Genomic DNA, 56,269 nt, shown 5'->3' on the forward strand with positions numbered 1-56,269 from the left:
TTTAGCCGATCGGCGAAAATGCCGATCAATAACCAACCGAACCCAAGGAAAAGCCGCCAATCGAAGGCGTTTCGCCCCTTGTGTTCTTTCATTGGAGACTATCAATGAAGATCATCATTGCCGCAGTGGCATCGCTCGCGTTTGCCGGCTCGGCCTTCGCCGCTGTGTCGTCCGCGCCTGTCGAAAAGCAGACAGCCGTCAAGACCCACATCGGTCTTGAACTGGCCTATGGCCGGAATCGCATGAACGCTATAAGTCGTGATGGACCTCCAGCCTCGGAAAAAAAGGCACAGGATAAACGTGGGGCTGCATCGAGTAACGGTAAGTCTTTTTACAACGGCAACTGAATTTTAGGAAAGGGCGGCCTCGGTCGCCCTGATTTCCGGATATTTTCACCCATGGTCGGGCGCACGCCCTTGGCGTATTTGCCCTGGCCCGAAACCCTATGTAGCGCATCGAACACCGGCGCGCGTTCCGCGGGCGTTGTTTCAAACCAGTGAGGGCAACACGGGCACATGAACTGGGCAACGAAAAATCCGCTGTTAGCCCTTCCAAAACGATAACGCCCAAGGTACTGAAAACGCCCAGTGCGGGCGTGGCGAAACTGGTAGACGCAAGAGACTTAAAATCTCTCGGCCTCGGCTGTGCGGGTTCGATCCCCGCCGCCCGCACCAGATGGCTGTTGCGGAAAGTGCTTCACGCGCAACACAGCGCGCCTACCCGCTCACCGGATGGCCCTACGTAAGTCCGCCTTTAGTTGGTGTGCCGCTTAGTGGTAGTAGAAGCAATCGCATTCGGCCCGCTGAGCATCATCGTGCCAGACCCTGACCGCCAGTTTCGTGCAGGCTCCCTTGTCCTCTAACCGCAGGCCAAGCAGGGAAACCGCTGCCGCCTTAGGGTTGAGTGCATCGACTTCAATTGCCGACCCTACCTGTTGCACGCCATTGCGGGCGGTCCAGGTGAAGATCTGAACGCTGTAGTGTTGCATTGAAAATCCTCCGCTATGCAGATGCAGTGGACGCAATACTCTTGCAGAAGCTTACGTGGAACGGACCGATCAAATTGTCCGAAAAGTCTGTCAACCGTCTTCGACGGTTGCCTCGGGTCGGTCACCGCCATCGGTATGCTCGAAGTGCCAGTCGCCTTTTTCGTCCTGGAAACTGATATCCTCGTCGTCGCCGCCGACCTGCTGTTCAGCCGCTGCGGCCTTGGCGGCCGCCAGCGCCATTTCTCGGCTGGGAAAGGGTTCCGAAAAAGCGTCGGCTGCCTTGTAGGCCCAACCGCCGTCGTGGGGAACGATGGAGTACGTGATGCGCGCCATGCTTCTCTCCCTGCACTCCGAAAGGCAATCCCGCCTTTCGCGGGCCGTTACCGCCCGGCCCAATATTCCTCCTCGTCAATGGCATTCTCATGCCGAACGGGGCGGATATTAACACAGGAATAGGCCGATAGGCCACTTTCGCGAATCAGAATGTGACAGGCCGTGCAACAACGAAAAAGCGGCCCTTTGCGGGGGCCGCTTTCCTTGTGATCTTTCAAGTCTTTTCCGTGGCTTAGGCTGACAGCTTCGTCGCAATCTTGGCGACATGCGCACCCTGATAGCGAGCGGCATCGAGCTCGACCGCCGAAGGCTGGCGCGCGCCGTCAGCGCCGGTGATGGTCGAAGCGCCGTAGGGCGAACCGCCCTTGATCTCTTCAAGACCCATCTGTCCCTGGAAGGCATAGGGAAGGCCGACGACGACCATGCCGTGGTGCATCAGGGTCGGAATGAAGCCGAGAATGGTTGTTTCCTGGCCGCCATGCTGCGTTGCCGATGACGTGAAGGCCGAGCCTACCTTGCCGACCAGCTTGCCCTGCGCCCAGAGAGACCCGGTCTGGTCGATGAAGTTGCGCATCTGCGAGGCAACGGTGCCGTAGCGTGTGCCGGCGCCAAAGATGATGGCGTCATAGTCCGCCAGTTCGTCGATAGTTGCGATCGGTGCGGCCTGATCCACCTTGTAGTACGATGCCTTGGCAACGTCTTCCGAGACCAGTTCGGGAACGCGCTTGACGACGACGTCGGCACCTGCCGATTTGGCGCCTTCCGCAACCGCGTTGGCCATCGTTTCGATGTGTCCATATGCCGAATAGTAGAGAACGAGAACCTTGGCCATAAATGCTCCTTTGGATTCAGGCAATTCCGCTTGATTACCGTCGCCTGCAGGATTTATCAAAATGCGTCCGGTTGCCAGGAGCCGTACGGTCAACAGAGCGTCCTCAATTCTCGAACAATCACCTGATGCTACTGAACAATCATCTCACATAAGCAGGATCGCCAATGAGCAGCCCTAAGATCGTTACTGCCGCCATGGTCGCCATTGGCGACGAGCTGCTGTCCGGCAGGACCAAGGACAAGAACATCGGCCATCTCGCCGACATGATGACGATGGTCGGGATCGATCTGCGCGAGGTCCGCATCGTTCCCGACGAGGAAGCCTCGATCGTCGACGCCATCAACGCCGTGCGCGAGCGCTATGACTACGTCTTTACGTCTGGTGGGATCGGGCCGACCCATGACGACATCACGGCCGACGCGGTCTCGAAGGCTTTCGCTGTAGACTGCATCTATGACGAACGAGCCATGACACTGCTCGGCGCGATGTACGAACGCCGCGGCATGGAATTCTCGGACGCGCGCAAGCGCATGGCGCGCATGCCGGAGGGTTCCCGATTGATCCCCAACCCGGTCTCCACCGCACCGGGCTTTGCCATTGGCAACGTGCACGTGATGGCCGGCGTGCCACAGGTGTTCCAGGCGATGCTCGACGCGATCATGCCGGATCTGCAGACCGGTACGCCGTTGCTCTCGCAATCGGTCCGCTCGCCCTATGGGGAAGGCGACATCGGCACGCCGCTGACCGAAGTGCAGAAGAACCATCCGGAGACGAGCATCGGCTCCTACCCCAAATTCGACGGCAAGGTCTTCTCCACCGACATCGTCGTGCGGGCGCGCGATCCGCAGGCTTTGTCGGCGGCCGCTGCCGATGTGCAGGCAATGATCGATACGATCACCGCCTCCCGCGCCAAAGTCTGACGGCCGGCGGGAGGAGCCGGCAGATGTGGAAGGATGCGAAGCTCTTGCGCACCGGCCGTCATTGCCGCTATTGCATGTCGGCAAATCAGGATGAAGCGTCAGCGCCTGCCCGATCTGCCGGATGCTTCGCCTTTACCTCGTCCAGACAAGCCGGAGCCCAGAAATGTCCCTGCCCGATAAAGCCTTCCCCGTTTCCTGGGATCAGTTCCACCGCGACGCGCGCGCGCTTGCCTGGCGGCTGGCCGACCAGGGGCAGGAATGGCGTGCCATGGTCTGCATCACGCGCGGCGGACTCGTGCCGGCGGCCATTATCTGCCGTGAGCTCAATATCCGCATGATCGAGACGGTGTGCATCGCTTCCTACCACGACTACGACACGCAGGGACAGATGAAGGTGCTGAAGGGCATCGCGCCTGAGATTGCCAAGGATGGCGGCGAAGGCGTGCTGATCATCGACGACCTGACCGATACCGGCAAGACGGCAGCCGAAGTTCGAGCCATGCTGCCGAAGGCACATTTTGCCGCCGTTTACGCCAAGCCCAAGGGCCGGCCGATGGTTGACACGTTCGTGACCGAAGTGAGCCAGGACACCTGGATCTACTTTCCGTGGGATCTGGGCTTCACCTATCAGGAGCCGATCGCCAAGGGAACGCGCGGCTAATAATCAGCTAATGCCAACATGTACGCCCTCGGCTCGCGCCAGCGAACCGAGGGCTTTTTTTACAACGCCGAACGCTTCAGCCAAGCGGCGGGATCGACGTCACCAAGGTTTCGGCCGTCAACCCCGGTCCGGCACGCGCACCGGCAGCACCATGGCGCCAGACACCGGCCGCGGCAGCCTCGAAGGCCGGCATGCCCTGCGCCAGATGCGCACCGACAATGCCTGCGAGAACATCGCCGGATCCCGCCGTTGCCAGTGACGGCGGGGCGTTGGCGTTCACGGCAACCTTCCCATCCGCCCCCGCGATGACGGTATCGGCTCCCTTGTAGACAATTGTGGCGTGGCTGATCCGCGCCGCCGCCTGGGCCTTCTCGATCTTCGACAGCTTTTCGTCGCGAGCGATCTCGGGGAAGAGCCTGGCAAACTCGCCCTCATGCGGAGTCATCACCACCCTGCCGGCCGCAACCGCCAGCCGCTCGAACAATTCTGACCTGCGCTCCTGAAACGACGTGATGCCGTCCGCATCGAGAACCAGCGCGCGGTCGCAAAGTTGTAGCGCAAAGTCGCACGCTCGGTCGCCAACGCCGAACCCGGGCCCGAGAACAAAAGCGCCGAGCCTTGTGTCCCGCAACCAATGCTCCAGGTCCTGCCGATCATCGATCTCCCTCAGCATCACCGCCGTCAGTTGTGCCGCATTGATATCAAGAGCCGATTTCGGTGACGCCACCGTCACCAGACCGGCCCCGGCGGCAAGACCGGCCGCTGCCGACAGCCGCGCGGCACCAGTCGCCTGAGCTCCTCCCGAGAAGACAACCAGATGGCCACGGCGGAACTTGTGGGTCGACGCGTCAAGCCTTGACGCCTGATCTGACCAGAGCGCCGGCGTGTTGAGGCGCCAGCCGCCGCCTTGCGCCTGCACGATGCGAGCCGGTATGCCGATATCGACTACGTCAAGCGCGCCGGACAGGGAGCGGCCGGGAAGCAGCAGATGACCCGGCTTCCTCGCCATGAAGGTGATCGTGTGGCTTGCCGCGAATGCCGCCCCCCGGATTTGCCCGGTTCGACCGTCAACGCCGCTCGGCAGGTCGACGGCAATGACGGGCACGCCCTTAGCGTTGATCCTTTCAATTACTTGCACCACCTGTTCCGGCAGATCGCGCGAGAGCCCTGCGCCGAAGAGTGCATCGACGACAACATCTCCAAGATGCGGCACGAGCGAAGCAAGCGGATCTATCGCGCCATCCCACAGTTGCCGTGCACGGTCCGCATCGCCAGAAAGGGCGGCGGCCGGGTCGCCGAAGGCGAAAACGGCAACGTTCGCACCGCACTCGGCAAGCGCTGATGCCGCGACATAGCCGTCGCCACCATTGTTGCCGGGGCCGCACAGCACGACATAGCGTTGTGCCTGCGGAAACAACCTGAGCACTGCGGCAGCCACTGCCAACCCGGCGCTGCGCATCAGCAGGAAGCTGTCGATCCCCGATTGCGCGGCTGCCAGGTCTATAGCCGCCATTTCGGCCGGCGTAATCAACACGTCATGAAGCGAAGAGTGCATGCCTCAGACTTAACGCTCTGCGCCGGCCAACGGCAAGTGGCACGCACAAAATGCTATCTGCTCATCTTTGATGCATCTGCACATATTTATTGCTTAAATAACGTGCTTTGATGCCTTCCACGACCAGACCATCGTCGCAAATCCGAGGACACCGGTGGAAAACTTATAAAAAATAGGCAGACCTCCTGGCGGCAAAGGCATGGAAAGCAGCCACCGCTCGTCACCCAAAAGAAATTTTGCCACTCGGCAATCATTTTGCAGAAAAACTGGCATGCAACGTGCATATTGAGCGGCGAGCGGGCATGATCCTGCTTTAAAGGGAGAAGCGGAGAGACATTTTCTCATGAAAAAGATCGAAGCGATCATAAAACCCTTCAAGCTCGACGAAGTGAAGGAAGCCCTTCAGGAAGTCGGCCTGCAGGGCATTACCGTCACGGAAGCAAAGGGCTTCGGTCGACAGAAGGGTCACACGGAGCTGTATCGCGGCGCCGAATACGTCGTGGACTTCCTGCCGAAGGTAAAGGTCGAAGTGGTGCTGGCGGACGAAAACGCGGAGGCTGTCATCGAGGCAATCCGCAATGCTGCACAAACCGGCCGGATTGGCGACGGAAAGATTTTCGTTTCCAACATTGAGGAAGTCATCCGAATTCGTACCGGCGAAACCGGCCTCGACGCCATCTGATCCTCAGGGGCCACTCGGCCCTGCACTTTTCAAACCTCGTCATCTCACACAGGGAATTACTGACAATGACGACTGCAAGCGATATTCTGAAGCAAATCAAGGACAACGACGTCAAGTTCGTCGACCTGCGCTTTACCGACCCCAAGGGCAAGCTGCAGCATGTAACGATGGATGTCGTCTGCGTCGACGAAGACATGTTCGCCGACGGCGTCATGTTCGACGGTTCCTCGATTGGCGGCTGGAAGGCCATCAACGAGTCCGACATGGTGCTGATGCCCGATCCGGAAACAGCGCATATGGACCCGTTCTTCGCGCAGTCGACGATGGTCATCATCTGCGACATTCTCGATCCGGTTTCGGGCGAAGCCTACAACCGCGACCCGCGCGGCACGGCAAAGAAGGCCGAAGCCTACCTGAAGGCCTCCGGTATCGGCGACACCGTCTTCGTTGGCCCGGAAGCCGAATTCTTCGTCTTCGACGACGTCAAGTACAAGGCCGATCCTTATAACACCGGCTTCAAGCTCGACTCCTCGGAACTGCCGTCCAACGACGACACTGACTACGAGACCGGCAACCTCGGCCACCGTCCGCGCGTCAAGGGCGGCTATTTCCCGGTCCCGCCGATCGACAGCTGCCAGGACATGCGCTCCGAAATGCTGACGGTTCTGTCCGAAATGGGCGTCACCGTCGAAAAGCATCACCATGAGGTGGCCGCTGCGCAGCACGAACTCGGCGTCAAGTTCGATGCTCTGGTTCGCAACGCCGACAAGATGCAGATCTACAAGTACGTCGTGCATCAGGTCGCAAACGCCTATGGCAAGACCGCAACCTTCATGCCGAAGCCGATCTTCGGCGACAACGGCTCGGGCATGCACGTGCACCTGTCGATCTGGAAGGACGGCAAGCCGACCTTCGCAGGCGACGAATATGCCGGCCTGTCGGAAAGCTGCCTCTACTTCATCGGCGGCATCATCAAGCATGCAAAATCGCTGAACGCCTTCACCAACCCGTCGACGAATTCCTACAAGCGTCTCGTCCCCGGCTACGAAGCCCCGGTTCTGCTTGCCTATTCCGCCCGCAACCGCTCGGCATCGTGCCGCATTCCGTTCGGCACCAACCCGAAGGCCAAGCGCGTCGAAGTCCGCTTCCCGGATCCGACCGCCAACCCCTACCTCGCCTTCGCAGCGATGCTGATGGCCGGCCTCGACGGCATCAAGAACAAGCTGCATCCGGGCAAGGCCATGGACAAGGACCTCTATGACCTGCCGCCGAAGGAACTGAAGAAGATCCCGACCGTTTGCGGCTCGCTGCGCGAAGCGCTCGAAAGCCTCGACAAGGATCGCAAGTACCTGACCGCCGGCGGCGTCTTCGACGACGATCAGATCGATTCCTTCATCGAACTGAAGATGCAGGAAGTCATGCGTTACGAAATGACCCCGCACCCGGTTGAGTACGACATGTACTACTCGGTCTAAGACCGACGGGTCGGACGGCGGATGCCGCACCCGGCCCGAAACGACGTGGCAAGCCGGCGGGGTTCAAGGGACCCCGTCGGCTTGTTTTTTAGGGGCAACCTGCCGCGGAGGTGTAAGAAGGCAGGGAAGACGTACACGAAGCCGTGCATGGCACCCTATTGATGTTTTGGGTTTGGCAACCCAGATAATCCCTTGAAAGGATGTGTTGCGTCATGAAACAGAGAAACGCGAAATTCGAGATCGGACAGGTGGTTCGCCATCGGGTTTTCCCGTTCCGCGGCGTCGTCTTCGACGTCGACCCGGAATACGCAAACACCGAGGAATGGTGGAATGCCATCCCGCAGGAGATCCGCCCAAGCAAGGATCAACCCTTCTACCACCTGTTCGCCGAAAACGACGACAGCGAGTATGTCGCCTACGTGTCCGAACAGAACCTGGTTTCCGACGAGAGCGATCGGCCGATACGCCACGCTCAGGTCGACGCCCTGTTCGAGAAGGATGACATCGGGCATTACAAGCCCAAGGTGACGTTCCGCCACTAGCGGCCGATACTGCCGCCTCGCCCAAATGAAAAACGCCCGGATTTCGTCCGGGCGTTTCTTTATTCCTGGCGTGGGCCGAAGCGCTTAGTTCTGCTTGGCCGCCTTCTGGGCGTCTTCAAGCTTCTTGCGCGCGTCTTCAGCCTTCTTCTGCATTTCTTCCTGCAGCAGGCGCTGGCGCTCTTCGAGCTGCGACTGTTCGATCGGCTCGCCGTCGAAAATGCCGGTAAAGCCTTCGAGACCCATCTTGATCGGGTTCGGTGCGCGCTGGAAGTTGACGGAGGTGAAGACCACCTCGTTGCCCTTCTTCAGGCTTGCGATCAGCTGGTCGGACAGCGGGGCTTCAGCCACGCACTTGTCGGGCATGCAGATGGCGTAGTCGAGCTTCACCGGCTTGCCGCCGTCGATCTGCATCTGGACGCCGGTCGGGATCAGTCGCGCTGACGGCACCGAAATCTGCAGGACCTTGCGGTTGACCTTGCCGGTTACGGTGATGAGGCCAACTGCGGTGACGAGCTGACCGTTGTTTGCTGTCAGCAGATTCTGAACGATGCAGACATCGTTGTCTTCCTGCTTGGTGCAGACCTTGAACCAACCCTGCGGGGGCTTGCCACCTGCCTGCTGGGCAGATGCAACGCCCGGAACGCCCGCAGCTGCTACAGAAAGCGCCAGCGTTGCCAGTCCCGCACGTTTGGTGAAGTTCGACTTGAAGATCATTGTGATTCCGTCTCCTGAAATCCGGTAACGGAACAATTCGTTCCGCAGGTGAGTATCGTCAGCCGCCGTTGTCCTGTTGGCCAAATAAGGCAAATGCATGACCCCGTTTCCGGAAACACCTGTTACATTGGCTCGTGCGGTTTATCCAGTGTTTCTTGCTTTTTTTTGACCTCTTGCCCGCCGGAATTTGCGTATAGCTTCGGTTGGAATTGTCGACCGGCATTGGTAACGTGCCGGGAATCGGCCTAATGCCACTTCACTGGAGATAACGTTGCGCACAATTCTTTCCGGTCTGGCCATCCTGCTGGCCGCAACCGCATTCGGTGGCGCCGCGACGGCCGCTCCCGTGCATGCCATCTCAATGCACGGCGAGCCTGCCCTGCCCGCGGACTTCAAAAGTTTCCCCTACGTCAACCCCGATGTAAAGAAGGGCGGCAAGATTTCCTACGGCGTGGTCGGGACCTTCGACAGCGTCAATCCCTTCATCCTGAAGAGCATGCGCACGACAGCGCGCGGCATGTGGGATCCAGAATACGGCAATCTCGTCTACGAATCGCTGATGCAACGCTCCCGCGACGAGCCGTTCACGATGTACGGCTTGCTCGCCCAGACGGTGGAATGGGACGACGACCGGACGTTCATTCAATTTAACATCAACCCGGATGCCCGCTGGGCGGACGGGCAGCCCGTAACGGCTGATGATGTCATCTTCACCTTCGAACTGATGCGCGACAAGGGCCGCGTTCCCTTCAGCAACCGAATGGCGAAGGTGGCGAAACTAGAGAAGGTCGGCGACCTCAGCGTCCGCTTCACCTTCACCGAAGATGCTGACCGCGAGCTGCCGCTGCTGCTCGGGCTTTCTCCGGTTCTGCCGAAACATGCAACCGATGTGGCGACCTTCGACCAGACAACGCTCAAGGCCCCGCTTGGCTCGGGCCCCTATCGCGTTGCTGAAGTCAAGCCGGGCGAACGGATCGTCTATCGCCGCAACCCGGATTATTGGGCCAAGAACCTTCCTTCCAAGGTCGGATTCGACAATTACGACGAGATCTCCGTCGAGTATTTCCTGCAGGAAAATTCCCTCTTCGAAGCCTTCAAGAAGGGCGAAATCGACATCTACCCGGAAGGCAGCGCCACAAAATGGGCGCGCGGCTACGATTTTCCGGCCGTGCGCTCTGGCGATGTCGTCAAGGAGACGTTCACACCGAAGACGCCTTCGGGCATGCTGGGCATCGTCTTCAACACCCGCAAGCCGATGTTCGACAACCTCAAGCTCCGCCAAGGCTTGGCGCTCGTCTTCGACTTCGAGTGGGTCAACAAGAACCTGTTCGACAGCGCATACACCCGCACCCAGAGCTACTGGCAGAACTCGACGCTTTCGTTCCTAGGCGCGGCAGCCGATGACCGCGAACTCGGGCTGATCGGCGATGCGCGCGAACAGATCAACCCGGCGATCCTCGACGGCACCTACCGCCTGCCGGTGACGGATGCCTCCGGCCGCGACCGCAATGTGCTGCGCGTTGCCGTCTCGCTGCTGCGCGAGGCCGGCTATCAGATCAAGGACGGCAAGATGGTCGACGCCAAGGGCGCACCGCTTGCCTTCGAAATCATGAGCCAGAATGCCGGCCAGGAGAAGATCGCCCTTGCCTACCAGCGCTTCCTGGCGCCGCTCGGCATCAAGGCCTCCGTGCGCACGGTCGACGATTCGCAGTATCAGCAACGCAGCCAGTCGTTCGACTACGACGTCATTATCAAGTCCTTCCCGTCCACGCTCTCGCCGGGCATCGAGCAGGTGGGGCGCTGGACCTCGCAGTCGCGCGATCGCCAAGGAAGCGACAACTTTGCCGGCGTTGCCGACAAGGACGTCGACCGGATGGTCGAGAACATCCTGCAGGCCAGAACGACAGAAGATTTCACCGCGGCCGTTCGTGCCCATGACAGGTTGCTGGTCAACAATTCCTACCTCGTGCCGCTCTACCACTTGGATGCCCAGTGGGTTGCACGGCGCAAGCATATTGCCCGGCCGGCCACCGTGCCGCTCTATGGCTACCAGTTGCCCGCCTGGTGGGACGCGAACGCCCAATAAAAGGGTCGCTTCCCTCTACAGCGCCGCGCGTCTTCTCAGACGCGCCAGGGTCGCTGCGGCACTTTGAATTGCTGCATGTTTTATCCTTAAATCGAATGCGATTTAAGGATAAAACATGCAGCAGGAACGCATTGAAAGCCCGATGGAACCGGCTTATCTCGCAGCTTTGTCCAAGAGGAAAGGCATCTCACATCATGCAAACCGTCAGCATCGATATCGTCTCCGACGTCGTCTGCCCGTGGTGCTATCTCGGCAAGGCTAGGCTCGACCAGGCGATCGCCGATGTCGCCTCGGAGTTGCAGGTCGCAGTGCAGTGGCGTCCCTATCAGCTCAATCCCGACCTTCCGCCTGAAGGCGTCGATCACAAGCAGCATCTTGCCGCCAAGCTCGGTGGCCAGGCAGCGGTCGACAAGGCGCATGAGACGTTGAAAGCACTCGGCAATGCCGATGGCATCGCCTTCGATTTCGATGCGGTGAAGATCAGCCCCAATACGCTCGACGCGCACCGGCTCATTCGCTGGGCGGCGACCAATGGCGAAGTGGCGCAATCGGCCGTCGTCAGCCTGCTCTTCAAGGCGAACTTCGAGGACGGCCGCAATGTCGGCGATCAGGCTGTTCTGCTCGATATCGCCGCTGAGGCCGGCCTCGACCGGCCCGTTATCGCAGCGCTCCTCAACTCGGATGCCGACAAGGATGCAGTCAAAGAAGAGATCGGCATGGCACGCGAGATGGGCGTCACCGGCGTCCCCTGCTTCATCCTCGACGGGCAATATGCCGTCATGGGTGCGCAATCGGTCGAAGTGCTCAGCAACGCGCTTCGCGAAATCGCGCAGATGAAGGCTACCGCTTGATTCCCTTAAATCGGAAGCGATTCAAGGAAGTACGCAGAAAAGCTAAAGCAATGGCAAGTCCTCTCGCGCCGCCAAAGGAACAGCGGCGCGAAGGCGATTAAACCTGTTTCGCCAACCCTGCGAGCTGCGTCATCACCATCGCCGCGCCCGAGAGGCGCTTTTCCGGCGTAACCAGCTCGCGCTGGAAGAAGATGCTGTGATCCGGCCTGATCTTCGCCAGCGTGCCCTGCTTGGCGATGTAGCCGACCAGCGCTGCCGGGTTCGGGAATTCCTTGTTGCGGAGCTGCACGACGACGCCCTTCGGGCCGGCATCGAGCTTTTCGACATTGGCCGTGCGGCAGAGCGACTTGATATAGACGATCTTCAGGAGGTGCTGCACCTCGATCGGCAGCGGGCCGAAGCGGTCGATCATCTCCGCGCCGAAACCGTCGATCTCCTTGAGGTCCGTCAGCTCGCCAAGGCGGCGGTAAAGGCCAAGCCGCAGATGCAGATCCGGCACATAATGTTCCGGGATCATCACCGGCGTGCCAACAGAGATTTGCGGCGACCAGCCGGTATCGTGGACCTCTTCCTCACCCTTGAGCTCAGCGACCGCTTCCTCGAGCATCTGCTGATAGAGTTCGAAGCCAACTTCCTTGATATGGCCGGACTGTTCTTCGCCGAGCAGGTTGCCGGCGCCGCGAATGTCGAGGTCGTGGCTTGCCAGCTGGAAGCCGGCGCCGAGCGTGTCCAGCGACTGCAACACCTTCAACCGCCGCTCGGCCGTTGCCGTCAGCGTCTTGTTGACCGGTAGCGTGAACAGCGCGAAGGCGCGCACCTTCGAACGACCGACGCGGCCGCGAAGCTGGTAGAGCTGCGCCAGGCCGAACATGTCGGCACGATGCACGATCAAGGTATTGGCCGTTGGCACATCGAGGCCGGATTCGACGATGGTCGTCGACAGCAGAACGTCATACTGCCCTTCATAGAAGGCGTTCATGATGTCTTCGAGTTCGGTTGCCGGCATCTGGCCGTGGGCGACGGCGACCTTCAGGTCCGGTACATCGGATTTCAGGAAGTCATGGATCTCCGAGAGATCGCTGAGGCGTGGGCAGACATAGAAGCTCTGGCCGCCGCGATAATGCTCGCGCATCAAGGTCTCACGGATCACCAGCGCGTCGAACGGCGAAATGAAGGTGCGCACCGCCATGCGGTCGACAGGCGCCGTGGTAATGAGCGACAGTTCGCGCACCCCGGTCAATGCCAGTTGCAGCGTGCGCGGGATCGGTGTCGCCGACAGCGTCAGCACATGCACGTCCGACTTCAGCTCCTTCAGCCGTTCCTTGTGCTTGACGCCGAAATGCTGCTCCTCGTCGATGATCAGCAAGCCAAGGTTGGCGAAATTGACCGTCGTTCCGAGCAGGGCATGGGTGCCGACCACGACATCGGTCTTGCCATCAGCTACTTCCTTCTTGGTCAGCGCCAGTTCCTTGGAGCCAACAAGGCGCGACGCCTGCTGGATGCGGATCGGCAGGCCGCGAAAACGTTCGGTGAATGTCTTGAAATGCTGCCGCGCAAGCAGCGTCGTCGGCACGACGACAGCAACTTGAACCCCATTCATTGCCGCGATGAAGGCCGCCCGCAGCGCAACCTCCGTCTTGCCAAAGCCGACGTCGCCGCAGACAAGGCGGTCCATCGGCCGCCCGCTGCCAAGATCCTCGCGCACGGCATCGATCGAACTCAGCTGGTCCTCGGTTTCGTCATAGGGGAAGCGCGCGACGAATTCGTCATAGGCTCCATCCTGGGCCACCAGCACGTGCGCATGCCGGGTGTGGCGCTCGGCGGCGATGCGGATGAGACCGCCCGCCATATCGAGCAGACGCTTCTTGAGCTTCGCCTTGCGAGCCTGCCAAGCGACGCCACCGAGCTTGTCGAGAATCGCATCGGTCCCTTCGGACCCGTAGCGGGACAGGAGCTCGATGTTTTCGACCGGGAGAAAGAGCTTGGCGTTGTCGGCATAGACGAGTTCGAGGCAATCGTGCGGCGCGCCGACCGCTTCGATCGTGCGCAGTCCGACGAAACGGCCGATACCGTGTTCGGCGTGCACCACGTAGCTGCCTTCATCAAGGCCCGCGACCTCGGCAATGAAGTCGGCACCGCGCTTGCGCCGCTTGGAGCGGCGGACCATGCGATCGCCGAGAATGTCCTGCTCGCCGATAACAACGAGATCACCCGTTTCAAAACCCGCTTCAAGGCTGAGGACCGCCGCTGCGGCTTCGCCTGACTTCAGCGTGTTGACGTCGGCCAGCGCCTTGATCTGGCGAATATTGCCAAGGCCATGTTCCACGAGAACCTGCAGCAGGCGGTCGAGAGACCCCTCGCTCCAGCCTGATACGACGACCTTGAAGCCTTTGGAGCGCTTCTCAGCGATGTATTTCACCGCCTGGTCGAAGACGTTGACGCGATCGCTCTCCGCCTCGCCTTCGCCGGCGCTCTTTGCCCAGCGCGCACCTTGCCGCGCATCGACGGTGACGACCTGGCGGACCTCGCCTTCCTGCTCGTTGAAGGGCGTGAGCCGGACGGCGCTGCGCTCGACTAGCGCCGCCGTAAATCCTTCCGCGTTCAGATAGAGGAACTCAGGCGGCACCGGCTTGTAGGGCGTGCCCTGAGTGGCCAGCGACCTGCCCGGCGACGCTGCCGTGTGGCGGGCATCGTAGTAGTCGAGAATGAGCTTCGACCGTTCGGCTGCGGCTTCCCGCGCCACATGGTCGGTGACGATGCGAAAGCCTTCGAGATAATCGAAGACGGTCTCGAGGCGATCGTAGAAGAGCGGCAGCCAATGCTCCATGCCGGCGTAACGACGCCCCTCGGAAACGGCCTGGTAGAGCGCATCATCGCGGGTCGTGGCACCGAAGAGCGACAGATATTGCTTGCGGAAATGGCTGATGGTTTCCGGCGTCAGCGACACCTCGCTCATCGGGTTGAGGTCGAGGGAGCGGACCTGGCCGGTCGTGCGCTGGCTGGCCGGATCGAAGGAGCGGATGGTTTCGAGCGTGTCGCCGAAGAAATCGAGCCGCAGCGGATCGCCACTGCCGGGAACGAAGACGTCGAGAATGCCGCCGCGCACGGCATATTCGCCGACTTCGCGAACGGTCGCCACGCGCTCGAAGCCGTTGCGTTCCAGACGCGCCGCGACATCGTCCATGCGCACCTGGTTGCCGGGACGCGCGGAGAAAGCGAGGCTTTCGATCACATCCTGCGGCGAAATCTTCTGCAGCGCGGCATTGACCGTCACCAGCACGATCGCCGCATGCGGCTTCTTGCGGTGGGCGATAAGAGCGCTGAGGGCCGCAAGCCTGCGCGCCGAGGTATCGGCACTCGGAGATACCCGGTCATAGGGAAGGCAGTCCCACCCAGGCAGGGTCAGGACCGGTATATCGGGGGCAACGAACCCGAGGACCTGCTCCAGGTCGGCTATGCGCTGGCCATCGGAAAGAATGTAGGCGATCGGCGCACCGGCGCGGGCCAGATCGGCAAGCACCAGCGCTTCGGCGCCGGATGGAACCGGGCCAATCGTGACTTCACGGGTCGCGGCGACAATCTTCTTCGGGTCAAGGCCAGCCAGCATCGATCTACTTCATCTCTTCGGGGAGCCGCTCGAAATTGGGGCGGTAGGCCGCGATGCGCGTAAACATCGGCGTCTGGTAGCGTTCGGGCACCGGCTTTTCGCCGATGATCCACCTAACGAGATCGTTGTCTTCCTCGCCCATGATGATCTCAAGCTCGTCCAGTTCAATGTCGGACAAGGCGGAAAGCTCGGCTTCTGCAAACTGCCCGAGGATCAGGTCCATTTCGCGTATGCCGCGATGCCAGGCACGAAACAGGATCCGGCGGCGACGCGGATCGAGATCGGCGCTGGTGCGTGAAATGCCAGTCATGGAGATTCCTTCCTGCCGTCCGCGGAGGTACGGTTTGTCGTCATTGGGCTCTATAAACGCTGAATAGATGATTGTCAGCCTTGCAAAACCCCGAATTGTCGTCGCAATTTCATTGCCATGCGCCCTGCCCTGCTCGACCCGCTCTTTTCACCGCTCAACACCCTACCCGGCATCGGCCCGAAGATCGGCGAGCTATATGCCCGACTTCTCGGCCGCGAAAGCATCGAAGACTGCCGCGTCGTCGACCTGGTTTTCCATGCGCCGCATTCGCTGATCGATCGACGGCAGCAGCCAGGAATCGCCAATGCGCCGCAAGGCGTCGTCGTCACGATCACCGGCCGCGTCGATCGCCATCAGCCTCCACCGCCGGGCAAGCAAAACCTGCCCTACCGTATCTTCCTGCATGACGACACCGGTGAACTGGCGCTCACCTTTTTCCGCGTCAAAGGCAACTGGCTGGAAAAATCGCTGCCGGTCGACGAAACCGTGATTGTCAGCGGCAAGGTCGACTGGTTCAATGGGCGGCCGTCGATGGTTCACCCGGACTATATGGTAAAGGCCAGCGAGGCGGACAACCTGCCGCTGGTCGAACCGGTTTATGGCCTGACGGCCGGTCTCTCCGCCCGCATCTTGCGCAAGTCGATCGAGGCGGCCGTCGCCCGCGTGCCTGACATGCCCGAGTGGATCGACGGTGCGCTTGCGGACAAGCAGGGCTTTCAAAGTGCCGCCGACAGCTTCCGCGCTCTGCATGAACCTCGCGACGCCACCGATATCGACCCGCAGGCGCCGGCGCGCCGACGGCTCGCCTATGACGAATTCCTGGCCGGCCAACTCTCCCTGGCCCTTGTTCGCCAGCGCCTGCGCAAGGTTACCGGGACGCCGGTGCATGCGACAGGCAAGCTGTCAGGCCCTGTCACCGCCGCACTGCCCTTCTCGCTGACCACGAGCCAATCGACTGCGATTGACGATATCCTCAAGGACATGGCCGGAAACGACCGGATGTTGCGGCTGCTGCAGGGCGACGTCGGCTCCGGCAAGACCATGGTTGCACTGATGGCGATGCTGGCGGCGGTCGAATCGGGCGGCCAGGCCGTGTTGATGGCTCCGACGGAAATCCTCGCCCGGCAGCATTTCGCGACGCTGTCGAAAATGGCTGCACCCGCAGGCATTACGATGGATGTTCTGACGGGACGCACCAAAGGCAAGGAGCGCGACGCGATCCTGGAGCGCATTGCCTCCGGCGAGACGCGGATCGTGGTCGGCACACACGCCCTGTTCCAGGATACGGTCAACTACGACCGGCTGACGCTTGCGGTCGTCGACGAACAGCACCGCTTCGGCGTCCACCAGCGCCTGCGCCTGACCGCCAAAGGCATCTCACCCCATATGCTGGTGATGACGGCCACGCCGATCCCCCGCACGTTGGTGCTAGCGGCCTTCGGCGACATGGATGTCTCCAAGCTGACGGAGAAGCCGGCGGGTCGAAAACCCATTCAGACGGTTACCATCCCGACCGAGCGGACCGACGAGATCGTCGACCGCCTCGCTGCAGCCCTCAAGGAGGGCAAGAAAGCCTATTGGATCTGCCCACTCGTCGAAGAATCCGAAGCGATCGACGTCATGTCAGCGGATGAACGTTATCAGGGTCTCTCCAAGCGCTTCGGCCGGGATGTCGGTCTCGTGCACGGCCGGATGAACGGCGCGGAAAAAGACACCGTCATGCTCGCCTTCAAGAACGGTGAAATCCGCCTGCTCGTGGCCACGACCGTCGTTGAAGTCGGCGTCGACGTGCCGGATGCCACCATCATGGTGATTGAACATGCGGAACGCTTCGGCCTGGCGCAATTGCATCAGTTGCGCGGCCGCGTCGGCCGTGGCGACGAAGCATCGACCTGTATCCTGCTCTACAAGAGCCCGCTGGGTGAAACCGGCCGGGCAAGGCTTTCGATCCTGCGCGACAGCGAAGATGGCTTTCTGATCGCCGAGGAAGATCTGAAGCTGCGCGGCGAAGGCGAACTGCTGGGAACGCGCCAATCCGGCACGCCCGGCTTTCGTATCGCCAGCCTCGAAGCGCATGGCGATCTGCTCGAAATCGCCCGCAAGGACGCGGCCTATCTGATCGAGCGGGATCCTGATCTTACATCGCCCCGTGGGGAGGCGCTTCGAACCCTGCTCTATCTCCACCGCCGCGACGAAGCGATCCGCTTCCTGCGCGCCGGCTGAAGCCTCAGGCGCTCTTCTGCTGGGCGATCTGGAGCGGTGGAGCGTTGGCGAGCGGCTTGTAGTCCGGTGCGACGAGACCGCCAGAAATCAAGAGCTTGGCCGCATCCTCGGCGCTCATTTCAAGCGGAATGATCTTGTCGCGGGGTACGAACAAAAGGAAGCCAGCGGTCGGGATCGGTGTCGGTGGCAGGAACACGGTCACCATATCCATGCCACGCTCGGAGAATTTGGCGGCGACTTCGCCTTTGACATCCGTGGCGATGAAGACCAGCGACCAGAGGCCGGGGCTCGGATATTCGATCAAGCCCGCCTTCTTGAACGAGGACGACTGCTCCTGCAGCACCGTCTGGAAGATCTGCTTCAACGACTTGTAGATGGTGCGAACGAGCGGCGTCCGGCTGACGAGCGATTCGCCGAAGGCAACGATCGAGCGACCGACCAGATTGGCTGTGAGGAAGCCCACCAAGGTGATGACGATGAGTGCGACCAGAAGGCCGAATCCGGGAATAGCCACAGGCGAATAGGTATCCGGATTATAGAAATTCGGCAGGTAGGGCTTCACCCATCCATCGGCCCACTCGATGAAGGTGCGCACCAACCAGACGGTGATGGCCAGCGGCGCGCAGATAATCAGCCCCGTCAGGAAATAGTTCCGCAACCGGGTCGCAATATAGCCGCTCTTCGAATTTTCGCCCATGCCTCTTCCGTTTAAACCTCACTCAGTGCCGAAAGCCGGATGATAGGCAACCGTACCTGTCGGTACCGCGCCGGAGAAGGCCAGCGCCATGAAGTATTGCGGCGCACAACCTGGGAATACAAGTGAAGATTCGTGTCGGAATCTGAACTTTTGGTAATAGTCGGGATCGCCCACGACCACACAGCCCAAGGCGCCGTCAGCGGCAAGCATCGCTAGCCCTTCGCGGATGAGCCGACTGCCAATCCCGTTTGCCTGGCGCTCCCGCATGACGGCCACCGGGCCAAGCCCAAACCAGCCTGCTGCCGGCGGCGTAAGGGTCACCGGCGAGAAGGCAACGTGGCCGACGATCTGACCTTCCTCTTCGGCGACGAGCGAGAGCATCAACGCGCCCTCGCCCCGAAGGCGTTCGATGATGAAGGGTTCGCTCTGGTCGCTGTGCGGGTGCCCCTCGAATGCGGCGGCCGTCACGTCGTGGATCGCCTGTTCGTCGCCCGCTCGCTCCGGCCGTATGATGATCATTCGACCGTCACCGATTTTGCCAGGTTGCGCGGCTGGTCGACGTCGGTGCCCATGAACACGGCCGTGTGATAGGCGAGCAGCTGGATCGGCAGCGAGAAGATCATCGGCGCAATGATCTCGTCGACATTCGGCAGAACGATCGTCGCCATCGTCTCGAGCTTCGAGGCGGCCGCCCCCTTTTCGTCGGTGATCAGGATGATGCGTCCACCGCGGGCTGCCACCTCCTGCATGTTCGACACGGTCTTTTCATAGAAGCGGTCGTGCGGGGCGATGACGATAACAGGCATGTTTTCGTCGATGAGCGCGATCGGACCATGCTTCAATTCACCGGCGGCATACCCCTCGGCGTGGATATAGGAGATTTCCTTGAGCTTCAGCGCGCCTTCCATCGCCAGCGGGAAGCTGGTGCCGCGACCGAGATAGAGCACGTCGCGGCACTTCGACAGTTCGCGCGACAGCATCTCGATCTTTGGCTGGATGGCGTTCAGCACCTGGCCCATGATGCGCGGCATTTCCGCGAGGTGGCGAACGAGTGTCTGTTCTTCATCGGCCGAGACAGTGCCACGGGCGCGGCCGGCGCCGATCGAAAGGGCGGCGAGCACCGCCAGCTGGCAGGTAAAGGCCTTGGTCGAGGCAACACCGATCTCAGGACCGGCCAGGATCGGGAACACGGCATCGGATTCGCGCGCAATGGTCGATTCGCGGGTGTTGACGACCGCGCCGATCGTCAGGCCATGGTCCTTGCAGTACCGAAGCGATGCCAACGTATCGGCGGTTTCGCCGGACTGCGAGATGAACAGCGCGGCCGACTGCGGCGACAGCGGGATTTCCCGGTAGCGGAACTCGGAGGCGACGTCGATTTCGACCGGCAGGCGGGCGTAACGCTCGAACCAGTATTTGCCGACGAGGCCGGCGAGATAGGCGGTGCCACAGGCGGAGATCGCCAAACTTGGTACACCGGCAAAATCGATTGAAGCCGTTGTGGCCTTCACCCGGTTTGCGGCAAAATCGATATAGTGGCCGAGCGCATGCGAGATCACCTCCGGCTGCTCATAGATTTCCTTTTCCATGAAGTGCCGGTGGTTGCCCTTGTCGATCATGTAGGCGGCAGCCATCGAGACCTGCCGCGGGCGGTCGACGGCATTGCCGGCGAGATCGAAGATATGGGCGCCGTTGGCGCCGATCACGGCCCAGTCGCCATCGATCAGATAGGTGATCTCATTGGTAAACGGCGAGAGCGCGATGGCGTCGGAACCCAGGAACATCTCGCCCTTGCCGTGGCCGATCGCCAGCGGCGGGCCGTTGCGGGCCGCCATGATGGTAGACGGGTCGTCCTGAAACAGAATGGCAAGCGCATAGGCACCTGTTACACGCTTTAGCATCGCATGCATGGCTTCACGCCGGCCGAGGCCGTCGCGACGGAACTTTGCCAGAAGATGCGCCACGACTTCCGTGTCGGTCTGCGTCTCGAATGTCGCACCGTCGGCGATCAGTTCGTCCTTCAGCTCGGAGAAGTTCTCGATGATGCCGTTGTGGACCACGGCAACGCCATCGGTGAAATGCGGATGGGCATTGCGCTCGGTCGGGGCGCCGTGCGTCGCCCAGCGGGTGTGGGCGATGCCGATCATGCCGGCCAGCGGCTCCTCGCGCAGCCGGGCCTCCAGATTGACCAGCTTGCCTTCCGCCCGGCGGCGCTCAAGCGTACCGGCATTGATGGTCGCAACGCCGGCCGAATCGTAGCCACGGTACTCCAGGCGCTTCAACGCATCGACAAGTCGCTCCGAGACCGGCTGGTTTCCAACGATGCCAACAATTCCGCACATAGTCGTCTCCAAATTCGTCCCGCGCCGTTTCGACGCCCCAATCGACAGCGCGGAAGTCCCGCCCGGCGCGTTGCCTTGGTAACGCATTTGCCGGACGAGGCAATCCGCCCCCGATTTCACTTTCGGTTTCAGTATTTAACGCGAACCTACTCGGCTGCCTTGGCCGCCTTTTTCGCGGCCTTCTGTGCCTCGTAGCGTTCGCGCAGGATACGCGCCCTGCCCGGCTTGATCTCCTGTCGTGCGCGGCCGAAGGCCACGGCATCGGCCGGCACATCCTCGGTGATGACACTGCCGGAAGCAACCAGCGCTCCGTCACCGATCGTCACCGGTGCAACCAGCGAGGAATTCGAGCCGACGAAGGCATTCTCGCCGATGCGGGTCTCGTGCTTGTTCACGCCATCATAATTGCAGGTGATCGTGCCTGCACCGATGTTGGACCCGGCCCCGACGAAGGCATCGCCGATATAGGTCAGATGGTTGACCTTGGCGCCGGCGCCGATTTCCGCCTTCTTGACCTCGCAGAAATTGCCGACCTTCGACTTTTCGCCGAGATCAGCCCCGGGGCGCAGACGTGCATAGGGTCCGACCGTTGCGCCGGCGCGCACCGTCGCTCCCTCGATATGCGAGAACGCATGGATGATGGCGCCGCTCTCGACGCGAACGCCCGGGCCAAACACGACATTCGGCTCGATCAGCACGTCCTGCTGCAGTTCCGTGTCCCAGGCGAGGAAAACGGTCTCCGGCGCGATCATCGACACACCGGACAGCATCAGCTCATGCCGGCGGCGCTGCTGCCAGAGCCGCTCGATATAGGCGAGTTCCGCCCGGGTGTTGCAGCCGGTCAGCTCTTCCTCTGGCGCCTCGACGGCGATGGCGCGGCCGCCGATCGCCCGCACGATCTCGACGAGGTCGGTCAGGTAGTACTCGCCCTTGACGTTGGCATTGCCAATACGATCGAGCAGATCGAGCGCCTTGTGCCCATCGATCGCCATCAGGCCGCCATTGCAATAGGTGATGCGGCGTTCTTCTTCGGTTGCGTCCTTGTGCTCGCGGATCGCGATCAGCGCGCCGTCCTCGACGATCAGCCGGCCATAGCCCGAAGGATCGGCGGCCTCAAAGCCGATGACCACCACATCGTTGCCGGCGGCCAGGCCGTCGCGCGCCGCCTTGAGAGGCTCAGGCGTGATCAGCGGCGTATCGCCAAAAACCACCAGGATGTCATCAAACCCCTTTGATATCGCCTCGCGCGCCGCCAAAACCGCATGTCCCGTTCCGAGCCGCTCCTTTTGCAGGAACGAAGCGATCGATACGCCGTCGATGCCGGCAGCACCTGAAACAGTTTCGGCGTCGCGCCCGACGACGAGAGCGACGTCGGAGATCGATGCACTCGACAGGGCGGCAACCACATGGGCGATCATCGGCCGGCCGGCCACCGGATGCAGCACCTTCGACATCGACGATTTCATCCGCGTGCTTTCACCCGCAGCCAGAACAATCGCCAGGCAACTCCGTTCCATCCAATGATCTCCTTGGTCTTTTTCTTGAGAACCAGATCCGGTCGCCCGATTCGGCCCCTTCCTATCAGCAACATATTGCGGGAAGCATAATTCACACAATCACGTCACGTTAACCCGCTTAAAACCCGATGATGGCATAAGGAGAAGCGGAGCCTGCCTCGGCAACCCATGCGCGTGCCTCGCTCCCCCGGGGAGAGAAGCAGTAATGCATGCCAGCACCGATCTCGACGCAGCGGCAAAGCCGTTCAACATTGCTCGGGCTGCAATCCGGTCGCCGCTTGCAGCGCTCGTTCTGGCGCTCATCCTCCTGTCGCTGCTTCTCACGGTCACGATCCCGCAGCCGATCGGCCCGATGTTCTGGGATCATTATCTTTATCTCGACGCCGCCAATCGCCTTGCTGACGCGCAGATCCCCTCGGTCGACTTCTTCGCACCGGTCGGGGCGCTCGGCTACTATCTCTTTGCAATCTTGCTGTCGGTTTTCCCGAACGGCCATCCCTTGCTGCTGGCCAGCTGGTGCCTTCTCATCGTCACCGGGCCATTGATCGGCCTGGTGGTGCTCGACATCCAAAAGCGTTCGCGCGCGCTGGCCTACACCATCCTGTTGCCGTTCCTTCTCTTTTCCATTCTCCCGTTCAACACCGGCGACTTCTACCCCTATCCGGGATCCGACGGCTTCGGCATCTACAACCGTCAGGTCTGCCAACTGCTTTACGTGCTCGCAGCGGCGCTGATCTATGTCCGCAATCCACGTACCCTCGCTGTTGTTGCCGCGGGAGCGATGATCGCACTTTTTTTCGTGAAGATCACCGGCGCAATCGCCGGTGTCATCCTGTGCTTGATGGCATTCGCGGCCGGACGGCTCGGCCTGCGCTCGGCGGTCACCGCGGCCCTGATCTTCTTCGGCATTCTTGCCGCTATCGAACTGTCGCTCGGCGCGGTATCGGCCTATGTCGCCGACATTCTGGCTTTGGTCGACGTCAATGACGGGATCCTGTTGGCGCGCCTGCTTCAGGCTGCATCGCTCAACGCCGGACTGCTTCTGCCCGCAGGCATTCTCTGCCTCGCCCTCTTCTTTTCCGCGTTGCCGGCCTATTCCATGTCAATGCGGGACGCTTGCCGACGGCCTTCGATCGCTGCCATTCGCAAAGTCTTCGATCAGAATTTCTTGTGGCTCGGTGCCTTTGTCGTTGCCGGCATCCTGTTTGAGAGCCAGAACACCGGCAGCCAGGCCTTCATCTTCCTCTACCCGCTGCTTCTCAAGATCACACTCGATTGTGTCGCGAATGGCTCATCCAGGCGGCAGACCATTGCGGTTTTTATCCTCGCCATCGCGGCGGCGCTGCCACCTATGACAACTGTCGTCCAGAAGAGCGCGCGCGCGTGGATCGGCGCCGTCAACAATATCCGGATCGAGAGCCGCAATCTGAAAACCATGGGGGCTGTCAATGTCCGCCCGATCCTCTCGCTGCGGGCCGAACGGATGCGAGACACCTATCTTGCCGAGCCAGGCGCCTTTGAGGCACTGGCCGACATGGGCGAATTGCCGTCATTCCTGCTTTACAGCGATTTCGACTTCCAGACCGGCTGGCTGACGAATGTCGATGATGCCATCGATGCATTGCGTACCTATGAGCACGCCAATGGCGTTCGCTTCGACACGATCCTCAATATCGATTTCGCCAATCCGTTTCCGTGGCTGATGGATCGCCACGCGCCGAAACGCGTCGCCATCGGCGCAGATCCGTTCCGCGCAATCCCGCCACCGGACTTGGAGGTGCGCGCGGCAGTCGCTGCCGTGGACATCGCACTCGTGCCGACCTGCCCGAGCACAAACGTCAACAGGACGCTGCTGTCGCTCTACCTGCCGAGCCTCGAGGCTGGCCACACGCGCATCACGCTGACGCCATGCTACGACGCATTCGTCCGCAACGGCCTGCGCCCCGGCGAAACGGCCGCCGGTTCATAACGATCACGCCTGCGGCCTCAGTCTGCTCTCGGTCAGAAGCCCGCTTTCCTCCAGGATGGGATAGGCGACCGAGGCTATATGGGCGTTGATGCGCTTCAAATCACGCAGCATGTCGAGATGCAGCGAGCTGGTCTGAAGACTTTCCAGCAGTCCGTCCCGCAGCCGCTCGATATGCCGTTCGGCCGACCGCTTCTCCATGTGGCGGACATTGACCTTTACCTCGATCAATTGCCGGGCGAGATCGGCGTTGCGGGTGACGAAAATGGTCTGAGCAACCCTGAGATTGTCGATCGTCAGGTTGAAGAGGCTCTTCAGCTCCTGATAGCCGTCCTCGGAGAATTTCAGGCCGTTGTTGACCTTCTTGCCGATTTGCTCACAGAGCCCCTTCTCGATGATATCGCCCATATGCTCGAGGTTGATGGCGTAGTCGATGATAACGATCGAGCGGCGGCCATCTTCCGGGCTCAGGCCATCGCGCCCCAGGCGCGATAGGAAAATCTTCACTTCCTGCTGCAGCAGATCGACCTGCTTTTCGAACTTGCCGACATCGCGGATCTCGGACAGATCGTTGTTGTTGAAGGCGGTCTGGGCGCGGATCAGCATCATCTCGATCAGGTCGCCGACCCGCAGCACTTCACGCGTCGCGCCTGAAAGCGCCATGACCGGCGTATGGAGCACGTTCTCGTCGAGGTAGCGCGGCCCGGTTTCGTCCGTTTCGTTATCGGGGATGAAGCGGATCATCAGCCGCGACAGCAGGCCGGCAAACGGCCAGGCAAGGATCGCCACGGCTAGATTGAATGCCAGGTGGATGTCCACCGGCAGGTTCTGCTTCGGCAAAGGCAGGCTTTGCAAGAGCTCGACGCTGACACCGGTCAGAGGCAGCGCGATCAGACATCCGATGGCGCGGACCACGAGATTGCCGAGCGTGACCCGTCGTGCTGACGGCGCCGAAGACAGCGTCGCCATGACAGGCGGGATCGCCCCGCCAAGATTGGCGCCGAGCACCAGCGCAACCGTCAAGCCGACGGAGAGAATGCCGGCCGTAGAAAGGGAAAGCACCAGCATCACCACGGCAAGGCTGGAGGACGAGGCGAAGGCAAGGCCCGCGGAGATGATCAATGCCACAGGCCAGGCGCTATCGAGCATGCCGAGAAACGCGGCCAGCGCCTCGGATTCGCGCATCGGCTCGGTCGCCAGGCCAAGCAGATGCAGCGACAGCAACATCAGGCCAATCCCGACAAAGGCCGCACCAAGACCCTGCCGGGCGTTCGAGCGGCTGACGCGATGCAGCACGACGCCCACCAGAATGATCATCGGCGACAGCCATTCGATGCCGGTGGCGACGATCCAGGCGGTGATCGCCGTGCCGACATTGGCGCCAAGCAACACGATCTGCGCCATGCGCGAGCGAATGAGCCCCTTTTCCACGAAGGATGAGGTCATCAATGCCGTCGCAGTCGAGCTTTGCAGAGCAATCGTGGCGACGAGACCGGTCAGGAACGATCGGGTCGGGCCGCTCGTTCCCTGTGCGAGGCCAGCCCGCAGCTTCGCCCCGAAGGCGCGCGTGACCCCTTCCTTGACCAGGGAAAGGCCGAACAGCAGCAGTGCTACCGCTCCGAACAGGTTGACCATCACGATTGTCGATTGCATGGCATGTCTTTCCGCAGGGCCGCATGAATCGCCTCGCCCCGATACGCGCAACCATAGTTCCTAAGTGTTTTCGATCTCAATCCAACACCGGCAAATTCGTCGTTTTTTCGGTCAAATTTCTGTTGCCGGCTAATAAATCCGACATCCGTTTTGTCAGCAACGTCTTCCCGTCGATGGCCATCGACGTCGCAGACAGCGATCTCGGCTCTCAAATTCGTCAGCGGCCCGAAGTCCCTGCGAATCACATGATTGCCCGCGATCTTCGGCTGGCGCGCAATTTGCGGCATTGCGCCCTTCATTTCCTGTTTCGTTTGTTTTAAGGAACGAACTCGTTTGGCTCACAGCCACCGCACTGCAACGAGGTTTCTGCCCCATGCTCGAATTCCTGAGAAAAGCCGCCCAGACCTGGGTCGTCAAAGGCCTGCTCGTCATTCTCGTGCTGTCTTTCATGGTGTGGGGCGCATCGACATCGATGATCGCGAACCAGTCGGATGCCGTGGTCGTCGTCGGTGACGTCAAGGTCAAGGCTCCGGACTTCCGGCTCGCCTACGAGCGCCAACTTGCGCTCGTTTCCCGCCAGCTCGGCACGCGCCTGACGCCGCAGCAGGCCAAGGCATTCGGCATCGAGCAGCAGGTTTATTCCCAGCTCGTCGCGGGTGCTGCCCTCGATCAGCTAGCCGGCGATATGAACCTTGGCCTTTCGGAAGACCGGCTGGCCAAGCTCATCGCCGAAGACCCGGCTTTCCACAGCGTCAACGGTCAGTTCGACCGCCTGACGTTCTCGAGCGTGCTGCGCAATGCCGGCCTTCGCGAACAGGATTACATCAACAACCGCAGCCAGGTCGCCGTGCGCTCGCAGATCGTCGATGCCCTGTCTGACGGTTATATCGCGCCAAAGGTGCTGAGCGACGCGATCGGCTCCTATCGCCACGAAAAGCGCTCGATCGACTACGTCCTGCTGTCGAACGCCAACATCGATCCGGTAAAGGCACCGGGCGACGACGTTCTCGCCCCCTGGTACGACAGCCGCAAGGCAAACTACCGCGCGCCGGAATACCGCAAGATCACCTACCTGAAGCTTGCACCCGAGGATCTTGCCGATGCGACGGCGGTGGTCGATGCGGACGTTCGTGCCGACTACGACAAGCGCAAGGACAGCTTCCGCACCGAGGCGACGCGCACGATCGAACAGCTCGCCTTCTCCTCGCGTGAGGCGGCAGACGCCGCGGCAGCCAAGCTCGCAGCCGGCACGTCCTACGACGACATCGTGAAAGCCGAAGGCAAGACGTCTGCCGACGTTCTGCTGGGTGACTTCACCACCGCAAGCGCTCCGGACGCAAAGATCGGCGAAGCCGCGTTTGCGATTGCTGCCGATGGCGGCACGTCGCCCGTTATCGATGGTGCCTTCGGACCGGTGATCCTGCGCGTGACGAACATCCGCCCGGAGACGGTTCGCAGCTTCGACGAGGTCAAGGAAGAACTCCGCAAGGAGATTGCCCTCTCCAACGCGCAGAACGAGATCATCGGCCTTCATGACAAGATCGAGGACGAGCGCGCGACCGGTGCTTCGCTCAAGGACATCGCCGAACTGCTCAAGCTGAAGGTCGCGACCGTCGACGGCATCGATGCGACCGGCAAGGACATGAATGGCGATGAAGTCGCCGGCCTGCCGGAGCCGAAGGCTCTGCTGCCGGACGCCTTCAAGGCTGAAGTAGGCGGAGAAACCCTGCCTGTTAACATCGGCCGCGACGGCTACGTCTGGTTCGACCTCGACGAAGTGGTTCCGGCTCGCGACCGCACGCTCGACGAAGCACGTGACGAAGTCGCCGCAGACTGGACTGCAGAACAGCAGCGCACGGCTCTCGCCACCAAGGCGACCGAACTGAAGCAGCGGATCGAAAAAGGCGCGACGCTCGCCGATATCGCAACCGAGCTTGGCCTTGCCGTCGAAACAAAGACGGGATTGACCCGGTCGACGTCTGATGCGGCGCTGAGCCCGGCCGCCGTCGCTGCTGCCTTCAGCGGCCCGGACGGCCACGTCGCCAATGCCGCCGGTATCGGTGGCGATGGTCAGATCCTGCTGCGGGTCACCTCGATCGAGAACAACGGCCCGACCGATGCCCTGGAAGACGACAGCCGTCAGATCCAGGCCATGGCCCGTGCCAGCGGCGACGACATTCTCGACCAAATGGTATCGACCCTGCAGTCGGCCTACGGTGTTTCGATCAATCAGACGCTTGCCGAAACGGCTTTGGCACAGAGATAAGCGGCAAGGAAAGCAACCGATGAGTGATCTGAAACCGTTCGTCGCCAAAGTCGCCGCCGGCGAGGCTCTCAACCGCGAAGACGCACGAGCGGCTTTCGAGATCATCATGTCGGGTGCGGCCACGCCATCGCAGATCGGCGGCTTCCTGATGGCCCTGCGCGTCCGTGGCGAAACTGTCGACGAGATCGTCGGCGCCGTTGCCGCCATGCGCGGCCGCATGCTCCCCGTCGACGCGCCGGCCGATGCTGTCGACATCGTCGGGACCGGCGGTGATGGCGCCGGTACCTACAATATCTCGACACTCGCCTCGCTGATCGTTGCGGGCGCGGGTGTCCCGGTCGCCAAGCATGGCAACCGTGCGCTGAGCTCCAAGTCCGGCACGGCCGATGCCCTGTCCTGCCTCGGCGTCAAGCTCGATATCGGCCCCGAGGCGATTTCACGCTGCATCAGGGAAGCCGGTGTCGGCTTCATGTTCGCCCAGCAGCACCATTCCGCCATGCGCCACGTCGGCCCGACGCGTGTCGAGCTCGGCACCCGCACGATCTTCAACCTGCTCGGCCCGCTATCCAATCCTGCCGGCGTCAAGCGGCAACTTGTCGGCGTCTACGCACCGCAGTGGGTCCAGCCGCTGGCGGAAGTATTGCGCGACCTCGGCTCCGAGAATGTCTGGGTCGTGCATGGCGAAGGCCTCGACGAGATCACGACGACCGGCACGACGCAGGTCGCCGCTCTCGATAACGGCAAGATCACCGCTTTCACCTTGACGCCTGAAGATTTCGGCCTGCCAACGGTCACCCTCGACGCCCTGAAGGGCGGCGATGGCGCACACAATGCCGTTGCGCTCTTGGCCGTCCTCGACGGTGCAGAAAACGCCTACCGGGACATTTCGCTTGCCAATGCGGCTGCATCGCTGATGATTGCCGGCAAGGCCGCAGATCTTGGTCAGGGCATGACGCTCGCCCGCCAGTCGCTTTCCAGCGGTGGCGCCAAGGCGGCACTGCAGCGCCTGATCAGCGTTTCGAACGCTGCCTGAGACAACGCTGCTTGAGACAAGGAACCGCGCCATGACCGATATCCTGCGCAAGATCGAAGCCTACAAGCGCGACGAGATCGCTGCGGCCAAATCGCAAACGTCAATCGATGAGCTGAAGGCTCGCATCGCCGATCAATCCGCTCCGCGCGGTTTCCATGCGGCGTTGGCAGCGCGCCAACAGCAAGGCCGCTTCGGCCTGATCGCCGAGATCAAGAAGGCGAGCCCGTCGAAAGGCCTGATTCGACCCGACTTCGATCCACCGGCGCTGGCCAAGGCCTACGAGGCCGGCGGTGCGGCCTGTCTTTCCGTGCTGACGGATGGACCGAGCTTCCAGGGCGCGCCGGCGTTTCTTGAGGCGGCCCGCGCAGCCTGCGTGCTTCCGGCTTTGCGCAAGGACTTCATGTTCGACACCTACCAGGTGTTCGAGGCCCGCGCCTGGGGTGCAGACTGCATCCTGCTGATCATGGCATCGCTCAGCGACGACGATGCCCGGCGTCTGGAAGATTCTGCCTTTTCTCTCGGAATGGATGTACTGATCGAAGTGCATGACGCTGAAGAGATGGAGCGGGCGCTCAAGCTTGCCTCGCCACTTGTTGGCATCAACAATCGCAACCTGAGAACATTCGACGTCGATCTCGCCGTATCCGAGCAACTGGCGTCGATGGTTCCGTCTGATCGGCTGCTCGTCGGCGAGAGCGGTATCTTTACCCATGACGATTGCCAGCGTCTGGAAAGGAGCGGCATCACCACTTTCCTGGTCGGCGAGAGCCTGATGCGCAAGAGCGATGTCGAGACGGCAACACGTGTGCTCCTCACCGGCTCCGAAAGCGTGCTGGCGGCCGAGTGATGGGCAAGACCACACTCACGCATCTCGACAACAGCGGCGAAGCGAACATGGTCGACGTCGGCGCCAAGACCGAAACCGTCCGCATCGCCACTGCGGAGGGTCATGTCCGCATGCGTCCGGAGACACTTGCGCTGATCCTGGAGGGCGATGCCAAGAAGGGCGACGTTATCGGTACGGCGCGGCTGGCCGGCATCATGGCCGCCAAGCAGACGTCGAATCTGATCCCCCTTTGTCATCCGTTGATGCTGACCAAGGTGTCGGTCGACATCACACCCGATCCAGCATTGCCGGGCTTGCGGGTCGAAGCGCTTGCCAAACTGACCGGCAAGACCGGCGTCGAGATGGAAGCGCTGACGGCCGTCAGCATCGCCTGCCTGACGATCTACGACATGGCGAAGGCTGCGGATCGAGAAATGGAAATCGGCGGCATCCAGCTCGTCAGCAAATCCGGTGGACGCTCCGGCGATTATCGGCGCCAGGGAGACTGACCGACGATGTCGTTGCTTTCCGTTGAAGACGCGCTCAACAGGATCCTCGGCAGCGCCAGACCCCGCCACGCAATCGAACATGTGAGCCTGCATGAAGGCCTCGACCGTGTGCTGGCGCAAGATGTAACTGCACGCGTCACCCATCCCGCCTTCGACAATTCAGCGATGGATGGCTATGCGGTTCGCCATGAGGATGTCCACGCCATCGGTGCCGAACTTACGGTCATCGGCCAGTCCGCGGCCGGGCATGGCTTCGATGGCGAGGTAAAGTCCGGGCAGGCTGTCCGCATCTTTACCGGAGCCCCGCTTCCCGCGGGCGCCGATACCGTCATCATCCAAGAAGACACCGAACGGCTTGCCGACAACAAGATCCGCACCTCGTTCGCGCCGGGCAAAGGGCGGCATATCAGACTTTCCGGCCAGGATTTTGCAGCCGGCGAAACGGTGCTGCGCGCGGGAGACGTTCTGGATGCCGGTCGCCTGACGGTCGCCGCCGGCATGAACCATGCGGTGCTGCCAGTGTTCAAGAAACCGACGGTCGCGATCCTTGCAACCGGCGATGAACTGCTGACACCCGGAAGCATACCCGGTGCTGACCAGATCATTGCCTCCAACACATTCGGTGTTGCTGCCATTGCGCGTGACAACGGTGCCGACATCCTCGACCTCGGCATCGTCCCGGACAACCGCCAGGCGATCTCGGCGGCCGTCGAGCGTGCAAGGGCAGCGAGAGCCGATGTGCTCGTGACGCTCGGTGGCGCCTCGGTCGGCGATCATGACCTTGTGCAGTCGACATTGCTTGCGAGCGGGATGACGCTCGATTTCTGGCGGATCGCCATGCGGCCCGGAAAACCACTCATGGTCGGACAGCTCGGCGACATGGCGGTGCTCGGCCTGCCTGGCAATCCTGTATCGAGCCTCGTCTGTGCACTCTTGTTCCTTGAGCCGCTGGTCCGCAAACTGGCGAGACTACCTGATAGAGATCGGCTGACGACGGCCTGCCTCGCCTCGCCGCTGCCTGCCAACGACAAGCGCCAGGATTATGTGCGTGCACGGCTTTCGAGCGATGCGGACGGTTCGCTCGTCGCCCACCCCTTCCCGCGGCAGGACTCGTCGATGATGAAGGTGTTCGCGCAGTCCGATTGTCTGATCGTTCGCGCGCCGAACGCTGAAGAGGCGCCCGCCGGTACACCCTGCGAAATCGTCCGGCTCAGATAGCTTCCGGCGAAATCATCGGGATAAAACAGGCACCCCTTTTGGTCGACCGGACCCGGCGTCAGCAGAAACAAAGAATATTTGCTGTTCCATTGTCATATGCCCGACATGGAGACCCATTAATAACAGGATCATTCAATCATCGCTCAAGGCGGATGACTACGGATGTACTAGCAGGCGCCGTGATGATTTGAGGGAAAGGTCGGGTATTGCCCGACCTTTTGCTTTTCTACGGTTATTTGCTTTCCGGAACGATCATCGTTGCTGCTGCGACGGTGGCAGAGGGGGCGATCAGCGACGCCTACTGCATGTTTCCTAAATCGTATTCGATTTAAGGATAAAACATGACGCAATTCAAAGTGCTACAGCGACCTTTGCGCGCCTAGTAAGACGCGCGGCCCTGTAGGCAGCGTCGCGTCCCCAGCAAGGTTTCAGGCGGCAGTGTTCTCGCAACGGCTGACGAGGATCTTGTCGATGCGGCGGGAATCCATATCGATGACCTCGAAACGGTAACCGTGGGCGATCGCGATGTCGCCCTCTTCCGGCGTCTTGCGCAACTGCTGAACGAGAAAGCCCGCGATCGTTTCAAAATTTCCGTCGGCATCGATGCCTTCGATACCGATGGTCAGGTGGATCTCATCGATCGGCGTGCGTCCGTCGACCAGGTAGGTTCCATCCTCGCGCTGGCGGATCAGTGCGTGCTCGAGATCGTCATAGTTCGACGGCAGCACGCCGACGATCGCCTCTAGAATATCGGCGATGGTGATGATGCCTTCGGTGCTGCCGTATTCGTCGACGATCATCGCCATGTTGATACTCGACGACTTGAAAGCATCGAGCGCCTTCAGGCAGGACGCGGTTTCCGGCAAGGTATGGATCTCGCGCACATACTTGCGAACGTCGAGCGGAACGGACGTCGGGGCATTGAGGATTTCCTTCGCCAGAACCGCGCCAAGCACATCGCCGCTCGGCCCGTCGACCACGGGATAACGGGAGTGGCCGTATTGGCGGATCTTCTCGCCGATGGTCTCCAGGCTGTCGTTGATATCGATGAAGCTCATTTCGGTACGATGCGTCATGATCGATTTCACGTTGCGGTCACCGAGGCGGATGATGCGACGAAGCATCTCGTGCTCCGACTTTTCGATCGCGCCGCTCTCGACGCCTTCCGCCATGATCGCGTGCACTTCCTCTTCGGTAACATGGTCCGGATCATCCGGACGTATGCCCAGCAGCCGCATCATCAACGCGGCCGAGGTCTCGAAGAGATAGACGACCGGCGCCACGATGCGCGAAAGAAGCGTCATCGGCCGCGCCACGAACATCGCGAAGCCCTCGGAGTTCTTCAACGCCAGCTGCTTGGGGATCAACTCGCCGATAACGACGGAGAGGAAGGTGATGAGCGTTACCACGATCGCCACCGCCACCGGATGACCGTAGGGGCTGATCCAGGCGATGCTGTCGAAGAAGGGGGCGAACTTGGCCGCGATCGTCGCGCCACCATAGGCGCCGGCGAGCGTGCCGACCAGCGTGATGCCAACCTGAACGGTGGAAAGAAACTTGCCGGGGTCTTCCGCCAGCTTCAGTGCCGCTTCGGCGCGGAGATTTCCCTGTCTTGCCATCTGGCGAAGCAATGGCTTGCTTGCCGAGACGATTGCCATTTCCGAAAGAGCAAAAAATGCGTTGATCAAAAGCAGGACGAAAATGACAAAAAATTCGGACATGGTCTCCAAGTCACCGTTGACGAAAAGTCGCCCAATCGAGAGCGACCGTTCACCAGATAAGGCCAGCAGGCGATCCGAGCAAGCGCAGTTCTCGAAATCCGTGTCACCAAATGCGCTTCGCCCGTATTTCGCGAGGCGAGAGCGGACCGAAACTCGGACACGTCCGACGAAGGTGGCTCAGTTTTCGCCCGACCTGAGGGCGCCGCGCACGCGCTCGCGCCCGATCTTGATGACATTTTCCATCGCTGCGCGCGCGCCCGCTTCGTCGCGCCTGCCGATTTCCTCGACGATGCGGATGTGATTGCGGGCGACCTCGTCGACGCCGCCCTTTTCTTCGACGGGTGAACTCAGTTTGAAAATGCCGACCAGCGCCGCCTCGATCAGCCCACCGACCGTCCGCATGAACGGGTTGCCCGAAGCTTCCGCAATCGACAGATGGAATTTCAGATCGGCAAAGGCGAGGCTCTCGGCAGTATGGCCGGCCTCACCCATGGCGACCGCGAGGCGCATCATGCGGCTGATCTCGGCCTCAGAAGCGTTGCGCGCAGCAAGAGCCGCAGCGTGCGGCTCGAAGGCGAGACGCACTTCGGAGAGGTGGTAGAGGAACTCCTCGTCCACACCACATTCAAAATGCCAGGTCAGGATGTCGTTGTCGAAGAGGTTCCAATCATTTCTGGGCGTGACGCGCGTGCCAATGCGAGCCCGTGGCACGACCAGACCCTTTGCGGCAAGCGTCTTCATCGCTTCGCGAAGAACCGTGCGCGACACCTTAAAGCGCGCTGCAAGCTCCGGATCGCCGGGCAGGATCGACCCGATCGGGAACTCGCCTGAAACGATCGCCTTGCCAAGCTGGTCGACCACATGCGCATGACTGGTGCGCTTCCGCGTCCCGGAAAGGACAGTCTCCAGCAAGCTCCTGTTCAACCCACCTCCTCCAGGCACTCCCTTGCCTGACAGCGCCAAATGCAGCGCCTCAAAATGCCATATCTCGCCGGTCCACCCATCCCCACGAACAGGATGAGCAGGCCCAGGAATGGCCAACCGATTCCTCAAGCATTACACGAAATGCAGCCAAGCTGCACTATGGCTGAAACCGGCCCGCACGACCGTTGATTGCATCAATCTCGGCTGATTGGGTCATGCCGCAATAATGCGCCACCAAGCCTCGGCCCAATATATCGATAACGACAAACCCCGCCGTAACGGCGGGGTTTGAACATTTTCTGCGTTCTTCCGTTGTGCTTACTTCGGCAGCTGGTCGTCGACGCCTTCGACGTAGAAGTTCATGCCGAGCAGTGTGCCGTCATCCGACGATGCGCCTGCGGCCAGCCACTCGCTGCCATCCTGCTTCTTCAGCGGACCGGTGAACGGCTTCAGCTCGCCCGACTTGATCTTGGCTTCCGCTTCTTCGGCCAGCTTCTTCACGTCGTCAGGCATGTTGGTGTAGGGCGCCATAGTCAGGATGCCGTCCTTCAGGCCGTCCCAGCTCGACGTTGTTTCCCATTTGCCGTCGAGGAAAGCCTCGGTGCGCTTGATGTAGTAGGCGCCCCAGGTGTCGACGATCGCGGTCAGCTGGGTCTTCGGGCCGGCAGCGATCATGTCGGATGCCTGGCCAAAGGCCTTGATGCCGCGTTCTGCGGCCACCTGCATCGGCGCCGTCGTATCGGTGTGCTGGGTCAGGATATCGACGCCCTGGTCGACGAGCGCCTTGGCGGCATCGGCTTCCTTGCCCGGGTCAAACCAGGTGTTGGCCCATACGACCTTGATCTTGAAGTCCGGGTTGACCGAGCGCGCGCCGACGACGAAAGCGTTGATGCCCATCACCACTTCGGGGATCGGGAACGAGGCGATGTAACCGGCAACCCCCTTCTCGGACATCTTGGCAGCGATCACGCCCTGGATGTAGCGGCCCTCGTAGAAGCGGCTGTTATAGGTCGCCACATTCGGGGCGGTCTTGTAGCCGGTGGCGTGCTCGAACTTCACGTCCGGGAACTTCTGGGCGATCTTGATCGTCGCATCCATAAAGCCGAAGGACGTCGTGAAAATCAGGCCGCAGCCGGAACGTGCCATGCGCTCGATCGCGCGCTCGGCATCCGGGCCTTCCGGCACACTTTCGAGGAATTGCGTCTCGATCTTGTCACCGAGCTTCTTTTCCAGTTCCAGGCGACCGATATCGTGTGCCTGGGTCCAGCCGCCGTCGGTCTTGGAACCGACATAGACGAAGCAGACCTTCGCCTTGTCCTGAGCGGCAGCGGCGCTGGCAAAGCCGATGACGGCAGCGGTACTTGCGAGAGCGAGCAGTAGTTTTTTCATTTTCTTGACCTCTGTCGGTTTGAGAAACGTCCGTCTGGGTTGTTATTGTCACCGATCTGGCACAAACGGCTTACCGAGCGATGCCGGCGTATTGATCAGGGTCGTGCGCCGGTTATGTGAAATGAGGATGAGCACGACGATCGTCGCGAGATAGGGAAGCGACGACAGGAATTGCGACGGAATGCCGATGCCGAAGGCCTGCGCATGAAGCTGGCTGATGGAAACGGCACCGAACAGATAGCCGCCGGCAACGAGACGCCACGGACGCCAGGACGAAAACACCACCAGCGCAAGCGCGATCCAGCCACGGCCGGCAGACATGTTTTCCACCCATTGCGGAGTGTAGACCAGCGACAACTGCGCGCCGGCAAGGCCCGCGCAGGCACCGCCGAACATCACCGCGAGATAGCGCGTCCTGATGACGTTGACGCCAAGGGCATGGGCGGAGGCATGGCTGTCGCCGACCGCGCGCAGCTTCAAACCCGCGCGGCTCCTGAACAGGAACCAGTGAACGCCCGCGACCAGGGCAATCGACAGATAGAAGATGATGTCCTGCCGGAACAACAGCGGCCCGAGGACCGGAATATCAGCCAGCACCGGGATGACGATGGGTTGCAGCTTGATGCCCTGCATGCCGAGAAAGCTCTCTCCGAGCATACCGGAAACGCCAAGACCAAGCAGCGTCAACGCCAGGCCGGTCGCCACCTGGTTGGCAACCAGCGTCAACGTCAGGAATGCGAAGAGCTGTGAGAACACAGCGCCGCAGACGACCCCGGCCAGAATCCCGAGGTAGGGCGACCCGGTGATCCGGGTTGCGGCAAAGGCGCAGACGGCGCCCATGACCAGCATGCCCTCAACACCGAGATTGAGCACGCCAGAGCGCTCCGTCACCAGTTCGCCGAGGGCGGCAATGACAAGCGGTGTTGCGGCGGTGATGACGCTCAACAGTATGGCTTCGACGATCCCCATCAACGGCTCCCGTCCGTGTTTGTCTCGGCAAACCGATACCAGACCAGCCGGATGCGATAATGAATGAGCGTGTCGCAGGAGAGCACGAAGAACAGCAGCAGGCCCTGGAAGACGCGCGTGACCTTGTCCGACACGCCAATCGAGAGCTGCGCCGCTTCGCCGCCGAGATAGGTCAGCGCCAGAACGAGGCCGGCGGCGATGATGCCGAGCGGATTGAGCCGCCCGAGAAACGCGACGATGATTGCGGTGAAGCCATAGCCGGGCGAAATCACCGGGCGCAGCTGCTGGATCGCGCCGCTGACCTCGGAGATCCCGGCCAGACCGGCAAGCGCACCCGAGAGCAGCATCGAAAACCAGATCATCCGCCGCGACGAGAAACCGGCAAAGCGTCCTGCCCGCTCCGACTGACCGAGAACCGCGATCTCGAAGCCCTTCAGCGTATAACGCATCATGAACCAGACGAGGATCGCCGCGATGATGGCGAAGGCAAAACCCCAGTGGGTGCGCCCCGACGCGATCAGTTCCGGCAGGATGGCGTCAGCCGCAAAGCTGCGCGTCTCCGGGAAGTTCATGCCCTGCGGATTGCGCCAGGGGCCGCGCACGATCCAGTCGAGAAAGAGCTGGGCGACGTAGACCAGCATCAAGCTCGTCAGGATCTCGTTGGTGTTCATGTGCGCCTTGAGGAAGGCGGGAATGGCGGCAAACAGCGCGCCACCGAGCATGCCCATCAGCATCATCAGCGGCAGCACGAGCGGCGACTGCCACTCGTAAAACACCACCGGCAGGATCGAGCCGGCGATCGCTCCCATGATGAACTGCCCCTCGGCGCCGATGTTCCAGTTGTTCGAGCGGAAACAGACCGAAAGGCCGACGGCGATCAGGATCAGCGGCGCGGCCTTGATCGCCAGTTCGTGCAGCGACCAGACCTCGCTCAGCGGCTCGACGAAGAAGCTGTAGAGCGCCATGACCGGGTTCTTGCCCAGTAGTGCAAACATGATGCCGCCGAAGATGATCGTCAGTAGAAAGGCGATGAATGGGGACAGGATCGAGAACAGCGCCGATATCTTGGCGCGCTTTTCCAGTTCAATGCGCATGCACAGCCCCCGTGTCTTCCGTCTTGCCGTACATGCCACCCATCAGCAGGCCGATCTTCTCGCGCGAAAGCTCGCGCGCCGGATATGGATCGGAAAGCCGTCCTTCACTGATCACCGCGATCTCGGTCGCCACCTCGAAGATCTCGTCAAGGTCCTGGCTGATCACCAGCACCGCGGAGCCCGCCTTGGCGAGATCGACAAGCGCTTGACGGATCCGGCTCGCAGCGCCCGCGTCGACGCCCCAGGTCGGCTGGTTGACGACCAGGACGGCGGGCTGGCGGTCGAGCTCGCGACCGACGATGAATTTCTGCAAATTTCCGCCGGAAAGCGATCCGGCCGGAGGATCTTCCCCGCTCTTGCGCACGTCCATCGCTTCGGAGATGCGCTTGGTCGCCGTGGTCACCGCGTCCCGGCGGATGATCTTGAGAAAGCCGCCGCCGAGGAAGGCCCTGGCGTCGGACCGGCTTCTGGCCAGCACGAGATTGTCCGAGAGCGGCATCGCCGAAACCGCAGCGTGGCCATGGCGCTCTTCCGGAACGAAGCCGGCGCCCATCAGCCGTCGCGCGTTGATGTTCCTGTTGCCGACCGGCCTTTGCCTGATCTGCACCGCAGCATCGTCTGCAACCGGATACTCGCCGGACAGCGCGTCGAAGAGTTCGCCCTGGCCGTTGCCGGCCACACCGGCGATCGCCAGCACTTCGCCGGCACGCACCTTGAGACAGATGTTCTTCAGCGAAACGGCAAACGGCGTGCGTGCGGAAACGGAAAGGTGGCGCGCTTCCAGCTGCACCTCGCCCTTGGTGCTGGTGCCCTCGGCGGTCACCGCCGCAACGTCGCTTCCGACCATCATACGCGCCAGCGACGCCGGCGTTTCCACCTTGGGGTCACAGGCGCCCGTGACCTTGCCGTGGCGCAGCACGGTGGCGCGGTCGCAGATGCGCTGCACTTCCTCCAGCCGGTGGCTGATATAGAGAACCGAACGTCCCTCCGCCTTGAGCTTGTTGAGCGTCTCGAACAGTCGATCGGCCTCCTGCGGCGTCAGCACCGATGTCGGTTCGTCAAGAATGATCAGACGCGGGTTCTGCAAGAGGGCGCGGACGATCTCGATGCGCTGGCGTTCGCCGACGGAAAGGTCGGCCACATGCGCCTTCGGATCGAGCGGCAGGCCATAGGCGTGCGACAGGCGTGAAGCTTCCTCCGCGACCTCGGCCAGCGAAATGTTGCCGTCCATCGACAGCGCTATGTTTTCCGCTACCGTCAGCGCCTCGAACAGCGAAAAGTGCTGGAAAACCATGCCGATGCCGAGCTTGCGGGCCGCGGCCGGGCTGGCGATGCGCACGCTGCGCCCTTGCCACACGATCTCGCCTACCGTCGGCGCGAGAACGCCGAACAGCATTTTCACCAGCGTCGATTTTCCGGCACCGTTTTCGCCGAGAAGGGCGTGGATTTCGCCCTGGTCTATCTGCAGGTTGATTTCATTGCAGGCCGCAAACGAGCCAAACAATTTCGTCAGGTTGCTCACAGTCAACAACGGACCGTTCGCAGTTGCTCCCTCAACAGGCACGCTGCCCTCTTTTCCCCTCTGTCGATCCCCGTCCGCCTTAAGGCTTCGATCAAGGAATCAGCAGTGTTGTTCCACTCGTTTTTCTTGTCTCAAGATCCGTATGCGCGCGACCGGCGTCGGCAAGCGGATAAGTCTGATTGATATTGATACGCACTTTGTTGCTTTGCACAATATCAAAGAGGGAATTTGCACACGCTTCAAGCGCAGGCCGCGTCTGCACATACCCGAAGAGTGTCGGACGCGTCGCAAACAGCGAACCCTTCTGTGCCAGAATGCCGATGCTGAAGGCATCGACAGGACCGGACGAATTGCCGAAGCTCACCCAGAGGCCGCGCGATTTCAGGCAATCGAGCGAGGCCGGATAGGTGTCCTTGCCGACCGAATCATAAACGACATCAACACCCTTGCCGTCGGTCAGTTCCTTGACCCGGGCAACGAAATCGTCCGTGCGGTAGTTGATGACGTGGTCATAGCCATGGGCAAGCGCCAGATCGATCTTGTCCTGCGATCCGGCCGTACCAATGACGGTTGCACCCAGAGCCTTTGCCCATTGGCCGGCAATCAAGCCGACGCCGCCGGCAGCAGCATGGAAGAGCAGCGTCGTTTCAGGCCCAACCTGGAATGTCTGATTGAGCAGATATTGCGCGGTCATACCTTTCAGCATCATCGCCGCCGCCGTCTCAAGCGAGATGCCGTCCGGCACCTTGACCAGTTGCGAGGCTTCGACGTTTCGCTCGCTGGCATAGGCGCCATCCGACGAGGCGTAGGCCACCCGGTCGCCAACACCGAAGAGGCTGACGCCATCACCGACAGCCGTCACGATCCCCGCACCTTCCTTGCCCGGGACAAAGGGCAGGCCCGAGGCGGACTTGTAGAGCCCGGTGCGGAAATAGACGTCGATGAAATTCAACCCGACAGCCACCTGGCGGATCTGCACCTCACCCGGCCCCGGCGGCGAGAGCGTAACGCCCTCCAGCTTCAGGACTTCAGGTCCACCGAGTTCGCGTACGACAATTGCCTGTGCCATCGAAGAGCTCCTAGGTCCGGCCGAGCTTGGGGAGGATCTGCAGGACGAAACCAATCACGTAGAGATAGATGCCTGTTGCAAGAACACCGGTCACCACCCAGGCCGGTGTCACGAAATGCAGAAGCAGGGCGTACATGCTGAGCGCCGACCAGAGGAAAAAGACACCGAGGTTGAGCGGTCTTAACCGCTGGACGCGCACCGGATGCAGGAAGTTGATCGGCAGGAAGGTCAACACTACCGATACGAAGACGACGATCGAGGCGGTCAGCTCGCTCGCCTGGATGACGAACAGCGTAAAGACGACCATGTTCCAGACGACGGGAAAGCCCGAGAAAAAGTATTCGTCGGTCTTCATGCCCATGTCGGCATAGTAGATCGCGCTTGAGACAACGATGGCGCCGGCCGCAACGAAGGACCATGGCTCGCCGATCATGCCGCTCTGGTAGAGCGCAAACGCCGGCAGGAGCACGTAAGTCACATAGTCGATGACGTTGTCGAGCGTGTCGCCCGACCAATTGGGAAGCACTTCCTTGACCCGCACCTTGCGGGCGATCGGACCATCGATGCCATCCACCAGCAAGGCCAGGCCGAGCCACCAGAACATATCGACGAAGCGGTGTTCGGCCGCGGCGACGACGCCAAGAAAAGCGAGGAATGACCCGGAGGCGGTCAATATGTGCACGGAGAAGGCGCGGATCTCGGCGTAGGGGACTCGTTTGTAGTTGAAAAACTTCATCTGCGGACGCCGCCTATCCCCTTCTGCATTTCCCCAGACAGAGTTTTACTCTCTGCCTCAACCGCTGTGGCGGCGCATTGCGCGTAATATGCACCCTTTGCAACGCATCGCCAGCAAAATTCAAGCACGACTTTGTCCGGCGAAGATTGTTCTGTGGACACTTTCAAATTGCTTCTGCGCTGATTCAACCCATTTATTTCGCCTCTGCCCAAGACTAGAAGTAAGATGAGATGAAAGCAGCAGGCGCTTGATGGCGCGAGCGAAAGGGTTCTTTCCATCATGGATCATTACGACATCGCCGTCGTCGGCGCTGGCCTCGCGGGTTCTCTGGCAGCGATCGCTCTCGCGGAGAGCGGCTACCGCGTCGCGCTGATCGGACCGGAACCGGCATCATCAGACGGACGGACGACCGCGTTGATGGACCAGTCGATCGACTATCTGAAGAAATTGAACCTCTGGGAGAAGGTGCAGCCGCTGACGGCGCCGCTATCAACGATGCGCATTCTGGATGGGACAAACCGCCTGCTGCGCGCGCCGACAGTGAACTTCCGCGCGTCGGAAGTCGGCCTTGCGGCCTTCGGCTACAACATTCCGAACGCCCCCTTCCTCGACATTCTGCGGGAGCGGGCATCCGAGACGGAGACGCTCGATCGCATGACGATGTCAGCGTCCGATTTCGACCTCTCCGGCGACAAGGTGCGGATCTCGCTCGATGACGGGCGCGACATCACCGCCGATCTGGTCGTCGGTGCCGACGGCCGTCGGTCGCCGGTGCGGGAAGCCGCCAAGATTTCGGTCAGCACCTGGTCCTATCCGCAGACGGCCGTCGTCCTCAACTTTTCGCACGAGCTTTCCCACCAGGACACCTCGACGGAGTTTCACACCGAGAGCGGGCCCTTCACCCAGGTGCCCCTGCCCGGCAACCGCTCGAGCCTCGTCTGGGTGCGCAAGCCCGACGATGCCGCAGCCACGCTGGCGCTCGATCTCGCCGCACTCTCGCGCGCCGTCGAAGACCGGATGCAGTCGATCCTCGGCAAGGTCACGGTCGAAGGCAGCCCACAGTCCTTCCCGCTGTCGGGCATGAGCGCTCATCGCTTCGGCAAGGGCCGGGTCGCGCTCGTCGGCGAAGCGGCGCACGCCTTTCCGCCAATCGGCGCCCAGGGTCTCAACTTGAGCCTTCGCGACGCGATGACGCTGGTCGATCTGATCGGCGCAAAGACGGACGACAATCTCGCGGGCGACATCGGCGACCGGTTCGACAGTCGGCGCCGCCTCGATATCGTTAGCCGCACGGCGAGCGTCGATCTGTTGAACCGATCGCTGCTGTCGAGTTTCCTGCCGGTTCAGGCGCTGCGCGCCGTCGGCCTGCACATCCTCTCGGCTGCCGGACCGCTGCGCAGCCTGCTGATGCGCGAAGGCGTGCACCCCGGCAGCGCGTTTCACGCGTTGAAGGACAGCTTACGGGAAAAGATCGGCCGGAAGAGCGCCTGAGCGGATCAGATAGAGCAGCCCGGTCACGGTTGCGACCGAAAGCAGCGTCGTGATCAGGATCGTCGCAGAGGCCCGCTCCTGCCAGACGCCATATTGGTGGCCGATGACAAAGACATTGGTCGCTGTCGGCAGCGCCGCCAGCAGCACGGCCGTCTGCACCCACACCGGATCATAGTTGCCCGTCAGGCCGAGCGCCGTGAACACCAGCACCGGATGCAGGATAAGCTTGGCCGGCACGATATAGCCGATCTCGACCGGGATGCGTTTGATCGGCCGGAGCGCCAGCGTCACACCCATCGCAAACAACGCGCAAGGAGCGGCGGCCTGCGCCAGATAGTCGATCAACCGCTGCGCCGGCAGCGGAGGCTGGACCGCGAAAAACGCCGCGATGACGCCGGCAAGGGTCGACAGAATGAACGGATGCAGGATGATCTTGCGGGCGATGCCAAGGGCCAGAACCGCAGGCTTTTCCTTTCGCCCACCGGAAAGCGCCATCATCGCCGGCGCCACGGTAAAGTGCGCCGCATTCTCGAAGCAGAAAATCAGTGCGACCGGCACCGCCGCCGCGTCACCCAGCGCCAGCAAGGCGAGGCCCGGCCCCATATAGCCGATATTGCCATAGGCCGCGGCAAAACCCTGGATCGTCGCTTCGCCAACGGTATTGCGCCGGACGTAGAGCCCGATGATGAAGATCAGCGAAAAGACCACATAGGTCGCACCGACGCTCGTCAGGATAAAATCTGCTCGTGTCAGTTGCTCGATCGGCGTTCGCGACACCAGCTTGAAGAACAGCGCCGGCAAGGCGAGATAGATGATGAAGGTGTTCAGCCACCCCATCGCTTCGCCTGGATGCTCGACGAAGCGGGCGGTGAGATAGCCGAGAAAGATCAACCCGAAGAACGGCAATACCAGGCCAGCAATTTCCGTCATGCCTCTCCCCGACCATGCTCATGCGACACATTGAGCGGGCACGTAATCCCCGCTCATAACCCGGTCGCTGTCGCGGTACCCACGCGTTGGGCACGATGCACACGCCCCTCACGCAATCGGGCCTGTTCAACCCAATATCATCAACCCGATCGATTCCAATAGGTTGAGGCGCACTTGGCTAGGGCCAACCCCGTCCATTGACCCGCTGATGACCTAGCCGATTTTCATCAGAATCGGGAAGGTCTGCTGGAACCAGATGGCGACGGAGCTGATGAAGCCGAAGAGGAAGGCAAGGCCGGCCAGCACCAGAAGCGCGCCCATCAGCTTTTCGACGAGACCGAGATGGCGACGGAACCGCAGGAGAAAGCGCATGAACGCACCGGAAAAACCGGCGGCGATCCAGAACGGGATCGCAAGCCCGAGCGAATAGACGGCCAGAAGCATGGCGCCGTCCGTGACCGTATCGCGCGCAGCTGCAACGCCGAGAATCGTGCCGAGCACCGGACCAATACACGGCGTCCAGCCAAAGGCGAAGGCAAGGCCCATGATATAGGCGCCCGACAGCGTCGCCGGCTTGCCGCCGCCTTGAAACCGCGCCTCGCGGGCAAGCAGGCCGATCTTGAACACGCCAAGGAAATGCAGGCCCATGATGATGATCACCACGCCGCCGATACGCGACAGGAGATCCATGTGCTGGCGCAACAGCAGGCCGATCGAGGATGCGCCGGCACCGAGCGACACGAACACGGTCGCAAAGCCGAGCGTAAACAGAAGCGCCGCCGGCAGAACGGCGCGCCGGGTGCTGCGGGCAGAAACCACCTCGCCGCTGCGGAACTGGTCGACCGACACCCCGGCCATATAGCAGAGATAGGGCGGGACAAGCGGCAGAACACAGGGCGAAAGAAAGGACAGAGCGCCAGCGAGAATGGCGGTCCAGATCGAAATATCGGCAATCGACAACGGCAAGAACTCCGGCATGCGGTATTTGGGCCATTCCTTAGCCGCATGACCGTGACGATACCAATCACCTTTTGGCGATCATTGCGCCATGCACCATTTCTTCACGAAAGCCGTAATTTTTGGGTTGACCGGCGGGAAGCTCAAGTGCATATGTCCGCCCACTTCCGCCGGGCTTCACCGCCGCGGCCAGGGAGCGCGTAGCTCAGCCGGTAGAGCAACTGACTTTTAATCAGTAGGTCCAGGGTTCGAATCCCTGCGCGCTCACCACTTAAATTCAAGCGCTTAGCTAAAAATCACTTGATCGCTGCTCCTTAGTGAGTCGCCACCGTACATCGAAATCCCTCAAAATCGCCGTGCCCTAACTGGAACGCCCTTGCCTTCCGCGTTGCTAAGATATGGGAATGCTTCGCCAGAAACACAGGTCACCGTACCGGCCGGCGCTGCTTGTACAGACGCAGGTGGTGACCGTGCCAGCCATTGGCATTCGGTAGCGGGCAGGAAAGTCGACAACCTCGTGGATCTTCTGAACTGGCTGTACGTCCGCCGACAGGCGGGATCGGTGCATTGGTCAGAAATGCAACTTTCTTGCCGGCGTGGTTGGAGCTTTCCCAGCGGCCGCGCGGATGAGAGGCCAAGCAGCGCGCCGGCCGCCTTTGAGAATCGGCACTATCGACAATTGCAAGCATTGCGTAGATGCTGAACCTCACGCCGTGGATGCAAAGACGTGCACCAGGCCCCGGGTTGATATCGAGCAAAGGGATGAAAGCATGAGAAAGCTTGTCATTGCGGTTGGAATGATTGGTACCCTCGCGTCCTGCACTCAGACAGAGCGAGGGACTGCAATCGGTGCAGGAACCGGCGCAATCATCGGAGGCGTGGTGAGCGACAGCTGGGGCGGCGCGGCTATCGGCGCTGTGGCCGGCGGCATTATGGGCAACCTGATTGGTCGTTCCCGGGAGCGTGACGGCTATTGTATCTATCGGGATCGCTATGGCCGCCGCTTCGAAGCACGCTGCCAATAGCAGCAGCCCAGGCGTCCGATAGCGCGACCGCCAAACATAATAATGGCTGGCAAAGGTTCGGTGCGCTCACAACCTTCAGATCCCCTCGCCACCTTCCGACGTCGCACCCGCGCCGCGGTGCCTGCTACGCATCTTCAGCGGGCTCGTCCCATATTCGCGGCTATAGGCGCGGGAAAAAGCCGACAGGCTGTCGAAGCCACAGCGCAGCGCGATCTCGCGGATCGGGCTGCCCGAATCGCGCACCAGTCGATGCGCCACCTGCAGGCGCAGGCGCAGGTAATAGGCGCCGGGGCTGGTCGATAATCCCTTTGTAAACAGCAGTTCCAGCTTCCGCTGCGAAATGGACAGCCGGCGTGCAAGCGCCGACACCGTCAGCGGCCGTTCGAGCGTTCGCTCCATCAGGCGGATCGCCTCAGCCAAACCGGGATCGCGGGTCTCGATCCGCCCGAGAGACACCACGGGCTGGATGTCCGTCGCGCTGTGGGTCTGGTCGTAGACGAAGATGCTGGCGACATCGAGCGCCAGCGCCGAGCCGAGGCGCTGGGTGATGAGGTGCAGCATCATGTCGAAGGTCGGTGACGCACCACCGGAGGTCCAGAACTTTCCATCGGTGACGAACCGATCCCCCAGCACCGTCAATGCTGGAAATGCCTGGCTGAAATCCTCCAGCTCCTCCCAGTGGGCGGTTGCCTTGCGGCCGTTGAGCAGACCGCTGCGGCCGAGCAGCCAGCAGCCCGATTCGATGCCGGCCACGATGCCAAAATGGCGGGCGCATTCCTGAAGCGTGGCGATGAACCGGCGCCCGACATGCCGATCGAGATTGAAGCCACCGATCGCCAGCAGGACATCGCCTTCAAGCGGCAGCGAGAACGTGCCGTCGACCGCGATCGGTATACCGCATGTCAGGATGACCGGCTCACCGTCGGCCGAAAGCAACCGCCAACGAAAGACCTGGCGGCCCGAGACGCGGTTGGCAGCGCGCATCGGATCCAGCACGGAGGCCAGCGACATGATCGACGATTCCGGCAGCACGACCACCACGACATCGATCATAGATTGTATTTTCTCAGTGCCAGACATGCGAGAAATGTCAAATTTCTGGCGTAAAATGTCAATTGGGCGGACCGCATTCAGGCATTATCAGGTGGCAATCGATCTCCCTTCGCGCGGTGCTGCAGCCCCGCGCAGAGACGTTCCCCTTTCCGCGATATTGCCGGAACGGGCCGGCCGGACCTAGATCCGACCGGCCCGTTTTTTTATCCAAGGTTCTTAAGGAGACAAAAGGCCAGCGATGTGCCGGCTCCCGAAATAGCGACGCGCAAGGGCGGACAGCCGGATCATCGACTGCCTCGCGTCAAACTCAACCTGTCCGTGCGATTGGTATGCCAATTGCGAACGAAGCCGGTGGCGGGGCATAGGCGACTATGCAGTTACGGCCAGCATCCTTGGCCTGATAGAGTGCGGCATCTGCCATACTGAAGAGCTCTTCCCAGCTGCTTTTCGCATCCTGTCCGACGACAAACCCGATGCTGACACTGACGGCAATGCGCTGGCCGTCGCAATGGATGTGCAATTGTTCGGTGGCAAGCCGCAACCGCTCGACGATCGCTCGCGCCTGCACCTCGTTCGTTTTCGGAAGGTAGAGCCCGAACTCCTCGCCGCCGAGCCTTGCGAAACAATCGGTCGCGCGCAGGTTTGCCCGCACCAGTTCGGCAAAGGCGATCAGCACCTGGTCGCCCGCCTGATGGCCGTAGCGATCATTGATGCGTTTGAAGAAATCGAGATCCATGACTGCAAGGGCGTCGCCCTTCCAGCCGAAACGCGGCAGTTGCGACAGGAACCACCGACGGTTTCCCACACCGGTCAGCATGTCCGTGTCGGCCGTTCGCCGCAATGCCGCCTCCGCCCGCTCCTTGACCAGCACCAGTGCAAAGAGCGCAATGGCGAAGTGGCTGATGATCAGCAGGAAGAAGGCGTAGGTCGTGGTGATCGGCAGGATATCCGGCTTGAGCAGGCCAACCACGACGGCAAGGCAGAGCGTGGCGCCGATTGCGAGTGAAGCCGCGAAGATGGTCCTGACCGGCAGCGGCTCGCTTTTCCGATCTGCGACGACTGCAAAGGCGGACGCGGCGAGAAACAGGAAGGCACCGGTATTGAATGCACTTGCGCGTATAGAATTGATGACGTGGAAGTGCGTGATCAGGCCGGCAATCGCGCCGGTCAAAGGAATGGCAAGCGCCAACCAATCCGCCCGGTGGCGCCTTTGGCCGCTCAGCCGGCGCAAACCGATCCAGAACAGGGCGTAGCCGCCAAGACCAAGTGTAAAACTGGAAAGCGTCCATAGAATAGCGGGTAGCAGCTTCTGCTCGCCATACCCTGAGAGCGTCGAGGCCAGAGCGAGAAAAAGAAACCCGGCTGCCAGAATGCCGAGCCCCTCGTTCCGGGGTGACTGCCACCGGAGATAAAGAAAGCACAACGCACCGACCAGAAACGACGATTTGTGAAGCAGCAGCACAGTTGCGAGGTCAAGTTGGGCGGTCATCGATCCGGCTCGGCGTGTTTGTTTGTCGCTGCGCCTCTATCGCATGGAGTTTAGGGAGTACTAAATGAAAATGAGAAATCGGCACCAGAGCCTGAAATTCCGGCATATTGGCCGCCAAGGCGCCCTCTCATCGCATCACATTTGGCCTCCCGTGTCGGTCAACGTGAAATTTCATGTTGCAGGGCGTGGGTGAAGCGTGTATCTCCGGCGCCGTTGGCACGGAGTGTAGCGCAGCCTGGTAGCGCATCTGGTTTGGGACCAGAGGGTCGGGAGTTCGAATCTCTCCACTCCGACCAACGAAATCCCTTGAAAATCTTATGTTATTAGTTGCCCTCGATGTTGGTTGCCGCCAATATGTGGGCATATCGGGCATTTTGTGCCCCGGATCGCAGGATGCGGTGATGCCATTGCCACCTCATGGTAAATCGACCACTCACCTTGCACTGACAAAATACGGACGAAAAGCCAGATTTATCCGTCTGAAAGTCATTCCGTTTTAAATCATTCTGCGCTATGGGAAGACGCATGTTGGGGCCGCAAAATGCTCCACCAGCGAAATAACGGAGCCGTTCGAGACAATGTCCGCAAAGATCTATCGTCCAGCAAAGACCGCCATGCAGTCTGGTAAAGCCAAGACGAATCTGTGGTTGCTGGAGTTCGATCAGGAAAAGCCGCGCACCATCGATCCGATCATGGGCTACACCAGCTCCGGCGACACGTTGCAGCAACTGCGACTGACTTTCGAAAGTGCGGAACAGGCAATCGCCTACGCTGAACGCAACGGCATCGAATACCGCGTGATCGCGCCGAAAGAGGCGACGCGCAAGACTGTGTCCTACCCGGACAATTTCCGTTTCAGCCGGATGCAGCCCTGGACCCATTGAGGTCCTGCCGTTTTCGACGGGCCCTGCCCGGAACGGCCCCTTAGCTCAGTTGGATAGAGCACCTGCCTTCTAAGCAGGTTGTCGCAGGTTCGAATCCTGCAGGGGTCGCCACCTACCTCCCTGAATTTAAATGATTTTTCGCGAATCGGCAAATTGTGCGAAACACCCGAAACCGGAACGTTTTGGCACCAGACTCCCGAGAGTCACCCAAATAGTCCCGGAAAAATCCCGTAAAGTGTTCTTGTTCGGTTCTCGGTGCCCTGCGAACTAAGAAGGGGGCATTTTTGTGCCTAGCCTGCGGTCGTAGCCGCAGCGCAATCGTCTATTTATCTGCGCGGAGCCTGTCAGCATAAACGCCCAAGCTGGTACCTCGGCCGCTGACAATGATCTGGCCGCCAGAGACCAGATTGCGCCTAACCTCCTCCGGAACGCCACACAGGCGCTCGAACACGATTGGAAAACTTTGCAGCTCGATCGAAGACGGGCATCGACTGGAAATGTGCCGGTTGGCATCGGCAACGGTGAAAGAAAGCTCGACCTGGCTCCCGGCCAGCAATGCAATGATCATCGGACCAGTGAAGACGACAGCGTGATTCCCGAAAAAATAGCCGAGGAACGGAGCACCCATCACGGCAGCCGCCTTTCTGACCTCGCCGCCGTCCGGAGCCGTGGCCAACCTTCTGCAGACGATCCAAACTGCGCCGCCGGCAGAAATCAGACCAGCACCAATGCCCACAAGGAATGTGCGGTTCAGCCACTCCGTCGACGGCAAGAATTGATAGCCAAACATCTTGGCCAACACAGGCAGTGCACCAGCTAGCGCCCAGATCCCAAATGCGATCTTCGCCTTGCCACGCAATTGACCTGGCGTATTCGCCTTTTCACTCATCCGCCCCCACAGCACCCTCGACAGAGTTCCCCATGCCGCACCTGTGACACAGTGAGGGTTGCACCTTCAAGAGCATCAATCGTTGGGCGAAAACTATTTACTAACGGCGGAGTCCGAACCCACGACCCCTTGCCCCCAGGAGAGTGGGCTAATTTCGCGACGAATTATTTCGGGACTCTGTGACTCGTTTTTGTTTTCACCCGTTCGATCGCCACCGACGTTATAGCGAAATCTTACCTGTCACATTTGCATCTAGAACGCTTTTTCGGCTCGGCCTACCGTCTCCCAAAGAGGAGACAGCCATGGACGATAGGAAGCAAGTCACCGAGTTCAGCGACGAGGAACTCTTGAACATCTGCATCGTGATGATCGATTCAGCACTCGACAAGGTGCCAATGCCAGACGACGTCGCGGATATCGCAAGCGCGGCACTCCATGAGTTGATCCGGCGCGGCATTATCGCGACGCCATTTCACTAGCATGGCCTTGCGAACAGTAGTTGCCGCCCCAACATCTTCTGCAGAGGAACCGCCATGCCGAAAATCCCCGCGCCGAAGCATCCGAAATGCCATCCCGATCGCAGCCTTCACTGCCAGGAAGCGCTTGAGGCTGAATTCCAATATTTGGCCACGAAAGCTGAGGCCGCCGGTTGGTCACGAAATGAAGTCGCCGAGGCTTTGATCGAGCTGGCGGAAAACAATTACCTGGCAATGAATGCCGAAACGGAAATGTTTGACCTCGGCGCCGGCGTCGTGCTGCTCGCACCGAAACATCACTGACGCCCTCCCTTAATCTGGTCGTTGACTCTCTGCGCCAATGAGAACATTTGTAGAACAGATATTCTCAGAAGGCATCAGCATGAGCGACGAAACCGGCGCGGCAAAAGCCGCAAGCAGCCCGTATGTCCACCTATGCGAACATCCTAACTGTAAGAAGTGGGGCGGTTTCGGCTTCGCTGTCGGAAGGGCCCCCCCGAACTGGTTCTGCTACGAACATCGACCGGAATGGAAGAAGGGCAATGCCTAAGAACGGTGCCTGGTGGCTTTCCGAGCTTGTCGCCAAGGTTCGCGTCGAATGCTCCTGCGGCGTGAAGAAGCAATATGACGCCAAAGCGCTGCTAGAACGTGTCGGCACATTCCTATGCCGTCCCTCCTAGAGAAGCTGGCTCAAGCCAACGGCTGCTCGAAAACCAGGAACAACTTCAATGATCGCTGCCAATTGAAATACAGCGACCCGATGCCTTCGGAGGCCCCGCCCTCCCGATCGTACCGGCTGGCAATGCGGAGCCAGCCGGACGACCGGAAGAAATCACATTCGCTAATCTGCCGGAATGGTATGAGCTTTTCTGCCATTGCAAACGCTGCGGCTGGGAACGTCACCTTGATCGGCACGGCCTAGCGCGTCGGTTCGGCACGACGCAGTCTATCATGGCCCTCGGACGACGCATGCGGTGCAAGCAGTGCAGCAACAACAGCGGTAACGTGATCCGGGTGGACGCTGATTGTCGACCGCAGCGATGGAACATTGTTGCCGCATCCGAGTTATACGAGCGCCCCAACATAGCATGCTCCAAGGCCCCTCTTCCCCGGGGCCCATTTTTTGAGCTCGAAGACGTCGGCATTGTCGGCCAGCTCGCGCAGCCCTTTGAACGATGGGTGGCGAAGTTTCCCGTCGCTGGTGATCTCGGTATAGGTGACTTCGGCCACGAATGCCGGCTCGCAGAACACGACGTTATTGCGCTTCAGTGCGACCGGCGGCACCTTCGGCGGCATGGCTGCCAACTGCTTCCGAAGATCGCGGGTCATCTTGTCCGTAAAGCCCGTTCCGACGCCACCAACATAAACCAGCTCGTCGCCTCGCCTTGCCGCTAACAGTAGACGAGAGATTGCGCCCCGAACCTTCGTCGACGGCTCGTACCCAACGACGACAAAGCCGTCACTCCGATGACATTTAAGCTTGAGCCAATCGCCCTTCCGGCCGGATCGATAGGGAGCCCGCCTGTCCTTCGCGATGATACCTTCAAGGCGGAACTTGCAGGCCTGCGCCAAGATGGCCGCGCCCTCGCCTTCGATCTCTTCCGACACGCGAATGATGGGTGCCCCCTCTTCGATCGTATCTTCCAGGATCATCCGCCGTTCTCGCTGATGCAGGCCGCGCAGGTCGTGGCCGTCGAAGTAGAGAAGATCGAAGGCATAGAACAGCGCCTCGCCGGCGACGCGCTTGCCGCCGCGGCCGCCGAGTGCAGCCTGCAGCATGCCGAAGTTCGAGCGGCCGGCCTCGTCCAGCACCACCGCCTCACCGTCGAGAATCATGGCTGTCGGCCCAAGAACCTTCGCAGCCGCCTCGATCGCCGGGAAACGGTGCGTCCAGTCATGGCCGCCGCGCGTCAGGATGCGCACGCGGCTTGGCTCGATATGCACCGCTAAGCGGTAGCCGTCCCACTTGATTTCGAATGCCCAATCGCCAGCAGCCGGCACTTTCTTAGCAAGCAGCGCAAGGCATGGCTCGACGCGATCCGGCATGGGATCCGCCATCGGCCCAGGGGGCGGTTTCTTTCTCAGCGTTTTAGCCATTCCGTATAAACGCACGAGATGGCGAAAACGTCTCACCGCTCGAAACTCCCGGATTTTGTGGCTGAGATGATTGCCGCTGGGTGCGACATCTGCGCCGTCGGCCACGATACTTACGTCGCCGCAGACATGGACCTTGTCCCACTGCCGTCGCGGAACGACGAGAGAATTACCAATCAAGCACCGTCCGGAGGCACGAAGAAGCAGTTAACGCGGTATTTCCCGTTCTGCCCCATTCCCGCAGCTTCAGAAGGGTCATCTGTTGGCTGAAGGCAGATGTGATAGTCATAGTCGTGAGATCGAATCTCCGTTCCGTAGATCAGCAATAGCTGATTTCTCGTCACGAGATGATGGTCCCCTGGATGAAGGTGAATTGAGAATCCGAATGGCCCTTTCGTGACGTCCGAACTCGGAATCGCTTGGCAGTCACCATCGACATCGTCGCCATTGCAACAGACGGGTGGGTAGGTCCAACCGCCAGCCGCCATGTGGGCATCGCTCGATGCGAACAGACCCATCAATAAAACCGCAAAAGGCACCAAAAGTGCTGTAGCTGGTGAGGAACCCATGGACCGCCTCGGCGTAGCCCTTCGGCTTCGTGAGCCAGGTTGGATTTTGCGAAGCTGATGGCTATGGCTTCACCTACAAAAAAGCGGCCTCCACCATGGAGGCCGCAATTGGAATGCGTACCCAGTGATCAAAGTTTACAACTATTCCAGCTGTGGCGGAATACCTGTCTCGAGATCCGTATTTCAATCCCCGCAGCCGCTGTCTGTCTTGTCCTGACCGCCGGGCCAAATTTTTAAGGCAAACTACGATCTGCCTAGCCTACGCGGCGTCAGCTGCGCATATTCGACCGGCAAAGCTAGCGACAGGGGATGCATATGGGTCGGACGACGGCAGATGCGGCAAAAGCGCTTTCCAGGCAGATGGGCCAGCGCATCAGAGCCATACGTAAGATGCGAGGGTATTCTCAAGGGCAACTGGGAAGCTTGATCGGCCTGTCGTTTCAGCAGGTTCAGAAATACGAAAATGGGACAAATCGTGTCTCCATTCCAGTGCTGATGCAAATTTGCGAGGTGTTGGACGCGCACCCAATGGATATCATCGGTGAAGGTCCGCAGGATGGACGGGACAAGAGAGTAACCGCCTTGCTGCAACGCCTTGAAGCCGCAGAAAGCAAGCTGAAGATTCTTGAAAGCAAACTGGCCCGGATGCAGAAAATATTCGCCGAACCGGATTGACGGGGAGGACTTATCACCCGTCCCAAGGACCAGGGACATCTGCAGTGGCGAAGGTGAGGCAAAAAATACGGCCTCCGAGAGGAGAGCATCGGAGGCCGCAGGAGATTGCATTCAAGATCTGAACCATACACCCGCACTTGCTCTGATGCGAGAATCAATTGCCCGCGACACCCAGACCCGCGGACGAGAACGCAAATTCCTCGCCGAGTGCGCGGCACGAATGCGGCTTCGTCCTTCCCCTTTCGCAGGGGGCTTGTCCTGATGCCGGGCCCCGGAGGCTGCTGTAAAGCATCCGAGGCCCGATCCTTTCGGCTTATGCTCGTCAATCTGCCTTCGTTGCAGCCGGCAGGACCCACGATCCGTCGAGGATTGACGGATTTCCTTCTTTTGGCCAATACAACCGCATCATCAGAATAAACTTTCCCTTCGGGGCAGGTAGCCAGTTCGACTCTTTGTCTGTGCCTGGAGACTCATGCTGGATGTAGATATCGGTCGATCCGTCAGCATTGGCCTTGAGGTCCTGGCGCGGGCTGATTGAATAGCGGTTCAGCGGGTTATCAACGAAGAAGTATCCCGCGTCATACATCGTGATGGACCAGAAGCCGTTTGCCGGTGGCAGATGCCCCTTGGCAAAGGTGATCACATATTTTTCCGAACCGTTATAGTCGCGAGCAAACAGGCCATCGCCGGACTTCGTACTCGTCGGATAAACCGCATCCTGTGGGCGATTCGCACCAAGCCCGATTGCCGTGATCAGGGCGCGCTGCACATAGTCCGTACCATAGAGACCCGTTTTCGTCGTGTAGGCCCAGCCGTTGATGTCCTTTACATCGCCACCACTATCCTTGAAGTGCAACATAATCCGCGCGTAGGCGATCTGTGGGAGACGCTTCTGAAGGACGACGTCAAGTTTGCTCTCGTCGAAATCCTGGCCGGGAACGATCCCGATGGTCGCCAACCGCTCCAGCAGTGGAGCGTCTGCCGCGGCGGGTGGATTAGTCTTCAGCAGGTCGCAGAACAGTTTGAAGTAGCTGACTGCATCCAACGCATTGACCTGCTCACGAACGGCGGTCTTCATATCGATAGTCGGGTCAGGCTTGCCGGCCGGCGGCGTGTAGTCGGTTCCGTAGCCACTCAGGGGAACGAGTTTGACCTCATCCTGAAGCTTGTGGACTTCGGCATAATCCTCAGGCGTGCCGGTGCAATAGATACGTCCGAGGAGCCAAACCATGCTTGTCGGTGATTTGTACTCGGTCACGCCTTCAGGCAGGGTCCCCGTCCACTCCGGTCCGGTGATCGCATAGGTCTGGGCGCCCGTTCCTGTTGTTCTCTTTCCGGGCACTTCAAAGACGTTGGTCCAGCCGTCAAGCATTGGGAAGAGCGCGTAGCGATCGCCCATATCCGGAAGGCTCAAGACGTAGGGTTCCTTGGCGACATCGAAGAAACCATAGGTGTAAAGAGTATCTGCATTGGGAGCTGTCACGTCGCGGAAAGAGGCGTCCGGATAGGCACGCAGTCGACCAATCTGGCCCATCGGCGCCTTGGTGCCCTTGGGCTCCGCCACGTTTGTGATCACTCGCCGGGTATATTCCATGGTGACCAGCGGATAGGCATAGATATAGGCTTCTAGCGCTGTCCAGAAGTCGGTCCGTCCCAGCAGCTCGTCGCCAAGCGAACCGTCCTGTGCAACAACGGGCCCCGCTAAGACCCCCATAGCAAGCCCCGCACACGTAGATGTCGTGAATGCTCGACGCGAAATATTCATGTTTCCCTCCGAACTGCAACAATGTGCATTAGCGGCGAGATGCTAACTCACAGCGGGAGAAAAATCGACTCCAAAACTTGTCGTAGAAATAGCCGGCTCGGCCCAGTCGACCGCTCACACTGTGGCCGCTTTCTCTCCTCGCACCGCTTCCGCAGAGCGGTTTCACACCTTCCCGATAATCACAAATACAATGCGCCGTATCGCTTCCGCGAAACTCACCCCGAGCGCCATCGCAGCTATCCCTGTGACGCCGAGCGCGCCGATGCCCATCAGCTTCCAACGTTTCACGTCGTCGGTTACCGGTTTCATCTCCGCCACGTCGGCGACAATTGTTGCCGTCGACGTTTCAAGATGACCAACGCGACCGACAAGCTCATCCATGCGGCGATGCACGCCCGCACGGCTCTCGGCCGCCTTGTCTTCCGCACGGTCGGCGCCCTCCTCTATCCGGCGCATCGTGTCTTGCAGGGCTCGCATTCCTGCCGCCAGTTCGCCAAGCTGGCGGTGGACAGCCGCCTCTGTCTCTGTGGATGCCATTACCGCCCTTCCCCGTGCCTCACGCATTCCGCATTCGTCCAGACGCCGCCGGCGCAAAGGCCGACGACAGTCCGGTCTATCTTTCGTTGATCCGCCGGCGTCGCCCCTCGCGCGCCGACCAGGTCAGTTCCGGCGACCCGCCGCAGGCCGTCGACATTCGCTGGCGCCGAAGTCCCACAGGCCGTCAGGGCAAGTATCATAGTCA

The 56,269-nt window shown here is 60.7% G+C and carries 53 protein-coding genes and 4 tRNA genes (1 of these 57 cut by a window edge); 27 read left to right on the plus strand and 30 right to left on the minus strand.

The window, feature by feature from the left end; all coding sequences use genetic code 11:
• Positions 1-104: 104 nt before the first annotated feature.
• Both ASD00_RS23680 and ASD00_RS23685 read left to right on the plus strand, forming a co-directional pair.
• Positions 105-347 (plus strand): hypothetical protein, encoded by a 243-nt coding sequence (locus ASD00_RS23680; protein ID WP_025427023.1) that lies wholly within the window; start codon positions 105-107, stop codon positions 345-347.
• A 242-nt stretch (positions 348-589) separates the two neighbouring features.
• A tRNA-Leu gene (locus tag ASD00_RS23685) sits at positions 590-674 on the plus strand.
• 95 nt (positions 675-769) lie between these two features.
• Here ASD00_RS23685 and ASD00_RS23690 read toward each other — a convergent pair.
• From ASD00_RS23690 to wrbA, 3 genes are all read right to left on the minus strand, one after another.
• Positions 770-988, minus strand: coding sequence for a hypothetical protein (locus tag ASD00_RS23690; RefSeq protein ID WP_025427022.1), 219 nt, complete (start codon positions 986-988; stop codon positions 770-772).
• Between the two features lie 90 nt (positions 989-1,078).
• A complete protein-coding gene (locus tag ASD00_RS23695; RefSeq protein ID WP_025427021.1) occupies positions 1,079-1,321 on the minus strand; it encodes a DUF2188 domain-containing protein in 243 nt (80 codons plus the stop codon).
• Positions 1,322-1,553: 232 nt separating this feature from the next.
• Positions 1,554-2,153 carry an NAD(P)H:quinone oxidoreductase gene (gene wrbA / locus ASD00_RS23700; RefSeq protein WP_025427020.1) on the minus strand — a complete coding sequence of 200 codons (600 nt, stop codon included), beginning with the start codon at positions 2,151-2,153 and terminating at the stop codon, positions 1,554-1,556.
• A 164-nt stretch (positions 2,154-2,317) separates the two neighbouring features.
• Here wrbA and ASD00_RS23705 point away from each other — a divergent pair, with 164 nt between their 5' ends.
• A complete protein-coding gene (locus tag ASD00_RS23705) occupies positions 2,318-3,073 on the plus strand; it encodes a competence/damage-inducible protein A (RefSeq protein WP_025427019.1) in 756 nt (251 codons plus the stop codon).
• 163 nt (positions 3,074-3,236) lie between these two features.
• Positions 3,237-3,734: a xanthine phosphoribosyltransferase gene (gpt, locus tag ASD00_RS23710; protein WP_025427018.1), complete on the plus strand. Its 498-nt coding sequence runs from the start codon at positions 3,237-3,239 to the stop codon at positions 3,732-3,734.
• 76 nt (positions 3,735-3,810) lie between these two features.
• Here gpt and ASD00_RS23715 read toward each other — a convergent pair whose 3' ends face one another.
• Positions 3,811-5,289: a bifunctional ADP-dependent NAD(P)H-hydrate dehydratase/NAD(P)H-hydrate epimerase gene (locus ASD00_RS23715; protein WP_057209392.1), complete on the minus strand. Its 1,479-nt coding sequence runs from the start codon at positions 5,287-5,289 to the stop codon at positions 3,811-3,813.
• 343 nt (positions 5,290-5,632) lie between these two features.
• Between ASD00_RS23715 and ASD00_RS23720 the strand changes: the two genes are divergently transcribed.
• The 3 genes from ASD00_RS23720 (at position 5,633) to hspQ (ending at position 7,988) form a co-directional block, all read left to right on the plus strand.
• On the plus strand, positions 5,633-5,971 hold the full coding sequence (locus ASD00_RS23720; protein ID WP_025427016.1) for a P-II family nitrogen regulator: 339 nt from the start codon (positions 5,633-5,635) through the stop codon (positions 5,969-5,971).
• 65 nt (positions 5,972-6,036) lie between these two features.
• Positions 6,037-7,446, plus strand: coding sequence for a type I glutamate--ammonia ligase (gene glnA / locus ASD00_RS23725; RefSeq protein WP_025427015.1), 1,410 nt, complete (start codon positions 6,037-6,039; stop codon positions 7,444-7,446).
• 212 nt (positions 7,447-7,658) lie between these two features.
• On the plus strand, positions 7,659-7,988 hold the full coding sequence (gene hspQ / locus ASD00_RS23730; RefSeq protein WP_025427014.1) for a heat shock protein HspQ: 330 nt from the start codon (positions 7,659-7,661) through the stop codon (positions 7,986-7,988).
• An 84-nt stretch (positions 7,989-8,072) separates the two neighbouring features.
• Here hspQ and ASD00_RS23735 read toward each other — a convergent pair whose 3' ends face one another.
• Entirely contained in the window at positions 8,073-8,702 is a 630-nt protein-coding gene (locus tag ASD00_RS23735; protein ID WP_057209395.1) for an invasion associated locus B family protein, read from the minus strand.
• A gap of 271 nt (positions 8,703-8,973) precedes the next feature.
• On the opposite strand from ASD00_RS23735, the gene ASD00_RS23740 reads away from it, so the two are divergent.
• Both ASD00_RS23740 and ASD00_RS23745 read left to right on the plus strand, forming a co-directional pair.
• Positions 8,974-10,788: an extracellular solute-binding protein gene (locus ASD00_RS23740; RefSeq protein ID WP_025427012.1), complete on the plus strand. Its 1,815-nt coding sequence runs from the start codon at positions 8,974-8,976 to the stop codon at positions 10,786-10,788.
• 194 nt (positions 10,789-10,982) lie between these two features.
• Positions 10,983-11,639, plus strand: a complete 657-nt coding sequence (locus ASD00_RS23745) for a DsbA family oxidoreductase (RefSeq protein ID WP_025427011.1) — start codon at positions 10,983-10,985, stop codon at positions 11,637-11,639.
• Between the two features lie 97 nt (positions 11,640-11,736).
• Here ASD00_RS23745 and mfd read toward each other — a convergent pair whose 3' ends face one another.
• On the minus strand, positions 11,737-15,246 hold the full coding sequence (mfd, locus tag ASD00_RS23750) for a transcription-repair coupling factor (protein ID WP_057209398.1): 3,510 nt from the start codon (positions 15,244-15,246) through the stop codon (positions 11,737-11,739).
• 4 nt (positions 15,247-15,250) lie between these two features.
• Entirely contained in the window at positions 15,251-15,556 is a 306-nt protein-coding gene (locus tag ASD00_RS23755) for a succinate dehydrogenase assembly factor 2 (RefSeq protein ID WP_025427009.1), read from the minus strand.
• Positions 15,557-15,673: 117 nt separating this feature from the next.
• Between ASD00_RS23755 and recG the strand changes: the two genes are divergently transcribed.
• Entirely contained in the window at positions 15,674-17,779 is a 2,106-nt protein-coding gene (gene recG, locus ASD00_RS23760) for an ATP-dependent DNA helicase RecG (protein ID WP_025427008.1), read from the plus strand.
• Positions 17,780-17,783: 4 nt separating this feature from the next.
• Here recG and ASD00_RS23765 read toward each other — a convergent pair whose 3' ends face one another.
• From ASD00_RS23765 to glmU, 4 genes are all read right to left on the minus strand, one after another.
• Positions 17,784-18,476, minus strand: a complete 693-nt coding sequence (locus tag ASD00_RS23765) for a DUF502 domain-containing protein (RefSeq protein ID WP_025427007.1) — start codon at positions 18,474-18,476, stop codon at positions 17,784-17,786.
• An 18-nt stretch (positions 18,477-18,494) separates the two neighbouring features.
• A complete protein-coding gene (locus ASD00_RS23770) occupies positions 18,495-18,992 on the minus strand; it encodes an N-acetyltransferase (RefSeq protein WP_025427006.1) in 498 nt (165 codons plus the stop codon).
• A complete protein-coding gene (gene glmS, locus ASD00_RS23775; protein ID WP_025427005.1) occupies positions 18,992-20,818 on the minus strand; it encodes a glutamine--fructose-6-phosphate transaminase (isomerizing) in 1,827 nt (608 codons plus the stop codon). The genes ASD00_RS23770 and glmS overlap by 1 nt, the downstream gene beginning before the upstream one ends.
• A 146-nt stretch (positions 20,819-20,964) precedes the next feature.
• On the minus strand, positions 20,965-22,335 hold the full coding sequence (gene glmU, locus ASD00_RS23780; protein WP_025427004.1) for a bifunctional UDP-N-acetylglucosamine diphosphorylase/glucosamine-1-phosphate N-acetyltransferase GlmU: 1,371 nt from the start codon (positions 22,333-22,335) through the stop codon (positions 20,965-20,967).
• 205 nt (positions 22,336-22,540) lie between these two features.
• On the opposite strand from glmU, the gene ASD00_RS23785 reads away from it, so the two are divergent.
• On the plus strand, positions 22,541-24,304 hold the full coding sequence (locus ASD00_RS23785; protein ID WP_025427003.1) for a hypothetical protein: 1,764 nt from the start codon (positions 22,541-22,543) through the stop codon (positions 24,302-24,304).
• A gap of 3 nt (positions 24,305-24,307) precedes the next feature.
• Here the strand turns inward: ASD00_RS23785 and ASD00_RS23790 are convergent, their stop codons facing one another.
• The gene (locus ASD00_RS23790; RefSeq protein WP_025427002.1) at positions 24,308-25,954 is read right to left on the minus strand and encodes a Na/Pi cotransporter family protein; all 1,647 of its coding nucleotides are present in this window, start codon (positions 25,952-25,954) and stop codon (positions 24,308-24,310) included.
• A 23-nt stretch (positions 25,955-25,977) separates the two neighbouring features.
• Between ASD00_RS23790 and ASD00_RS23795 the strand changes: the two genes are divergently transcribed.
• From ASD00_RS23795 to glp, 6 genes are read left to right on the plus strand one after another with little or no spacing between them, the layout of a single operon-like run.
• Entirely contained in the window at positions 25,978-26,274 is a 297-nt protein-coding gene (locus ASD00_RS23795) for a hypothetical protein (protein ID WP_057209401.1), read from the plus strand.
• A gap of 53 nt (positions 26,275-26,327) precedes the next feature.
• Positions 26,328-28,220 carry a peptidylprolyl isomerase gene (locus ASD00_RS23800; RefSeq protein ID WP_025427000.1) on the plus strand — a complete coding sequence of 631 codons (1,893 nt, stop codon included), beginning with the start codon at positions 26,328-26,330 and terminating at the stop codon, positions 28,218-28,220.
• A gap of 19 nt (positions 28,221-28,239) precedes the next feature.
• A complete protein-coding gene (gene trpD, locus ASD00_RS23805; RefSeq protein WP_025426999.1) occupies positions 28,240-29,253 on the plus strand; it encodes an anthranilate phosphoribosyltransferase in 1,014 nt (337 codons plus the stop codon).
• A gap of 31 nt (positions 29,254-29,284) precedes the next feature.
• Complete coding sequence (trpC, locus tag ASD00_RS23810) at positions 29,285-30,100, plus strand: indole-3-glycerol phosphate synthase TrpC (protein WP_025426998.1); 816 nt, start codon at positions 29,285-29,287, stop codon at positions 30,098-30,100.
• Positions 30,100-30,588 (plus strand): cyclic pyranopterin monophosphate synthase MoaC, encoded by a 489-nt coding sequence (gene moaC / locus ASD00_RS23815; RefSeq protein WP_025426997.1) that lies wholly within the window; start codon positions 30,100-30,102, stop codon positions 30,586-30,588. The genes trpC and moaC overlap by 1 nt, the downstream gene beginning before the upstream one ends.
• Before the next feature lie 6 nt (positions 30,589-30,594).
• Positions 30,595-31,806 carry a gephyrin-like molybdotransferase Glp gene (gene glp / locus ASD00_RS23820; RefSeq protein ID WP_057209404.1) on the plus strand — a complete coding sequence of 404 codons (1,212 nt, stop codon included), beginning with the start codon at positions 30,595-30,597 and terminating at the stop codon, positions 31,804-31,806.
• 428 nt (positions 31,807-32,234) lie between these two features.
• Here the strand turns inward: glp and ASD00_RS23825 are convergent, their stop codons facing one another.
• The 8 genes from ASD00_RS23825 to pcsA form a co-directional block, all read right to left on the minus strand.
• Entirely contained in the window at positions 32,235-33,527 is a 1,293-nt protein-coding gene (locus ASD00_RS23825; protein ID WP_025426996.1) for a hemolysin family protein, read from the minus strand.
• 177 nt (positions 33,528-33,704) lie between these two features.
• Positions 33,705-34,451, minus strand: a complete 747-nt coding sequence (locus tag ASD00_RS23830; RefSeq protein ID WP_025426995.1) for a FadR/GntR family transcriptional regulator — start codon at positions 34,449-34,451, stop codon at positions 33,705-33,707.
• A 318-nt stretch (positions 34,452-34,769) separates the two neighbouring features.
• Positions 34,770-35,840, minus strand: a complete 1,071-nt coding sequence (locus ASD00_RS23835) for a BMP family ABC transporter substrate-binding protein (protein ID WP_025426994.1) — start codon at positions 35,838-35,840, stop codon at positions 34,770-34,772.
• Positions 35,841-35,888: 48 nt separating this feature from the next.
• Positions 35,889-36,809 carry an ABC transporter permease gene (locus ASD00_RS23840; protein WP_025426993.1) on the minus strand — a complete coding sequence of 307 codons (921 nt, stop codon included), beginning with the start codon at positions 36,807-36,809 and terminating at the stop codon, positions 35,889-35,891.
• Complete coding sequence (locus tag ASD00_RS23845; RefSeq protein ID WP_057209407.1) at positions 36,809-37,903, minus strand: ABC transporter permease; 1,095 nt, start codon at positions 37,901-37,903, stop codon at positions 36,809-36,811. The genes ASD00_RS23840 and ASD00_RS23845 overlap by 1 nt, the downstream gene beginning before the upstream one ends.
• Entirely contained in the window at positions 37,893-39,467 is a 1,575-nt protein-coding gene (locus tag ASD00_RS23850; RefSeq protein ID WP_057209410.1) for an ABC transporter ATP-binding protein, read from the minus strand. Before ASD00_RS23850 ends, ASD00_RS23845 begins: the two co-directional genes overlap by 11 nt.
• Before the next feature lie 49 nt (positions 39,468-39,516).
• Complete coding sequence (locus ASD00_RS23855; protein ID WP_025426990.1) at positions 39,517-40,494, minus strand: quinone oxidoreductase; 978 nt, start codon at positions 40,492-40,494, stop codon at positions 39,517-39,519.
• A gap of 10 nt (positions 40,495-40,504) precedes the next feature.
• A complete protein-coding gene (gene pcsA / locus ASD00_RS23860) occupies positions 40,505-41,230 on the minus strand; it encodes a phosphatidylcholine synthase (RefSeq protein WP_025426989.1) in 726 nt (241 codons plus the stop codon).
• A gap of 279 nt (positions 41,231-41,509) precedes the next feature.
• On the opposite strand from pcsA, the gene ASD00_RS23865 reads away from it, so the two are divergent.
• Positions 41,510-42,721 carry a UbiH/UbiF family hydroxylase gene (locus ASD00_RS23865; protein ID WP_025426988.1) on the plus strand — a complete coding sequence of 404 codons (1,212 nt, stop codon included), beginning with the start codon at positions 41,510-41,512 and terminating at the stop codon, positions 42,719-42,721.
• Here the strand turns inward: ASD00_RS23865 and ASD00_RS23870 are convergent.
• The gene (locus tag ASD00_RS23870; RefSeq protein ID WP_025426987.1) at positions 42,689-43,651 is read right to left on the minus strand and encodes an AEC family transporter; all 963 of its coding nucleotides are present in this window, start codon (positions 43,649-43,651) and stop codon (positions 42,689-42,691) included. The two genes, ASD00_RS23865 and ASD00_RS23870, sit on opposite strands and share 33 nt — an antisense overlap.
• 213 nt (positions 43,652-43,864) lie before the next feature.
• Entirely contained in the window at positions 43,865-44,611 is a 747-nt protein-coding gene (locus ASD00_RS23875; RefSeq protein WP_025426986.1) for a cytochrome c biogenesis CcdA family protein, read from the minus strand.
• 191 nt (positions 44,612-44,802) lie between these two features.
• Between ASD00_RS23875 and ASD00_RS23880 the strand changes: the two genes are divergently transcribed.
• Positions 44,803-44,878: transfer RNA gene (locus tag ASD00_RS23880), tRNA-Lys, on the plus strand.
• A 500-nt stretch (positions 44,879-45,378) separates the two neighbouring features.
• On the plus strand, positions 45,379-45,633 hold the full coding sequence (locus ASD00_RS23885; RefSeq protein ID WP_025426985.1) for a YMGG-like glycine zipper-containing protein: 255 nt from the start codon (positions 45,379-45,381) through the stop codon (positions 45,631-45,633).
• A gap of 75 nt (positions 45,634-45,708) precedes the next feature.
• On the opposite strand, the gene ASD00_RS23890 is transcribed toward ASD00_RS23885, so the two are convergent.
• Positions 45,709-46,713, minus strand: coding sequence for a GlxA family transcriptional regulator (locus ASD00_RS23890; protein ID WP_025426984.1), 1,005 nt, complete (start codon positions 46,711-46,713; stop codon positions 45,709-45,711).
• A gap of 280 nt (positions 46,714-46,993) precedes the next feature.
• The gene (locus ASD00_RS23895) at positions 46,994-48,175 is read right to left on the minus strand and encodes a GGDEF domain-containing protein (RefSeq protein WP_057209414.1); all 1,182 of its coding nucleotides are present in this window, start codon (positions 48,173-48,175) and stop codon (positions 46,994-46,996) included.
• Between the two features lie 219 nt (positions 48,176-48,394).
• Between ASD00_RS23895 and ASD00_RS23900 the strand changes: the two genes are divergently transcribed.
• From ASD00_RS23900 to ASD00_RS23910, 3 genes are all read left to right on the plus strand, one after another.
• Positions 48,395-48,471 (plus strand) — tRNA-Pro (locus ASD00_RS23900).
• 282 nt (positions 48,472-48,753) lie between these two features.
• Positions 48,754-49,059 carry an ETC complex I subunit gene (locus ASD00_RS23905; protein WP_025426983.1) on the plus strand — a complete coding sequence of 102 codons (306 nt, stop codon included), beginning with the start codon at positions 48,754-48,756 and terminating at the stop codon, positions 49,057-49,059.
• Positions 49,060-49,093: 34 nt separating this feature from the next.
• Positions 49,094-49,170, plus strand: a tRNA-Arg gene (locus ASD00_RS23910).
• Positions 49,171-49,381: 211 nt separating this feature from the next.
• On the opposite strand, the gene ASD00_RS23915 is transcribed toward ASD00_RS23910, so the two are convergent.
• The gene (locus ASD00_RS23915; RefSeq protein WP_156585757.1) at positions 49,382-49,948 is read right to left on the minus strand and encodes a hypothetical protein; all 567 of its coding nucleotides are present in this window, start codon (positions 49,946-49,948) and stop codon (positions 49,382-49,384) included.
• A 302-nt stretch (positions 49,949-50,250) separates the two neighbouring features.
• On the opposite strand from ASD00_RS23915, the gene ASD00_RS40340 reads away from it, so the two are divergent.
• The 3 genes from ASD00_RS40340 to ASD00_RS41895 all read left to right on the plus strand — a co-directional run bounded on the left by ASD00_RS40340 (position 50,251) and on the right by ASD00_RS41895 (position 51,104).
• Positions 50,251-50,427 (plus strand): hypothetical protein, encoded by a 177-nt coding sequence (locus ASD00_RS40340; protein ID WP_156585759.1) that lies wholly within the window; start codon positions 50,251-50,253, stop codon positions 50,425-50,427.
• A 54-nt stretch (positions 50,428-50,481) separates the two neighbouring features.
• Positions 50,482-50,727: a hypothetical protein gene (locus tag ASD00_RS23920; protein WP_057209420.1), complete on the plus strand. Its 246-nt coding sequence runs from the start codon at positions 50,482-50,484 to the stop codon at positions 50,725-50,727.
• Positions 50,728-50,966: 239 nt separating this feature from the next.
• Positions 50,967-51,104: a hypothetical protein gene (locus tag ASD00_RS41895; RefSeq protein WP_244496110.1), complete on the plus strand. Its 138-nt coding sequence runs from the start codon at positions 50,967-50,969 to the stop codon at positions 51,102-51,104.
• A 385-nt stretch (positions 51,105-51,489) separates the two neighbouring features.
• Here the strand turns inward: ASD00_RS41895 and ligD are convergent, their stop codons facing one another.
• Together ligD and ASD00_RS39190 are read right to left on the minus strand one after the other, a co-directional pair.
• Positions 51,490-52,626, minus strand: coding sequence for a non-homologous end-joining DNA ligase (ligD, locus tag ASD00_RS23930; protein WP_348272073.1), 1,137 nt, complete (start codon positions 52,624-52,626; stop codon positions 51,490-51,492).
• A gap of 68 nt (positions 52,627-52,694) precedes the next feature.
• Entirely contained in the window at positions 52,695-53,087 is a 393-nt protein-coding gene (locus ASD00_RS39190) for a hypothetical protein (RefSeq protein ID WP_244496111.1), read from the minus strand.
• A gap of 315 nt (positions 53,088-53,402) precedes the next feature.
• Here ASD00_RS39190 and ASD00_RS23935 point away from each other — a divergent pair, with 315 nt between their 5' ends.
• Positions 53,403-53,762 (plus strand): helix-turn-helix transcriptional regulator, encoded by a 360-nt coding sequence (locus ASD00_RS23935; protein ID WP_200951489.1) that lies wholly within the window; start codon positions 53,403-53,405, stop codon positions 53,760-53,762.
• A gap of 322 nt (positions 53,763-54,084) precedes the next feature.
• Here the strand turns inward: ASD00_RS23935 and ASD00_RS23940 are convergent, their stop codons facing one another.
• The 3 genes from ASD00_RS23940 to ASD00_RS41900 all read right to left on the minus strand — a co-directional run.
• The gene (locus ASD00_RS23940; RefSeq protein WP_057209430.1) at positions 54,085-55,527 is read right to left on the minus strand and encodes a DUF1254 domain-containing protein; all 1,443 of its coding nucleotides are present in this window, start codon (positions 55,525-55,527) and stop codon (positions 54,085-54,087) included.
• Between the two features lie 162 nt (positions 55,528-55,689).
• Complete coding sequence (locus ASD00_RS23945; RefSeq protein ID WP_244496112.1) at positions 55,690-56,064, minus strand: DUF1515 family protein; 375 nt, start codon at positions 56,062-56,064, stop codon at positions 55,690-55,692.
• Positions 56,064-56,269, minus strand: partial view of a hypothetical protein gene (locus ASD00_RS41900; protein ID WP_082523698.1) — the 3' portion only. It continues 34 nt past the right edge of the window; the window shows 206 of its 240 coding nt (coding positions 35-240); the start codon falls outside the window, past its right edge; the stop codon is at positions 56,064-56,066. Before ASD00_RS41900 ends, ASD00_RS23945 begins: the two co-directional genes overlap by 1 nt.

The sequence above is a fragment of the Ensifer sp. Root31 genome (assembly GCF_001424825.1).
In the GTDB taxonomy this organism is placed as follows: domain Bacteria; phylum Pseudomonadota; class Alphaproteobacteria; order Rhizobiales; family Rhizobiaceae; genus Ensifer; species Ensifer canadensis.

What these genes read in the sequence shown, in the direction of transcription:
- ASD00_RS23680 (WP_025427023.1), top strand. Translation starts at nt 105, where the DNA reads ATGAAGATCATCATTGCCGCAGTGGCATCGCTCGCGTTTGCCGGCTCG.
- ASD00_RS23690 (WP_025427022.1), bottom strand. Translation starts at nt 988, where the DNA reads ATGCAACACTACAGCGTTCAGATCTTCACCTGGACCGCCCGCAATGGC.
- ASD00_RS23695 (WP_025427021.1), bottom strand. Translation starts at nt 1,321, where the DNA reads ATGGCGCGCATCACGTACTCCATCGTTCCCCACGACGGCGGTTGGGCC.
- wrbA (WP_025427020.1), bottom strand. Translation starts at nt 2,153, where the DNA reads ATGGCCAAGGTTCTCGTTCTCTACTATTCGGCATATGGACACATCGAA.
- ASD00_RS23705 (WP_025427019.1), top strand. Translation starts at nt 2,318, where the DNA reads ATGAGCAGCCCTAAGATCGTTACTGCCGCCATGGTCGCCATTGGCGAC.
- gpt (WP_025427018.1), top strand. Translation starts at nt 3,237, where the DNA reads ATGTCCCTGCCCGATAAAGCCTTCCCCGTTTCCTGGGATCAGTTCCAC.
- ASD00_RS23715 (WP_057209392.1), bottom strand. Translation starts at nt 5,289, where the DNA reads ATGCACTCTTCGCTTCATGACGTGTTGATTACGCCGGCCGAAATGGCG.
- ASD00_RS23720 (WP_025427016.1), top strand. Translation starts at nt 5,633, where the DNA reads ATGAAAAAGATCGAAGCGATCATAAAACCCTTCAAGCTCGACGAAGTG.
- glnA (WP_025427015.1), top strand. Translation starts at nt 6,037, where the DNA reads ATGACGACTGCAAGCGATATTCTGAAGCAAATCAAGGACAACGACGTC.
- hspQ (WP_025427014.1), top strand. Translation starts at nt 7,659, where the DNA reads ATGAAACAGAGAAACGCGAAATTCGAGATCGGACAGGTGGTTCGCCAT.
- ASD00_RS23735 (WP_057209395.1), bottom strand. Translation starts at nt 8,702, where the DNA reads ATGATCTTCAAGTCGAACTTCACCAAACGTGCGGGACTGGCAACGCTG.
- ASD00_RS23745 (WP_025427011.1), top strand. Translation starts at nt 10,983, where the DNA reads ATGCAAACCGTCAGCATCGATATCGTCTCCGACGTCGTCTGCCCGTGG.
- mfd (WP_057209398.1), bottom strand. Translation starts at nt 15,246, where the DNA reads ATGCTGGCTGGCCTTGACCCGAAGAAGATTGTCGCCGCGACCCGTGAA.
- ASD00_RS23755 (WP_025427009.1), bottom strand. Translation starts at nt 15,556, where the DNA reads ATGACTGGCATTTCACGCACCAGCGCCGATCTCGATCCGCGTCGCCGC.
- recG (WP_025427008.1), top strand. Translation starts at nt 15,674, where the DNA reads ATGCGCCCTGCCCTGCTCGACCCGCTCTTTTCACCGCTCAACACCCTA.
- ASD00_RS23765 (WP_025427007.1), bottom strand. Translation starts at nt 18,476, where the DNA reads ATGGGCGAAAATTCGAAGAGCGGCTATATTGCGACCCGGTTGCGGAAC.
- glmS (WP_025427005.1), bottom strand. Translation starts at nt 20,818, where the DNA reads ATGTGCGGAATTGTTGGCATCGTTGGAAACCAGCCGGTCTCGGAGCGA.
- glmU (WP_025427004.1), bottom strand. Translation starts at nt 22,335, where the DNA reads ATGGAACGGAGTTGCCTGGCGATTGTTCTGGCTGCGGGTGAAAGCACG.
- ASD00_RS23785 (WP_025427003.1), top strand. Translation starts at nt 22,541, where the DNA reads ATGCATGCCAGCACCGATCTCGACGCAGCGGCAAAGCCGTTCAACATT.
- ASD00_RS23790 (WP_025427002.1), bottom strand. Translation starts at nt 25,954, where the DNA reads ATGCAATCGACAATCGTGATGGTCAACCTGTTCGGAGCGGTAGCACTG.
- ASD00_RS23795 (WP_057209401.1), top strand. Translation starts at nt 25,978, where the DNA reads ATGAATCGCCTCGCCCCGATACGCGCAACCATAGTTCCTAAGTGTTTT.
- ASD00_RS23800 (WP_025427000.1), top strand. Translation starts at nt 26,328, where the DNA reads ATGCTCGAATTCCTGAGAAAAGCCGCCCAGACCTGGGTCGTCAAAGGC.
- trpD (WP_025426999.1), top strand. Translation starts at nt 28,240, where the DNA reads ATGAGTGATCTGAAACCGTTCGTCGCCAAAGTCGCCGCCGGCGAGGCT.
- trpC (WP_025426998.1), top strand. Translation starts at nt 29,285, where the DNA reads ATGACCGATATCCTGCGCAAGATCGAAGCCTACAAGCGCGACGAGATC.
- moaC (WP_025426997.1), top strand. Translation starts at nt 30,100, where the DNA reads ATGGGCAAGACCACACTCACGCATCTCGACAACAGCGGCGAAGCGAAC.
- glp (WP_057209404.1), top strand. Translation starts at nt 30,595, where the DNA reads ATGTCGTTGCTTTCCGTTGAAGACGCGCTCAACAGGATCCTCGGCAGC.
- ASD00_RS23825 (WP_025426996.1), bottom strand. Translation starts at nt 33,527, where the DNA reads ATGTCCGAATTTTTTGTCATTTTCGTCCTGCTTTTGATCAACGCATTT.
- ASD00_RS23835 (WP_025426994.1), bottom strand. Translation starts at nt 35,840, where the DNA reads ATGAAAAAACTACTGCTCGCTCTCGCAAGTACCGCTGCCGTCATCGGC.
- ASD00_RS23840 (WP_025426993.1), bottom strand. Translation starts at nt 36,809, where the DNA reads ATGGGGATCGTCGAAGCCATACTGTTGAGCGTCATCACCGCCGCAACA.
- ASD00_RS23845 (WP_057209407.1), bottom strand. Translation starts at nt 37,903, where the DNA reads ATGCGCATTGAACTGGAAAAGCGCGCCAAGATATCGGCGCTGTTCTCG.
- ASD00_RS23855 (WP_025426990.1), bottom strand. Translation starts at nt 40,494, where the DNA reads ATGGCACAGGCAATTGTCGTACGCGAACTCGGTGGACCTGAAGTCCTG.
- pcsA (WP_025426989.1), bottom strand. Translation starts at nt 41,230, where the DNA reads ATGAAGTTTTTCAACTACAAACGAGTCCCCTACGCCGAGATCCGCGCC.
- ASD00_RS23865 (WP_025426988.1), top strand. Translation starts at nt 41,510, where the DNA reads ATGGATCATTACGACATCGCCGTCGTCGGCGCTGGCCTCGCGGGTTCT.
- ASD00_RS23870 (WP_025426987.1), bottom strand. Translation starts at nt 43,651, where the DNA reads ATGACGGAAATTGCTGGCCTGGTATTGCCGTTCTTCGGGTTGATCTTT.
- ASD00_RS23885 (WP_025426985.1), top strand. Translation starts at nt 45,379, where the DNA reads ATGAGAAAGCTTGTCATTGCGGTTGGAATGATTGGTACCCTCGCGTCC.
- ASD00_RS23890 (WP_025426984.1), bottom strand. Translation starts at nt 46,713, where the DNA reads ATGTCTGGCACTGAGAAAATACAATCTATGATCGATGTCGTGGTGGTC.
- ASD00_RS23895 (WP_057209414.1), bottom strand. Translation starts at nt 48,175, where the DNA reads ATGACCGCCCAACTTGACCTCGCAACTGTGCTGCTGCTTCACAAATCG.
- ASD00_RS23905 (WP_025426983.1), top strand. Translation starts at nt 48,754, where the DNA reads ATGTCCGCAAAGATCTATCGTCCAGCAAAGACCGCCATGCAGTCTGGT.
- ASD00_RS23915 (WP_156585757.1), bottom strand. Translation starts at nt 49,948, where the DNA reads ATGAGTGAAAAGGCGAATACGCCAGGTCAATTGCGTGGCAAGGCGAAG.
- ASD00_RS40340 (WP_156585759.1), top strand. Translation starts at nt 50,251, where the DNA reads ATGGACGATAGGAAGCAAGTCACCGAGTTCAGCGACGAGGAACTCTTG.
- ASD00_RS23920 (WP_057209420.1), top strand. Translation starts at nt 50,482, where the DNA reads ATGCCGAAAATCCCCGCGCCGAAGCATCCGAAATGCCATCCCGATCGC.
- ASD00_RS41895 (WP_244496110.1), top strand. Translation starts at nt 50,967, where the DNA reads ATGCCTAAGAACGGTGCCTGGTGGCTTTCCGAGCTTGTCGCCAAGGTT.
- ASD00_RS39190 (WP_244496111.1), bottom strand. Translation starts at nt 53,087, where the DNA reads ATGGGTTCCTCACCAGCTACAGCACTTTTGGTGCCTTTTGCGGTTTTA.
- ASD00_RS23935 (WP_200951489.1), top strand. Translation starts at nt 53,403, where the DNA reads ATGGGTCGGACGACGGCAGATGCGGCAAAAGCGCTTTCCAGGCAGATG.
- ASD00_RS23940 (WP_057209430.1), bottom strand. Translation starts at nt 55,527, where the DNA reads ATGAATATTTCGCGTCGAGCATTCACGACATCTACGTGTGCGGGGCTT.
- ASD00_RS23945 (WP_244496112.1), bottom strand. Translation starts at nt 56,064, where the DNA reads ATGGCATCCACAGAGACAGAGGCGGCTGTCCACCGCCAGCTTGGCGAA.